The 57,671-nt window shown below is 58.4% G+C and carries 45 protein-coding genes, 2 tRNA genes, 3 rRNA genes and 2 pseudogenes (1 of these 52 running past the window's edge); 24 read left to right on the top strand and 28 right to left on the bottom strand.

Annotated features, from left to right (window positions below):
• Positions 1-592 precede the first annotated feature (592 nt).
• The 4 genes and pseudogenes from LOY68_RS03765 to LOY68_RS03750 all read left to right on the top strand — a co-directional run bounded on the left by LOY68_RS03765 (position 593) and on the right by LOY68_RS03750 (position 3,921).
• Positions 593-1,054, top strand: a complete 462-nt coding sequence (locus LOY68_RS03765; RefSeq protein WP_265042980.1) for a cysteine hydrolase family protein — start codon at positions 593-595, stop codon at positions 1,052-1,054.
• Positions 1,055-1,217: 163 nt separating this feature from the next.
• Positions 1,218-1,586 (top strand): DUF6124 family protein, encoded by a 369-nt coding sequence (locus LOY68_RS03760; protein ID WP_265042979.1) that lies wholly within the window; start codon positions 1,218-1,220, stop codon positions 1,584-1,586.
• Between the two features lie 172 nt (positions 1,587-1,758).
• A pseudogene (locus tag LOY68_RS03755) lies at positions 1,759-2,256 on the top strand (DUF433 domain-containing protein); the annotation flags it as partial.
• 258 nt (positions 2,257-2,514) lie between these two features.
• Complete coding sequence (locus LOY68_RS03750; RefSeq protein WP_265042977.1) at positions 2,515-3,921, top strand: DUF2252 domain-containing protein; 1,407 nt, start codon at positions 2,515-2,517, stop codon at positions 3,919-3,921.
• 234 nt (positions 3,922-4,155) lie between these two features.
• Here LOY68_RS03750 and LOY68_RS03745 read toward each other — a convergent pair whose 3' ends face one another.
• Entirely contained in the window at positions 4,156-4,626 is a 471-nt protein-coding gene (locus LOY68_RS03745; protein WP_413787170.1) for a GNAT family N-acetyltransferase, read from the bottom strand.
• Between the two features lie 250 nt (positions 4,627-4,876).
• Here LOY68_RS03745 and LOY68_RS03740 point away from each other — a divergent pair, with 250 nt between their 5' ends.
• The 5 genes from LOY68_RS03740 (at position 4,877) to LOY68_RS03720 (ending at position 9,963) form a co-directional block, all read left to right on the top strand.
• Positions 4,877-5,311, top strand: a complete 435-nt coding sequence (locus tag LOY68_RS03740) for a hypothetical protein (protein WP_256207555.1) — start codon at positions 4,877-4,879, stop codon at positions 5,309-5,311.
• Positions 5,308-6,765, top strand: coding sequence for an ATPase domain-containing protein (locus LOY68_RS03735; protein ID WP_265042974.1), 1,458 nt, complete (start codon positions 5,308-5,310; stop codon positions 6,763-6,765). The genes LOY68_RS03740 and LOY68_RS03735 overlap by 4 nt, the downstream gene beginning before the upstream one ends.
• 9 nt (positions 6,766-6,774) lie before the next feature.
• A complete protein-coding gene (locus tag LOY68_RS03730; RefSeq protein ID WP_265042973.1) occupies positions 6,775-7,797 on the top strand; it encodes a sensor histidine kinase in 1,023 nt (340 codons plus the stop codon).
• A gap of 55 nt (positions 7,798-7,852) precedes the next feature.
• Positions 7,853-8,440: a ribosomal protein S5-alanine N-acetyltransferase gene (gene rimJ, locus LOY68_RS03725; protein ID WP_265042971.1), complete on the top strand. Its 588-nt coding sequence runs from the start codon at positions 7,853-7,855 to the stop codon at positions 8,438-8,440.
• 83 nt (positions 8,441-8,523) lie between these two features.
• Positions 8,524-9,963, top strand: coding sequence for an ArnT family glycosyltransferase (locus tag LOY68_RS03720; protein WP_265042969.1), 1,440 nt, complete (start codon positions 8,524-8,526; stop codon positions 9,961-9,963).
• A 189-nt stretch (positions 9,964-10,152) separates the two neighbouring features.
• Here LOY68_RS03720 and LOY68_RS03715 read toward each other — a convergent pair whose 3' ends face one another.
• Complete coding sequence (locus tag LOY68_RS03715; protein ID WP_265042967.1) at positions 10,153-10,986, bottom strand: phosphatase PAP2 family protein; 834 nt, start codon at positions 10,984-10,986, stop codon at positions 10,153-10,155.
• A gap of 22 nt (positions 10,987-11,008) precedes the next feature.
• The gene (locus tag LOY68_RS03710) at positions 11,009-11,680 is read right to left on the bottom strand and encodes a histidine phosphatase family protein (RefSeq protein ID WP_413787169.1); all 672 of its coding nucleotides are present in this window, start codon (positions 11,678-11,680) and stop codon (positions 11,009-11,011) included.
• 262 nt (positions 11,681-11,942) lie between these two features.
• On the opposite strand from LOY68_RS03710, the gene LOY68_RS03705 reads away from it, so the two are divergent.
• Together LOY68_RS03705 and LOY68_RS03700 are read left to right on the top strand one after the other, a co-directional pair.
• Positions 11,943-13,862, top strand: coding sequence for a methyl-accepting chemotaxis protein (locus tag LOY68_RS03705; RefSeq protein WP_265042964.1), 1,920 nt, complete (start codon positions 11,943-11,945; stop codon positions 13,860-13,862).
• Positions 13,863-14,064: 202 nt separating this feature from the next.
• Positions 14,065-14,529, top strand: coding sequence for a hypothetical protein (locus LOY68_RS03700; protein ID WP_265042963.1), 465 nt, complete (start codon positions 14,065-14,067; stop codon positions 14,527-14,529).
• A 144-nt stretch (positions 14,530-14,673) separates the two neighbouring features.
• Here the strand turns inward: LOY68_RS03700 and LOY68_RS03695 are convergent, their stop codons facing one another.
• From LOY68_RS03695 to LOY68_RS03655, 9 genes are all read right to left on the bottom strand, one after another.
• Entirely contained in the window at positions 14,674-15,042 is a 369-nt protein-coding gene (locus LOY68_RS03695) for a glyoxalase superfamily protein (protein WP_054616190.1), read from the bottom strand.
• Between the two features lie 177 nt (positions 15,043-15,219).
• Positions 15,220-16,674, bottom strand: coding sequence for a D-aminoacylase (locus LOY68_RS03690; protein WP_320110089.1), 1,455 nt, complete (start codon positions 16,672-16,674; stop codon positions 15,220-15,222).
• 14 nt (positions 16,675-16,688) lie between these two features.
• A complete protein-coding gene (locus LOY68_RS03685; RefSeq protein WP_265042960.1) occupies positions 16,689-17,327 on the bottom strand; it encodes a YdcF family protein in 639 nt (212 codons plus the stop codon).
• A complete protein-coding gene (locus LOY68_RS03680) occupies positions 17,324-18,034 on the bottom strand; it encodes an HAD family hydrolase (RefSeq protein ID WP_265042958.1) in 711 nt (236 codons plus the stop codon). Before LOY68_RS03680 ends, LOY68_RS03685 begins: the two co-directional genes overlap by 4 nt.
• Entirely contained in the window at positions 18,000-19,175 is a 1,176-nt protein-coding gene (locus tag LOY68_RS03675) for an MFS transporter (RefSeq protein WP_265042957.1), read from the bottom strand. Before LOY68_RS03675 ends, LOY68_RS03680 begins: the two co-directional genes overlap by 35 nt.
• Positions 19,176-19,239: 64 nt before the next feature.
• A complete protein-coding gene (locus LOY68_RS03670; protein WP_265042955.1) occupies positions 19,240-20,961 on the bottom strand; it encodes a carbamoyltransferase in 1,722 nt (573 codons plus the stop codon).
• 507 nt (positions 20,962-21,468) lie between these two features.
• Positions 21,469-22,362: an NAD-dependent epimerase/dehydratase family protein gene (locus tag LOY68_RS03665; RefSeq protein WP_265042953.1), complete on the bottom strand. Its 894-nt coding sequence runs from the start codon at positions 22,360-22,362 to the stop codon at positions 21,469-21,471.
• A gap of 103 nt (positions 22,363-22,465) precedes the next feature.
• Positions 22,466-23,377, bottom strand: coding sequence for a LysR family transcriptional regulator (locus LOY68_RS03660; protein WP_265042944.1), 912 nt, complete (start codon positions 23,375-23,377; stop codon positions 22,466-22,468).
• Between the two features lie 189 nt (positions 23,378-23,566).
• Complete coding sequence (locus tag LOY68_RS03655) at positions 23,567-24,157, bottom strand: NAD(P)H-dependent oxidoreductase (RefSeq protein WP_149657696.1); 591 nt, start codon at positions 24,155-24,157, stop codon at positions 23,567-23,569.
• 161 nt (positions 24,158-24,318) lie between these two features.
• Here LOY68_RS03655 and LOY68_RS03650 point away from each other — a divergent pair, with 161 nt between their 5' ends.
• Positions 24,319-24,633 carry a putative quinol monooxygenase gene (locus LOY68_RS03650; protein ID WP_054050153.1) on the top strand — a complete coding sequence of 105 codons (315 nt, stop codon included), beginning with the start codon at positions 24,319-24,321 and terminating at the stop codon, positions 24,631-24,633.
• On the opposite strand, the gene LOY68_RS03645 is transcribed toward LOY68_RS03650, so the two are convergent.
• A complete protein-coding gene (locus LOY68_RS03645; RefSeq protein WP_265042941.1) occupies positions 24,623-25,387 on the bottom strand; it encodes a sulfite exporter TauE/SafE family protein in 765 nt (254 codons plus the stop codon). The genes LOY68_RS03650 and LOY68_RS03645 overlap by 11 nt on opposite strands.
• Before the next feature lie 218 nt (positions 25,388-25,605).
• Between LOY68_RS03645 and LOY68_RS03640 the strand changes: the two genes are divergently transcribed.
• The 4 genes from LOY68_RS03640 to LOY68_RS03625 all read left to right on the top strand — a co-directional run bounded on the left by LOY68_RS03640 (position 25,606) and on the right by LOY68_RS03625 (position 27,986).
• Positions 25,606-26,490, top strand: a complete 885-nt coding sequence (locus LOY68_RS03640) for a LysR substrate-binding domain-containing protein (RefSeq protein ID WP_265042939.1) — start codon at positions 25,606-25,608, stop codon at positions 26,488-26,490.
• Positions 26,491-26,535: 45 nt separating this feature from the next.
• Positions 26,536-27,111: an NAD(P)H-dependent oxidoreductase gene (locus tag LOY68_RS03635; RefSeq protein WP_265042938.1), complete on the top strand. Its 576-nt coding sequence runs from the start codon at positions 26,536-26,538 to the stop codon at positions 27,109-27,111.
• Positions 27,112-27,160: 49 nt separating this feature from the next.
• Complete coding sequence (locus LOY68_RS03630) at positions 27,161-27,550, top strand: MerR family transcriptional regulator (protein ID WP_265042936.1); 390 nt, start codon at positions 27,161-27,163, stop codon at positions 27,548-27,550.
• Positions 27,551-27,641: 91 nt separating this feature from the next.
• Positions 27,642-27,986 (top strand): cupin domain-containing protein, encoded by a 345-nt coding sequence (locus LOY68_RS03625; RefSeq protein ID WP_007946320.1) that lies wholly within the window; start codon positions 27,642-27,644, stop codon positions 27,984-27,986.
• Positions 27,987-28,125: 139 nt separating this feature from the next.
• On the opposite strand, the gene mmsB is transcribed toward LOY68_RS03625, so the two are convergent.
• Positions 28,126-29,013 (bottom strand): 3-hydroxyisobutyrate dehydrogenase, encoded by an 888-nt coding sequence (mmsB, locus tag LOY68_RS03620; protein WP_265042933.1) that lies wholly within the window; start codon positions 29,011-29,013, stop codon positions 28,126-28,128.
• Positions 29,014-29,023: 10 nt separating this feature from the next.
• Positions 29,024-30,550: a CoA-acylating methylmalonate-semialdehyde dehydrogenase gene (locus tag LOY68_RS03615; RefSeq protein WP_163908239.1), complete on the bottom strand. Its 1,527-nt coding sequence runs from the start codon at positions 30,548-30,550 to the stop codon at positions 29,024-29,026.
• A gap of 149 nt (positions 30,551-30,699) precedes the next feature.
• Here LOY68_RS03615 and LOY68_RS03610 point away from each other — a divergent pair, with 149 nt between their 5' ends.
• The 4 genes and pseudogenes from LOY68_RS03610 to LOY68_RS32200 form a co-directional block, all read left to right on the top strand.
• Positions 30,700-31,647 (top strand): LysR family transcriptional regulator, encoded by a 948-nt coding sequence (locus LOY68_RS03610; protein WP_163908237.1) that lies wholly within the window; start codon positions 30,700-30,702, stop codon positions 31,645-31,647.
• Between the two features lie 219 nt (positions 31,648-31,866).
• Positions 31,867-33,030, top strand: coding sequence for a polymorphic toxin type 44 domain-containing protein (locus LOY68_RS03605; protein ID WP_265042930.1), 1,164 nt, complete (start codon positions 31,867-31,869; stop codon positions 33,028-33,030).
• A complete protein-coding gene (locus tag LOY68_RS03600) occupies positions 33,011-33,421 on the top strand; it encodes a hypothetical protein (protein ID WP_265042928.1) in 411 nt (136 codons plus the stop codon). Before LOY68_RS03605 ends, LOY68_RS03600 begins: the two co-directional genes overlap by 20 nt.
• A gap of 21 nt (positions 33,422-33,442) precedes the next feature.
• A pseudogene (locus LOY68_RS32200) lies at positions 33,443-33,547 on the top strand (LysR family transcriptional regulator); the annotation flags it as partial.
• On the opposite strand, the gene LOY68_RS03595 reads toward LOY68_RS32200, so the two are convergent.
• The 13 genes from LOY68_RS03595 to LOY68_RS03535 all read right to left on the bottom strand — a co-directional run bounded on the left by LOY68_RS03595 (position 33,544) and on the right by LOY68_RS03535 (position 54,139).
• Positions 33,544-33,996: an OmpA family protein gene (locus LOY68_RS03595; RefSeq protein WP_265045744.1), complete on the bottom strand. Its 453-nt coding sequence runs from the start codon at positions 33,994-33,996 to the stop codon at positions 33,544-33,546. The pseudogene LOY68_RS32200 and the gene LOY68_RS03595 sit on opposite strands and share 4 nt — an antisense overlap.
• 56 nt (positions 33,997-34,052) lie before the next feature.
• On the bottom strand, positions 34,053-35,321 hold the full coding sequence (locus tag LOY68_RS03590; protein ID WP_163908235.1) for a diguanylate cyclase domain-containing protein: 1,269 nt from the start codon (positions 35,319-35,321) through the stop codon (positions 34,053-34,055).
• Positions 35,318-35,893: a YfiR family protein gene (locus LOY68_RS03585; protein ID WP_265042926.1), complete on the bottom strand. Its 576-nt coding sequence runs from the start codon at positions 35,891-35,893 to the stop codon at positions 35,318-35,320. The genes LOY68_RS03590 and LOY68_RS03585 overlap by 4 nt, the downstream gene beginning before the upstream one ends.
• 132 nt (positions 35,894-36,025) lie before the next feature.
• Positions 36,026-38,122, bottom strand: coding sequence for an exodeoxyribonuclease V subunit alpha (recD, locus tag LOY68_RS03580; RefSeq protein WP_265042924.1), 2,097 nt, complete (start codon positions 38,120-38,122; stop codon positions 36,026-36,028).
• Positions 38,119-41,808, bottom strand: a complete 3,690-nt coding sequence (recB, locus tag LOY68_RS03575) for an exodeoxyribonuclease V subunit beta (protein ID WP_265042922.1) — start codon at positions 41,806-41,808, stop codon at positions 38,119-38,121. The genes recD and recB overlap by 4 nt, the downstream gene beginning before the upstream one ends.
• Positions 41,805-45,257 (bottom strand): exodeoxyribonuclease V subunit gamma, encoded by a 3,453-nt coding sequence (gene recC, locus LOY68_RS03570; protein ID WP_265042920.1) that lies wholly within the window; start codon positions 45,255-45,257, stop codon positions 41,805-41,807. The genes recB and recC overlap by 4 nt, the downstream gene beginning before the upstream one ends.
• A 156-nt stretch (positions 45,258-45,413) precedes the next feature.
• A 5S ribosomal RNA gene (rrf, locus tag LOY68_RS03565) occupies positions 45,414-45,529 on the bottom strand.
• Between the two features lie 176 nt (positions 45,530-45,705).
• Positions 45,706-48,597 (bottom strand): 23S ribosomal RNA (locus tag LOY68_RS03560).
• A gap of 247 nt (positions 48,598-48,844) precedes the next feature.
• Positions 48,845-48,920, bottom strand: a tRNA-Ala gene (locus LOY68_RS03555).
• 33 nt (positions 48,921-48,953) lie between these two features.
• Positions 48,954-49,030, bottom strand: a tRNA-Ile gene (locus LOY68_RS03550).
• An 83-nt stretch (positions 49,031-49,113) separates the two neighbouring features.
• Positions 49,114-50,653: ribosomal RNA gene (locus tag LOY68_RS03545) — 16S ribosomal RNA — on the bottom strand.
• Together the 16S, 23S and 5S rRNA genes with 2 tRNA genes alongside form the textbook arrangement of a ribosomal RNA operon.
• 567 nt (positions 50,654-51,220) lie before the next feature.
• Positions 51,221-52,714, bottom strand: a complete 1,494-nt coding sequence (locus tag LOY68_RS03540; protein WP_265042918.1) for a CoA-acylating methylmalonate-semialdehyde dehydrogenase — start codon at positions 52,712-52,714, stop codon at positions 51,221-51,223.
• Positions 52,715-52,789: 75 nt separating this feature from the next.
• Positions 52,790-54,139: an aspartate aminotransferase family protein gene (locus LOY68_RS03535; protein ID WP_163908219.1), complete on the bottom strand. Its 1,350-nt coding sequence runs from the start codon at positions 54,137-54,139 to the stop codon at positions 52,790-52,792.
• A gap of 138 nt (positions 54,140-54,277) precedes the next feature.
• Between LOY68_RS03535 and LOY68_RS03530 the strand changes: the two genes are divergently transcribed.
• The 4 genes from LOY68_RS03530 to LOY68_RS03515 form a co-directional block, all read left to right on the top strand.
• Positions 54,278-55,198, top strand: a complete 921-nt coding sequence (locus LOY68_RS03530) for a LysR family transcriptional regulator (RefSeq protein ID WP_265042916.1) — start codon at positions 54,278-54,280, stop codon at positions 55,196-55,198.
• A gap of 123 nt (positions 55,199-55,321) precedes the next feature.
• Positions 55,322-56,716, top strand: coding sequence for a uracil-xanthine permease family protein (locus tag LOY68_RS03525; RefSeq protein ID WP_265042914.1), 1,395 nt, complete (start codon positions 55,322-55,324; stop codon positions 56,714-56,716).
• An 87-nt stretch (positions 56,717-56,803) separates the two neighbouring features.
• Positions 56,804-57,454: a TetR/AcrR family transcriptional regulator gene (locus tag LOY68_RS03520; protein WP_163908215.1), complete on the top strand. Its 651-nt coding sequence runs from the start codon at positions 56,804-56,806 to the stop codon at positions 57,452-57,454.
• A 7-nt stretch (positions 57,455-57,461) separates the two neighbouring features.
• On the top strand, positions 57,462-57,671 hold the beginning of the coding sequence (locus LOY68_RS03515; protein ID WP_265042912.1) for an IMPACT family protein. 372 nt of this gene lie beyond the right edge of the window; the window shows 210 of its 582 coding nt (coding positions 1-210); it begins with the start codon at positions 57,462-57,464; its stop codon lies off the right edge, out of view.

The following is a 57,671-nucleotide window of genomic DNA, read 5'->3' as shown; positions in this document are numbered from 1 at the left end:
CACTTAGAGTCAACGGTAGCCAATACGTGAGTGGGCGGTCATGCTGTTTACGATGCAGTTGGATTTCTGGTGGACGGTCATTACCCTCGTTACGCCAACCTGAATCTCATCATGACCGTTAGTGAACGCTGAATCGACATGATCGCCGAGGGCATAGACCTGGCGGTATGTATTGGTGATCTAAAGGTTGATCCCGAATTGGTCTCCCGCACTTTGCGGTCACTCGGACTTGGTTATATGCGCCGCTCCCGACAACCTAAGTAAAAGCCCACCGATAACTAATGAAAACGAGTTGCTCGCGCATGACTTCATCATTCCTTGGCGCAAGGAATTGCGCACGCAGTGGTTGCTCAAAGGGCAGAATGGAGTCCTTGAGCAACAGGAGGTACGGGTACGCCACGGAGTTGCCGACGGAAAACTGATGTTACGCGCCAACAAAAACCCGCCAAGTGCGGGTTTTGTTGCATCTGGGGTTTGATGATTAAAATCCCTCCGTGGGACCGGGCTTGCCCGTGAAGAATCCAGCCAGACCGATACAAAACACCTGCGGCCAAATATGCCTCCGTCGCCGCAACACTCCCCGGAGAAGCCAGTGAACCAAGCCCTCCTTATCATTGACGTCCAGCCCAGCTTCGCGCCGCCGCAATGGCTGATCGACGGCATCCAGTCCCTCATCGGCACGCTCCCCAGCGTTGCCACGGTCGAGCGCCATGACGAAGCCAAAACCCCGTTCCAGAAACAACTCAGCTGGCACCCGGCACCGGACGACGACAGCCTGATCCGGGCCGATCGCATCTTCATCAAGCACGGTTACGCGCCGACACCAGAAACCATCGAATATTTGAAAAGCCTGAAGGTGGATCGTGTGTTGGTCTGTGGGTTGCAGACCGAGACTTGCTGCCTGGCGGCCGGTTTTGCGTTATTCGATGCGGGATTGCAGCCGACGTTGATCACGGATCTGACGGTGGGATCGTCGCTGGATCGTACGGGTGGGTTGGGGGTGCGGCTTTGGGTGCATCATTTCGGGCACACGGTGAGCTCGCATGATTTGTAATTCCTACCCACTACGTCCTAGGAAATTTCCCTCAAGTTGTGTCGAACTCCATGAAGTATCGAGCAGCCGCCCGGGAAGATAACCTCCGATTTGTGTTGCATCCCGGCGAACGGTTTTGACAGACCGTAAAGCGTAGGGACACTCTATCTTTCGGAGTTCTTCCATGAAAAAGCCCCGCTTGACCTTGATTAAAAATCCGAACTTCTCAGATTCGGACGCCCTCGATCTGAACGAACTCACCCAAGCCGTCGAACACTATCGCAGCGTTCGCCAGAGCAACCCCAGACCACCTGTTCCGACGCGAAATATCTACGTCGTCAACCCGGATATCGACGCGCGCTCCCTGCTCGCTTACGCCAGCGAGAACCTTGCCTTGGCGACGTCTATTGCTGCCGACCTGACCACCCAGCTCGAAGATCCGCATCGCAGCGTGGCATACGCGATTCATCGGCTGGCTGGTTTGGCAGAATTGTCGCTCAATCAATTGCTGGCAAAAATCGAAGAGTCTGAGTCCGGGATCAAACCGGTCTGATGCTGAGTGGGCGCATTCGCTAATCAACTGACCGGTTCATCAACGAAAAAATGGCACCTTGCGAGAATATCCCTGGTGCCTTTGTGTTTGAACAGAATACCGCTAGCCCGAAGACTCAACAGAAGGTTTCACAAACTGTAACTTTCTGTCGAGCACCCACACGGGCAAACCCGAGCGGCTGGAAATTCGTTTCGTTCATGCCTTTCGGCAACATGGCGTCAGCCTGCAAGCTATCCGCAGCGCCTCGCAACAAGCCAAAGAAATGTTTAACCAAGCTTACCCATTTACCTGCAAGCGCTTTCAAACTGATGGCCGAAGCATCTTTGCGACCGTTTTGAGTGAAACGGGAGATGAGGCGCTTCTGGACCTGGTCAAGCGGCAGTACGCGTTCGAGCAAGTCATCAAGCCTTCGTTGTATGAAGGCATCGATTACACCGGATCAGGTGATGCTCAACGTTGGTATCCGGTAACGCGCAGTAAGGCCATTGTTCTAGACCCTTCCAGAAATTTCGGAAAGCCCGTTCTCACTACCGTGGGAATCGACACGGCAGCTATTTTTAGTGCTTATAAAACTGAAGGTCAGAGTACCAAGCGTGTAGCACTTCTATACGAGATCCCCACTTCCTCAGTTGCGGCAGCCGTACGTTTTGAGCAGAGCATGGCGGCTTGAAGTTCCTATTGGATAATAATCTGCCACCCGCCTTGGCCCGTGCGTTGAATGAACTGACTAAAGCTCACGCCGAGCTGATCCGCGGCGGAGCTGCCTTTCGCGTGCCGTGGAAATTCCCCACACACGGAAAGTTTGATCAGATAAAGATGTAAAGCCCGGCCTCCACCGGGCTTTTTTCACTTCAACGATTACAACGTCACCCCGAGCCCCTTCTACACTCACTCCGCACACGCCCTCCCCAACGCGGACCGCCTCCCCATGACCAACCTCAAAGACCGCCTCAAACAAGGCAAGGACGCGCGAAAAACCTGCCCCCGCAACACCCAGTCGGCCTTGGGCAATATCGACCGCGATCCACTGCCGCTGATCAAGGCATCCAGCGAGGGCCGGATAAAATCGCTGGTCGAGTTGCGCTACGGGCGCATGCTGGTTTCCCCGTTTACCTTCTATCGCGGCAACGCCCTGCTTCAGGCCCATGACCTGGCGGGCACATCGAACATGGGGCTGATTTCGCCGATCTGTGGCGACAGTCACTTGATGAACTTCGGCGGTTTTGCCACGCCCGAGCGCAATCTGCTGTTCAGCGTCAACGACTTCGACGAAGCGCACCCGGGGCCGTGGGAGTGGGACCTTAAAAGGTTGGTGGCGAGTTTTCTGATTGCGGCGCGGGATCTGCGTCATGGTGAGACGGTCGAGGAAGATGTCTGCCGCCAAGTGGTCGCGGCCTATCAGAAGACCATGACCGAGTGCGCCGAACAGAGCGCACTGGAAACCTGGTACGAGTCCATCAGCTACGACGATTTGCTGGAGCAAGCGAGCAAAGCCACGCTGGAACATGTGGAGCGAGCCATCGAGAAAGCGGAGCGCCGCACCCATGCCGAGTTGCTGCCAAAAATATGCGAGCGTGACGCCCACGGCCGTCTGACGATTCGCGATGACTTGCCGGAAATCTTCCACCTGCACACCACCACGACGCTGCTGGATGCAGACGATGACTGGCTGCGTCTCTCGGACTGGAAGCCACTCTACGACACCTTCATGGGCGACTATCGGGCCACGCTGCAAGCGGACCGTCGTGAGTTGTTGTCGCGGTTTCATGCCCACGACATGGCGTTCAAAGTGGTGGGCGTGGGCAGCGTCGGCACCCGTTGCCTGGTGGCGCTGTTGACTGACGAACAGGAGAACCCGTTGTTCCTGCAATTCAAGGAAGCGCGGCGCTCGGTGCTCGCCGGTTACGTCAAGACCAAGTCGCGGATGCAGCACAACGGGCAGCGCGTGGTGAACGGCCAACGGCTGATGCAATCGGCCAGCGACCTGTTCCTCGGCTGGACCACCGGGCCAAGTGGTCGACATTTTTATGTACGCCAATTACGCGACATGAAAGTCTCGGCTGAGCTCGAGACGTTCGATGCACCCACCTTCGCCGCCTACGCACGCACCTGTGGCCGCGCCTTGGCCCGAGCCCATGCCAAATCCTCAGGGCAAGCCGCGCAGATCAGTGGCTACATCGGTAAAAGCGATGCACTGGCCGATGCGCTCTTCAAGTACGCAGAAGGCTATACCAAACAGAATGAGCAGGACTTCGAGCGCTTCCAGCAGGCATGTCGCAAGGGTCGCTTGAGGGCGCGTTCAGATGCCGATTTTGCGGCGGATCATCTGCCCTAGAGGCCGCTATTGGCCGAGGCGCTAACGCAGATGAATTTTTCTTCACCCTATCGCCCCGCGCCAACCGGTACATTGCCCTCGCTCATTCAAGAAACTACGGTTTGCCCGCCCTCCCGCGGGCTTTTTTTTGCCTGTCGAATGGCCCCCCGATATAGGTAGGAGCTGCCGAAGGCTGCGATCTTTTGATTTTCATTTTTAAAAGCCAGATCAAAAGATCGCAGCCTTCGGCAGCTCCTACAGGTGTCTCAAGCGATACAAGTAAGTGTCCTGAACGCCATGACGTGTTGTCCGCCGTGCTCGCGCAAACACCCTGATCAACTGAAACCCCGCCGCCACCGCCAGCCGCTGACTGGGCAGGTTGGCTGAGGATGTCGTCAGGTAAAACGTCTGGTCAGGCAGGCTTTTGACCAACGCTTCCAGCGCCCGGCGCATGTGACCTTTGCCCGAAAACTCGGTGTTGGCCCAGTACCCCACCTCATGGCGATTGCGCCCCCGAGGCTTCAGGCCAATGCAGCCGATGATCGCCGCGCCCTGATCCGCGACGATAAAAAACCGCCGCTCGCCTGTATCACTGTTGAAGTCATCGACCGAGCGCAGCATGAACGCCCGCGCTTCATCCTTGCTGGTATAGGGCTTGGCCCAGGGCAGAAACTCGGAGTGCGCTGCAAAACTGAGATTCAGCGCATCCTGCAGTGCTGTGCACAAGACGGGGTCCGGCGCCCGCAAACTCATAAAGGGCAGATCCGTTGGTAACGAGAACTCCATATTTCATCCTTAAAACAGCGTCCGTCATCAGCGACGTTTAAATATTTGTGCAGCAAGTCGTGGAATTTTGTAGACCCGACAGGCTTGAAGGCCCCTGTTTGCGGGCCGTGATTTTATCGTTGATGCAAATCACGTCCCCCCTCCCCATAGGGTGTACCATCAAGCTCTGTCAATCAGATATCAGTTAGCCATGTCCACGCTGAGCGAAGAGAGCCGCCAGATCGTAGCTTCTCTGGCGCACCGTGTTGGTCCCAACGCTGACACCGCAAGGATTGCCCAGGCGATCGTTGTCACCTTGCAGGATATGAACGCAGCCCTGACGCCGATCATCGGCCAGCAAGGGGTTGTCGCGCTATACCGTCGCAGCCTCCATCTGTGCGCTTCCACTCATCCGCGTCTGGCCGACACCTTTGGCAGTGTCCAGGCCGCGCTGGATCTGATTGCCCTCAAATCCGTACTCGTCGAGCAAAACGAAGTCGATGCGCTGTTTTTCGGTGAAGTGTTGCTGACTACGTTTTACGAGTTGCTGACCACGCTGATCGGGCCCTCGCTCACCGCACGTTTGCTTCGTAGCTGGTGGGAACCTTCTTTGAGCGACACCCCTTCGCAGGAAACTTTGCCATGAGCACCAAAGTGACTATCAACCGTCTGGCCACCGGCGTGCCAGGCCTGGACGAGGTGCTGGGCGGAGGTTTGCCGGAATTTTCGTTCAACCTGATCGCCGGTCCTCCTGGCTGCGGCAAAACCACGCTGGCGCATCAGATGATGTTTGCCCTGGCAACACCTGAACGCCCGGCGTTGTTCTTTACCGTACTCGGCGAACCGCCGCTGAAGATGCTGCGTTATCAACAGCAATTCGACTTTTTCGACAGCGAAGCGATCAATCAGTCGATCCGCTATGTAAACCTGGCCGACGACACCCTCGCCGGTGATCTGGACGAAGTGTTGCGGCGCATCGTCAGCGAGGTGGAGGCTCACTCGCCGTCGCTGGTGTTTGTCGACTCGTTCCGCTCTGTGGTCCTGGCCAGCCAGACCCAGGACAACCCCAACAACAACCTGCCGCAGTTCGTTCAGCAGCTCGGCATGTTGATGACCACCTGGCAGGCGACGACCTTCCTCATCGGCGAATACTTCACCGAAACCGACACCAACCCGATCTTCACCGTCGCCGATGGCCTGATCTGGCTGCGCCAGAGCGTTCAACGCAACTCGATGGTGCGCAAGATGGAAATCATGAAGATGCGCGGCCAGCCGACATTGCCGGGGCTGCACACCTTCCGCATTGCCACGTCGGGGATCAAGGTCTTCGCGCCTGCCCCACTCACTCCGGTTGAAACACCGCTGGAATTCCCGATCAAACGCCTGAAAATGGGCGTGCCGCAGCTCGACGAGATGCTCGGCGGCGGCTTACCCCGGGGTTATTCGTTGCTGGTGGCCGGGCCATCGGGTTCGGGCAAAAGCATTCTGGCGGCGACCTTCCTTGCCGAAGGCGCGCGCAATGGCGAAACCGGCGTGATCGCCGTGTTCGAACAACGGCCAAACCATTCGCAAAACGCTACGTTGGCCAGTTTGATCCAGAAGGGTCAGGTCGGCCTGGTGGATAGCCGTGCGCCGGATCTTTCCATCGATGAAATCGTCCAGTTGCTGCTCAGTGAGATCCATCGACTGAATGCCACCCGGGTGGTCATCGATTCGTTGTCGGGCTTCGAGCTGGCACTGGCGCCGACCTTCCGCGACGACTTCCGCGAATCGCTGTCGCGCATGGTCACCGCGCTGACCAGCGCCGGGGTCAGCGTCCTGATGACCTCGGAGCTGGAAGACCGCTACACCGACCTGCGCTTCAGCCCCTACGGCACAGCGTTCCTGACCGACGCCATCATCGTGCAACGCTACATTGAAGTAGAGAGTCGTCTGTTGCGCATCATGGCGGTGGTCAAGGTGCGCGCCAGCGCTCACTCCGATGAGCTGCGCCTGTACCACATTGACGATAACGGCCTGCAGATCGGCGAGATGCTGCCGGACCAGGAAGGGCTACTCGGCGGCCGGCCGACCCGGCAGCGCAGCAAAGACAAGGTGTAAGCCAGGATCATGACAGAGGCCAATGGCGCGAACGCACAAGCGATGGCTACGGCTGCTCGCGAGTTGTTCCTGCTCGGCCAGAAAACCGTCGAAGCCCGTGCGGTGCTGGCGGCGCTGCAGAAGGAACTGAGCGACACCAACAACCGTTTGGTGGACGCCCAGCAAATCGAACAACTGGTCGAAGCCAATCAGCAATTGGTGCTGGCGATTCTGCTGGCGCAAACGGACGCGGAAAAACCCCAGCGTTCGAAAGAAGAGCAACGGCTGTTCCTTGAGATGCGCGAGGCCAACGCCCAATTGGTGATCGCCGCCCTCAGCGCGCAAAACCTGCAAGCCTCGGCAGAACATACGCTGGCGCAGCAACGCAACATCCTTACCCTGGTCGCCCATGAACTGCGCAACCCGCTGACGCCCATCAGCATGATCGCCGGCCGCCTGGTGCGGGTGCCCGCCGAAGAGCTGCCGCGCATGCAGGCCCTGATCGAAAGCCAGGTGGCGCACATGTCGCGGCTGGTGGACGACTTGCTCGACGTGTCCCGCGCCAGCACCGGCAAGTTGCGCCTCGATTGCGAGATCGTCGACATGGTGCAGATCATCCAGAGCGCCATCGACGTGTGCAGGCCGGTGATGAACACCCGACACCTGCACTTCAACGCTGAACTGCCCGCTCGTGCGCTGTCGGTGGACGGCGATCCGGTGCGCCTCACGCAGATCCTCGGCAACTTGCTGGGCAACGCGGCCAAATACACACCGGCCGGGGGTAATGTCACGCTGTCGGTCACGACTACGGACGATGTGCTGGAGATGCGCATTTGCGATGACGGCATCGGCATTTCCGCCCAGGCCCTGCCGTTTATCTTCGAGCCGTTTGTGCAGGACGTGCATGCCATCGGCTTCAACGGCGCGGGCCTGGGCATCGGCCTGACCGTGGTGCGTGAATTGGTCGAAGCCCATGGCGGCACCGTCGTCGGCATCAGCGATGGCGATGGCCGGGGCAGCACTTTTATCGTGACATTGCCGCTGGTGGTTTGAGTTTTTCCGCCGGCCACGCAATGCTTGCGCATCGACCGCGTAACCCGGAGCGCCCATGCCGCTGCTGACCCTGCCCTGTAAACGCCTGACGCTGGCCGTCCTCGCCCCTGAAGAGGCGGCGCTGGAAAGCGATTTCTACCGGAGCAACCAGCGGCATCTGGCCCGCTGGTCACCGATTCGCCCCGCCGATTACCACAGCCCCGAACGCATTCGCCCGCGCCTCGAAATACAAGCCAGCGCTTTGATCGCCGGTTTGGCAGTGCACTTCGCGCTGCTGGATCCGGACAGCGGCCAGATGATCGGCGCGTGTAACTTCAGTGGCATCACGCGCGGCGCGTTCCAGGCTTGCTACCTCGGTTACCACATCGATGAAGTTCATCAAGGCCAGGGCTTGATGCAGGAAGCTCTGGAAACAGCCATCGGTTACATGTTCGATGAACAAAAACTGCACCGGATCATGGCCAACTACATACCCGGCAACGAACGCAGTGCGCGGCTGCTGGAACGCCTGGGATTTGAACGTGAGGGCTACGCCAAGGCTTACCTGAGCATCGCCGGACGCTGGCAGGATCATGTGCTGACAGCGTTGATCAATGATCGCTTCGAAACCCCGGAACAGCGCTGGTCCAGACCGCTCAAGTAATACTTCGCAGCCGTTCACAATTTGTTAAGTATTCACCCCGTATGCTCGGGCTTCCCGTTCCTTTGTTCGGTAGCCAGAAGCCTATGTCCCGTGCCGCCCCTTCACTGTTTCTGCTAGCCGCGCTGCTGTTTTTCTTCGCCCTGGGCAATCATCAACTGCAAGGTTCCACCGAAGCCCGGGTCGCCGGGATCGCCATGGAAATGCACGTCGATAATGACTGGGTGACACCACGCCTGTTTGGCGAACCGTTCCTGGAGAAACCGCCCCTGAGCCTGTGGCTCGACGCCGGAGCGATCCGCGCGTTTGGCGGCACGCCGTGGGCCGTGCGACTGGCGTCGGCGTTTGCCGGGTTGTTCAGCGTGATGGTGTTGTACGGCATGCTGCGACGGTTTGGCCGCCCCAGGGCCGTGGCCTGGACCGCGGGGTTTATGCTGGCGACCATGGCCAGTTATTGGAGCAACACCCGTGGCGTCGGCGAGGACGGCTTGCTGACCCTTGGCGTGACCATGGCGTTGCTGGCGTTCTTCCAGGGGCTGCGGCAATCGACCGCCGGCACCTCGCTGCTGTTTGTCACCGGGATTACGATCGCCACCCTGAGCAAAGGCGTGCTGGGTCTGGCGATGCCGGGGGTGGTGATCTTCGCGTTCCTGCTGGCCGAGAGCCTGATGGATAAACGCCTGAAGGTCGGCGACTGGCTGCGTCCGGGCCTGTTGACGCTGGTGGGTTTGATCCCGCTGCTGATCTGGCTCGTCGTGCTGTATCAGCGTGGCGGTGCCCATGCTGTCACCGAAGTGCTGCTGACCAACAGCGTCGGGCGCTTCAGCGGTTCCTTCGTCGAGGCCGGGCATTACGAGCCGTTCTATTACTACCTGATCAAACTTCCCCAAGCCTTTCTGCCCTGGAACATTCTGGTGTACCTGGGGCTGTGGCACTTTCGTAAAAGCCTGATGGCCAATCGGTATTTGCTGTTTTTCACGGTGTGGATACTGGCGCAGTTCCTGATGCTGACCCTGGCGTCGAGCAAGCGCACGGTATACCTGATGTCCCTGGCGCCGGCTGCCGCGGTGATCGCGGCTGAATATGCGCGGGTGCTGTATGAAAAGTTGAAAGCTCACGAAGGCGCTTCGAGCCTGATCGGCCGCATCGCACGGCACAGCAATGCTCTGATCGGCGGGTTGTTGGTCGTGGTGCTGGGTTGCTACCTGATCAGTGCGCAATGGTTGCTGCCTCATGCGGATCGCAAGTTGTCGTTCGTGCCTCTGGTCGAGCAGATTCAAGCGCTGCAAGCCAATGGGCAAAACGTCGCGTTGTTCCAGGCCGATGAGCGGGTCGGTGGTGCCAGCGTGTTTTATACCCAGCGGGTGCTCAAGGGATTGGACACCGAGGCGCAGTTGCATGCGTTTCTGACGGCTTCACCGACTAACGTGGCGGTCATGGCAGGCGAGAGTGAACCGGTGGCGCCGTTGAAGGTGCTGAAGATCATGATGGTCGGGCGGCAGCCGTACTACTTCGTTGGGGAGTGAGTGTTTTCAGATGGACCGCGTTATCGTTCTTCGCGGGCAAGCCTCGCTCCTACAGATCCGGTGATCCCCTGTAGGAGCGAGGCTTGCCCGCGAAGGCAATCTCCCAGCCACCGCAAGCCCCAAACCAGACAACAAAAAACCCGCCCCCCTCGATCAGAGGCTGGCGGGTTTTGTCATTCAAACTATTGGTCAGCCAGCAACCTGCGCCTGCGCAACCCGCTCAGCTCGCTCATGCCTCTGCAATACCGGCGCTTCCAACCGCGCCCGCCCATAAAACGCCAGCGCCGTCAGCAAACATGCCAGCCACACAAAGATCCCGGCCCAGAACGTGTGGGACATGTAGTGCCAACCCTGCAGGACCCGCGTGGTGCCATAGATGAAACCGAGCAACAACGATCCCCACATCACGGCTTTAGCAAAGCGCCAACGGTAACGACGCGCCACGAAGTACAACGCCAGCATGGTGAACCCGCCCGACGCATGCCCGCCCGGCCAGCAGCGACCGTCGCCCGCTTCCTTGAATAGCTGGAAGTTGTTGTACCACTCCACATGGGCCAGTTTGCCGCCATACAGGGTGGTTTCGATCGGACAGTACACGCTGGTATGGGCCTTGAGGAAATGGATCACGCCGGTGCAGATGGCAAACGCGAACACCACAAACAGAAAATCCCGACGATGTCCGTGAGCAAATCGCAGCACCGGTGCGACTTTACTACGCTCAAGAAAACCGCCAAGCCGAGGACGCTTTTGCGGGTTGATCAGCGGCCAGACGAACGACAGCATCGCGCCGATCAATGCGATTTCCGCCGTCCAGTTCGGAATGATCCGCGCCCACTTGTGGGTGAGCTTTTCAAAGAAGTGCACCTTGTCCAGCGGGAAGGTCTGGCTGACCGGATCAAACAGCAGATTGCTGAAGGCGATGTCGATGTGGGTCATGTCGAACATCAGGAACACCACCGCCGCGCAGGCCAGTGGAATACCGAAGTTCACCCAGTAAAAGCGGTAAGGGGAAACAGTCTGCATTGTCAGTCCTGAGCCAAAGAAATTATCGGGTCGTCACCGAGCGCCAGTCAGAGGCCTCGATGTAACCGAGAATGGAGGGCGCTTGCGGGGTTTTGGTGGAAACGAACAGCGAGGCGCCATAACCCAGCGTGTCTGTCGAAACGTTCATGCTTTTTTCCAGCTCGGTCATGCACTCGCTGTGGGTCACCAGGATCAGGTTGCGACCCGGCACCTTGTGCGCCAGGGCGTCGCGCAGCATCGTGCCCTTGCAACTGATCAACCAGTCTTCACCGACACCCACCGAGTTGAACATGTAGCCGGCGGTCTGCGCGGTGCGCACCATCGGGCTGTTGTAGATATCGGCCTTGGACAGGCCCAAGCGTTCGAAATGAGAACCGACGGCTACCGCGACGCCACGGGAGCGATCGGTGATGCCGTCGTTGCCGCTCAAACAGGCCGCCGAGGAGTGATCGCATCGCTCGACGTGACGCACCAGTACGATCATGTCGCCCTTGGCCCAACCCGACATCAACGCCTTGGCACCGGCCACATTGCCATGGGCCAAATCCGGGACAGCGGCGGGCGCCAGCAGCCAGAGCGTCAGTGGAATGACCAACAGCGCCGAGGCGATTACCACCCAGGCATTGCGATAGCGGGCAAAAAAGCTCAGATCAATCGAGCGTTTTATCCCGAACAGACTCAGTCTCAATTCCACAAAAAGCCGCCCCGCCGGCATGTCGCACCTGTCATTAGATGCCGCGAGGGTAGAGAGGCGGGCGTCGCCAGCAGGTGAAACCCATGTGAAAAAAAGCTTAAGACCTGCCACAAGTCTTGTTACAGGTTCTGTCCGACAAAAACCTTTCAGCTCTCGGGATTGCTGCCGATACAGGTCTGCAACACACCTTGCTGGCACCTAAAAACAACAATCTTCCAGCCAACTGACGATAAAGAAACACTACGTTCCTGGAGGAATTGTGATGAATAGCTGGTTCGGTAACATCAGTGTGAACATGAAGCTGGGCCTGGGGTTCGGCCTGGTCCTGGCACTGACCTGCATCCTCGCCCTGACCGGCTGGACAAGCCTGGGCGGCTTGATTGACCGCAGCAACTGGATGAGTGATATCACCCAGCTCAACGCCGGCCTGACCAAGCTGCGCGTGGTGCGCCTGCAATACATGCTGACCAACGGCGACGAAACCGCCGCGCAAAACGTCCAGACCACCCTCGACAGTTTCGTGACTCAGCAAACCGCTTTGCTGGGCAGCTTCAAAAACCCTGAAAACGTCAAGATGCTCAAAGAGCAGGCCGCGACCATCGCCGCTTACCAGACGTCCCTGAACAAAATGCGCAGCGCCTACCGCACTGGTAACAGCGCCCGCGACGCCATGGGCGCCAACGCCGAAAACGCCAGCGCGCTGATCAACACCATCAGCACCCGCGTGCAGGACATGCCCCTGAGCGATCAGCGTTTCGAACAGTTCCAGGCCATCACCCAGGCCAAGGAAGCGTTCATGCTGGCGCGTTACGAAGTGCGTGGCTACACCGCCAGCACTAACGCCGAGACCGAGCAAAAAGCCGTCGGCCAACTGGACGCGGCCATCGCCAGCCTGAAGCCGCTGAACGTGCATTTCGCCGACACCCAGCAAGACGCCCTGCGTCAGCTGGACACCGCGCTGACCAACTACCGCAGCGCCCTGATGGCTTACAAAGCCGCCAGCACCGATGCCGTGCAGGCGCGCAAGGAAATGACCGACCAGGGCACCGCGATCGTTGACCTGAGCGACAAGCTGTATCAATTCCAGCTCGACCGTCGTGACGTCGAAAGTGCCCAGGCGCGCACCCTGCAACTGATCAGCACCTTGCTCGCGTTGCTGGTCGGCGTGATCGCTGCCGTGGTCATCACCCGTCAGATCACCGGTCCGTTGCGCGACACCATGACCGTGGTCGATCGCATCGCCAGTGGCGACCTGACCCAAGACGTCAAAGTCACCCGCCGCGACGAACTCGGTGTGTTGCAGCAAGGCATCGGCCGCATGGGCGTGACCCTGCGGGACCTGATCAGCGGCATCCGCGACGGCGTTACCCAGATCGCCAGCGCTGCCGAAGAGTTGTCGGCCGTGACCGAACAGACCAGCGCCGGGGTCAACAGCCAGAAGATCGAAACCGATCAGGTGGCCACCGCGATGCACGAGATGACCGCCACCGTGCAGGAAGTCGCGCGCAACGCCGAAGAAGCCTCCCAGGCTGCCGCCGCCGCTGACGGTGAAGCCCGCGAAGGCGACAAAGTGGTCAACGAAGCCATCGCCCAGATCGAACGCCTGGCCACCGAAGTGGCACGTTCCACCCAAGCCATGAGCGTGCTGCAACAGGAAAGCGACAAGATCGGCAGCGTCATGGACGTGATCAAGGCTGTGGCCGAACAGACCAACCTGCTGGCGCTCAACGCCGCGATCGAAGCGGCCCGTGCCGGTGAAGCCGGTCGTGGTTTTGCCGTAGTGGCCGACGAAGTCCGTGGCCTGGCCCAACGCACGCAGAAATCCACCGAAGAAATCGAAGGCCTGGTGGCCGGTCTGCAGAACGGCACCCAACAAGTGTCGGCGGTGATGAACAACAGCCGCGCCCTGACCGACAGCAGCGTCGCCCTGACCCGCAAGGCTGGCGTCTCCCTGGAAAACATCACCCGCACAGTGTCGAATATCCAGTCGATGAACCAACAGATCGCCGCAGCCGCCGAAGAACAAAGCGCCGTGGCTGAAGAAATCAGCCGCAGCATCATCAACGTGCGCGACGTCTCCGAACAGACCGCCGCCGCCAGCGACGAAACCGCAAAATCCAGCGTTGAACTGGCGCGGTTGGGCGGTCAGTTGCAGCAGATGGTCAGCCACTTCCGGGTCTGACACCTCAGACCTGATCGTTCCCACGCTCTGCGTGGGAATGCCTCAATGGACGCTCTGCGTCCGCTTCGGCAGGTGACGCGGAGCGTCACGGGCTGCATTCCCACGCAGAGCGTGGGAACGATCAAACCGGCACTTGTAGGCATTTTCCGAGCCTGACAGGCTACGCTCGAAGCAAATGCCGAGGCGCAACATGACAAAAAGAATGTCTACCAATAAGCGATTTTTTCTAGGGTTGGCCGTGTTGGTGCTTCTTAACGCGGCGGCGCTGACACCTGTTGTGCTCAATCATTTATCGAGCGCCTATGGCCTGAAAATGATCAAAACCAAAGAACCTCTTCTTCTTGAAGGGCCGAACGGCGATGAACATGACTATGTACTGCCCGTCGGAACAACCCTCTATCACGATAAAAGCTACCCCGAAGGGTTTGATCGGTATCTGGTTTATTTGAATCACAAAGGCGTTATCGCCCACGAAGAAGTGCCGATGAAGCCAGAGTACGGTGGAGCGCTTATTGATCCGCTCTGGCTATCGAATATCGATGCCGAAACGTTGAAGGACCTGTTCAAACGCTTCCCACTGTCCAAGGAAGACGTCGCTGCCGCTATAAAAGCCAATGAAATCACCAAGGACGATTTGGCAGACATCATCCGCTCGATGCCGGAGTAATACAGCCATCGTGAGCAGGCTCGCTCCCACAGTGGAGGGTGGGCGTGCATAAAATCCGTGGTCGACATCGCCTCCCTTGTGGAAGCGAGCCTGCTCGCGAAGGCTATCTAACGAACAACCGAGCGCATCGGTTGTAGTCCACTCTCAAACACTGATCGCATTGGTAAACACCAGGCGATTGCCAAACGGATCGGTCACGGTCATGTCCTGACTTCCCCAGGGCATGGCCTGGATCTGGGGTTTGGCAAACATGTACTCCTTGGCAACCAATTGCTGCTGGAACGCTTCGAGCTCATCGGTCTCGATGCGCAGTGCCGATCCCGGTGTGGCGTCGCCGTGGTGTTCGGACAGGTGCAGCACGCATTCGCCCCGGGAGACTTGCAGGTAGAGCGGGAAGTTGGCTTCGAAGCGGTGCTGCCAGTCGATCTTGAATCCCAGGAAATCGACGTAGAACGCCACTGCCTTGGCTTCATCGAAGATCCGCAGGATCGGAGTGGTTTTGCCGAAGCTCATGGGGGTGCTCCCTGATTGGAATAGCCCAGTGTAGCTGGGCTGGATGTCAGCACTTCGGCTTGGCACAAGGATTCTTTAGTTTCACATTGCCACTATGAGACGTGGATCAAAAGATCGTAGCCTTCGGCAACTCCTACGCGCCTGTGGGCGCCGCCGAAGGCTGCGATCTTTTGATTTTCAAAACCCATCCCGCAAATCCCCATCCCGCGCCAGAAACCGCCCTTCCCTGCGCCCGTTCGCCTGGCCATCCACATAACTCAGCGCACCGTTGACCCACACGCCGTCAATCCCTTCCGCCGCCCGTTGCGGGTCATGGAAATCCGCCACGTCGCGAATGGTCAGCGGATCAAACAACACCAGGTCCGCCCAATAGCCTTCTCGAATTTCACCCCGCTCCTTCAGGCCAAAACGCGCCGCCGACAACCCGGTCATCTTGTGCACGGCGGTGTGCAGCGGAAACAGCCCGACATCACGGCTGAAATGTCCGAGTACTCGAGGGAACGCGCCCCACAAGCGTGGATGCGGAAACGGGTCTTCCGGCAAACCGTCGGAACCGACCATCGACAACGGATGCGCGAGGATCCGCCGCACATCCGCCTCGTCCATGCCGTAATACACCGCGCCCGCCGGTTGCAGGCGTCGCGCGGCATTGAGCAGCGGCATGCCCCATTCGTTGGCGATGTCGATCAGATCGCGGCCACTTATCTCCGGATGCGGCGTCGACCAGGTGATGGTGATGCGATGGGCATCGGTGACTTGCTTGAGGTCCAGGGTCGAGGAACTCGCCGCGTAGGGATAACAATCGCAGCCCACCGGGTGAGTTTTGGCGGCGTGTTCAAGGGAGGCCAGCAACTGTGGACTGCGACCCCAATTGCCGACGCCAGCACACTTGAGGTGGGAAACGATCACCGGGGCTTTCGCGTGACGGCCAATCTGGAACGCTTCGTCCATGGCCTCCAGCACCGGTTCGAACTCACTGCGCAAATGGGTGGTGTAGACCGCGCCGAAAGCCGTCAGCTCTTCGGTCAGTTGCATGACTTCATCGGTCGACGCCGAGAACGCGCTCGCATACGCCAACCCTGTGGATAAACCCAACGCGCCAGCCTCAAGACTTTCACGCAGTTGCTCGCGCATCGCGCTGATTTCATCGGCGCTGGCGGTGCGAAACAGGTCGTCGAGGTGATTGCTGCGCAGCGCGGTGTGACCGACCAGCGCCGCCACGTTAAGCGTGGTGTTCGCTGCTTCGACCGCCGCGCGGTAGTCGCGGAACGTCGGATAAACGAACGCCGCACGCGTGCCGAGCAGGTTCATCGGGTCCGGCGGATCGCTGCGCAAACTGACCGGCGAGGCGCTGATCCCGCAGTTGCCGACGATCACCGTGGTCACGCCCTGGCTGAGCTTGGGCAGCATCTGCGGTTGGCGGATCACCACCGTGTCGTCGTGGGTGTGCACGTCGACAAAACCCGGTGCCAACACCCGACCGGCAGCGTCGATTTCTTGCGTGGCGCGGGCGTCGTGCAAGTCGCCGATTCGCGCAATGCGGCCATCCGATATCGCCAAATCAGCGGGATAGCCGGGGCGGTTGCTGCCGTCAATGATGAGGGCATTGCGGATCAGCGTGTCGTACAACATCTCAGTCTCCTGGGTCAGCTTCTGCCTTTGATCAAATGGTGATCGAAGCCTTGCTCCACCAGATAACGCCAGGCGACCTGAACGTCTTCGGGAATCACCTGCTCGGCCTGAAAGCCCAACGAAGGGTAAACCATGATGCGGTGCACATCACCGACCATTTCGTCGATCAACCCCAGGACGCCGATCAGGTTGCTGACCTCGTCGGGGAAACCGAACGACGGCGCATCCACGCAAGCTTCGAGCCCAGGCCACTGAATGGGCAGGGTCAGGGCCACGCGTCGGATCGAGTTCGGCTTGGTCAGAAATGTCGCGCGGCGCACCTGTGGAAACAGTGCCTTGGCAAACGCGATGTTCTCGGCAAAGTTGGTGGCGCGAGGCTCCAGGGTGAATTGATCCGCCGTCACACCCAGCGCTAGGGCCTGTTGCGCAAAAATGTCAGCCTCGGTTCTTTCCCACAAATGCTTCGTCCAGTTTCCGGTATTGCCGGTAAACAAAAGATGCGGGGCGACGCCGTTTTTCAGCAGCTCGCAGGCGTAATCGCAGACCCGCAGATCGTAAGACCCACAGACCACGATCAGCTCGCAATCATGGTGTTGGCGCCCCGCGCCGAGGAAGTCCCAGAGGACCGTGGCGTGTTGCAACGTGAGCGTCATGAGTGAGCGAACCTGCGGGCAACCGGCCCACTGATAAATAAACCGCCGTCAGCATAGGCGTGTTTTCCCAGTTCGGTCATCGAGACCGGAAGCACTGTGAAATCCGCGTGCAACTGTGTTGCGCCGTGGCAGGGCAACGATTGATCGTCGCCGATGCCGATGCACAGCGCGCCGCTGCTGACAGCCGAGCGTACGCCGCTGACAGAGTCTTCGAACACCAGGCACTCATCGCTCTGGCGCTCCAGTTGCGCCGCCGCCAAGCGGTACGCATCGGGCGCCGGTTTGCCACGGCGCACGTCATCGCGACAGATGATGCTGTCGAAAGCCGAAGTCAGGTCGTGTTGCTGCAAAACGTTGTCGACACGCTCTCGCCAACTGCTGGTGACCAGTGCCATGGGCACCGCGCACGCCTTCAACTGAGCGATAAACGTAGCGACACCCGGCACCAGATCACAGGTCGAGACCTGCTCGATGGCGTCGACTTCCTTTTTGATCATCAGGCGTTTCTGCTCATCAAACTGGCCAAACAGAGCCTGCAAGGTGTGGCCGCCCGGGCGACCGTGAATATGATCGTTGATAAACGCCTGATCGACGGCCACACCGTGGTGCCGCGCGACGGTGGTCCAGGCGAATTCAATGACCTCGCGGGACTGGATAAGTACGCCATCCATATCAAAGCAGACGGCGGTAAACGTTCGTTGTGTCATGAGTTGAACTTCGCATCCTCTGATGAGCAATAAACGCCAGCACTGTGCCGATCAAGGCAAACAGCGCCATCACGTAGTAGGACCACTGCGGCTGTGTTTCATACAAATAGCCGGCAAAAGGCGTGGCCAGGCCCATGGGCAGCGCAACGGCCAGGGAGTAATAGACGCCCTGGGTAAAGACCTGGATGTCTTGCGGTGCATGGTCGCGAATAAACCGCATGATCGCCGAGTGATAGGCAGCAAAACTCAAGGCATGCAGGCACTGCCCCAACAGGATTACCGACATCGCATCACTGTTGGAAAACAACGCCCAGCGCAGCGCCGCACACACGCTGGAAAAGATCACGATGGACAGCGGCGAGCAATACGACAGGACTTTATTCGAGAGCGCGAAATACGTGATTTCGGCAATCACCGCCACTGACCAGAACGCCCCGATGGACGCTGAAGAGTAGCCCTTCACGCCCCAGCCGATAGACGCGGTGGAAAAATACAGGGTGTGGCTCAGTTGAATAAAACTCGCCGCCGCAATCGCGATCAACAGGCTTTTTTGCGCGAACAGCGCTTTCCAGTCCGGACGTTTAATCGTGCGGCTGAGCGGTTGCAGATGCGCCCTGGAGACTTGGCGCTTCAATCGCAAACAGGCCAGCGCGGTGAACAACATGCTCGCCGCAATCACGATCGGCACCCAGGATTGGCTGTATTGCGCGAACAACAAACCGCCGAGGGTCGAGGTCAGGATAAACGCCGAAGAGCCCACCGCCCGCACCCAGCCATAGTTCTGCAGCGCTTGTTTGTCACGCTTGAGCAGATAGGACTCGGACAACGGCAACACCACCATCCACAGCCCGCCAAACAGAACGCTCAGGCACACAAAGATCCATAAGTGCACCGGCATAAAATAAAACAGCAACGTACAGAACGCCGCCGAGAAGCCGAGAAAAGCCGCGAGACGCAGTTGGTCCACGCGCCAATCGGCCACGTAAGTAATAAACACCCCGGTAAACACCTGGGGCCAATAAGCCGCCGCAATCAGCAGGCCTATCTGGCTGGCGCTGAAACCCAGCGAGTCCAGCCACGTCGGCCAGAACGGATAGATGATCCCTTCTGCCGCAAAGAACCCGAAAAAGATTAAATACATTCGTTAACCATACGCTCGAAGCTCCCTATCAGGGCTCCAAAGGAGCCCTGAAAATATCCATGCATTACTCGAAGCGTTGCTGGGTGAAACTGTTTTTGCCTTTGCGCCAAACGATCAGCGATTCGCTCATCACCACCAGATCGACCATCCCCTCCTTCAACGCATCCAGGGCATCCTGGGAAGAACATACGATCGGTTCTTCATGGCGGTTGAACGAGGTGTTGATCAACGCAGCCTGACCGGTCTTGTCGTACCAGGCATTCAACAAACGGTGCATAAACGCGTCGCCTTGCGGGCGGATAATCTGCGGCCGCGCCGTGCCATCGATGTGCACCACCGCCGGGCTCGCCTCGCGAAACTGCGGATGACAATCGTAGGTCATGGTCATGGTGTCCGCCGCCACTTGATCCTCTTCCCAACCCACGTAACACGCCGGCGCCTGCTCGATGGCCGTGACCGGGCCGAACGGCATGAACTCGGTGCGGTGCATGCGCTTGTTGAGCCAATGGTTCACCTCGGCATCCTGGGCGTGATAGACGATGCTGCGGTTGCACAGCGAGCGCGGGCCGAACTCCATCTTGCCCTTGAACATGCCCAGTACCTGATTCTCTGCCAGTGCGTCGGTCAGGACCTCGATGATGTTCGAGGGCGTGTAGTAGCCGAGTTCAGGGTAGTCGCGAATGATCAGGTTGATGTTCTGCGAAACACTGCGCGACTCCGGCCCGAGGGTCATCGCCGGGTTCTTGAAGCGGGTGCCGTTTTGCAGATAGGCCGCGCCAACCGCAGCGGCCAGCGCCAGGCCGCCATCACCCATGCAGGGCAGCACATAGACGTTTTTCACCCCCGGAATTTCCCGCAGGCGCTGATTGAGTTTCACGTTGCCGAACACGCCACCGGCCAGGCACAGGTTGGTGCTGCCCCGTTGGGCCAGGTGATGGGTGACGGTCGCCACCAGCAGGTCTTCGGTATGGCGCTGTACCGCTGCGGCGATGTTTTCCGGGGTTTCCCGGGCGAACAGGGTTTCCAGCGGTTCGCTGTAGTGGTTGTAGGACGGCAGGAACAGATCACCGCAGCACGCCTTGATGCGTCCGTCCTCAAAACGGATCATCTGCTGCATCACCCCCAGCAGTTTTTGCGGATCGCCAAACGCCGCCAGGCCTGTGACTTTGCCTTCATGCCGGTTGGGTTTGTAACCCAGCAAATGGGTAATCCGGCCGTAGAAATACCCCAGGCTGTCGATGCTGGTTTCACGCTGCAACACAGTGGTTTCGGTCGGGCTGTACCAGGTCACGGTCAGGGACTGGAAATCGCCGCGCCCGTCGCACGTCAGGGTCAACGCCTCGTCAAACGGTGAACAGACATAAGCACCGAGGGCATGGCATTCATGGTGGTCAATGTAATACGCCTTGCCGGTCAAACCATTGGCGGCAATGTACTCGTCAAACTCGGCGCGTTTCTCTTTGTCGTTGCTTACTTCATCGGTTACACGCTGACGAAACTGCGCAAGCCCTTGGGGATTATTTCTGACTTCTTCAACGATGCGATCGAAATACAACTCCAGGTGTTTATCCGCACTGAAACCGGCGTTCCATCCATAGGCCACATAATCTATATCTTCCAGCGATACGCCCGCTTGACTCAATACAAACTCAATCGACTTTGCAGGCCAGATCTTATGATCCTTTTTGCGGGTAAAACGCTCTTCACTGACCGCTGAAAGAATCTGACCATCACGTACCAGGCAGGCACCCGACAAATCATTGTTAGTAATGCCTAAAATGATCATAACTACTCCTTGTTCTTGCCAATTCCAGTGATGACTGTGCCCACGCTCGATGAGCGCGGCGCTCTAGCCTGGGTTTATGGACGGATTAACGGCATCAAGGGCCGAACGTCATAACGATTGAAGAGGCGAAGTCATTTGATTCGCCCGGGATATGCCTTTACGAGAAGACATCAAGAATGTGTAGTGCCATCGCAAAGTCCTTTTGCAAAAAAAGTCCACGGACATTGACCTGTTATCTGGCTGTATGCCTGAGCAACAAGTTGGCTGTGTTTGTCCGGGTGACAGACTAGTAGGAAATTTCCGAACAGCTTCATACAGCTGCCACTAAAAATTAAATATCGCCTTATGTAGAAATTAAATAACTCGTTAACCTCCCCTGTTTACGGGGACTTGAACGACATGAAAAATATCATTTCACCCGGCACAAAAAAGCCCGCCGAGGAACCTATTGCTCATCGGCGGGCTAATTTGTTCTGACACTTGTAAAAGAATCAGCGGGCGCTTACATCACACCATTTCGTGCAAGATCCACTCGGTCACCGAAGTACGCTTCGGCGCCCAACCCAGCAATTCACGTGCATGCTTGCCACGAACTCGGCTGTTAGAGCCCAAGCCATAGTTGGCCATTTCATAACCCCACTCGGCTTCGGCATCTTTCAGCGGCCAGTCTTGCGGCTCGCCGAGGTTCAAGGCTTTCGCCATGGCGGTGGTCATATCGATAAACGACGACTCACCGCTTTCGACGAAGTAGAACGTGCCCGGGATGTTTTTGGTCAGCGCCAGCAAGTACAGGGCGACGACGTCTTCGATGTGCACGTTGGACCAGATGTTCTGGCCGGTGCCGACGTGACGGACCACACCGCTTTTGCGCGCCTGTTTCAGCAGACGCGGCAACTGCACGCTGTCGCGTTTGACGCCGAGGCTGTTGCCGTAGATCAGGGTGTTGCAGATGACGGCCGAATTCACACCGTCCTTCGCTGCCGCGAGGATCAGGTTGTCGATGGCCACACGGGCAGCCTTGTCGACGGTGGGTTCCGGCAGGTTGTCTTCGTAGTAGATAACGTCGCTGGATTTACCGCCCGAGGCATCGCCGACGATGCTCGAACCGCTGGTGTGCAGGAACACTTTGTTGGAGCCGCGAAGCGCATTGAGCAAGGCTTCTACCGCAGCACGATGGTCGCTGCTGGCGGCGTTGATCACCGCATCGGCGGCGCGGGCCTGGTCAGCCAGCAGTGCGCTGTCATCAAGGGTGCCGATCACTGGAGTGATGCCCAGCGCGGTCAGCTCATTGGCTTGTTCGGCGCTGCGCACCAGACCGGTGACGTTATGGCCGGCCTGGACCAGACCCGTGGCGATCGAGCCGCCGATAAAACCGGCTGCGCCGGTAACGAATACGTTCATGGAGAAACTCCCTGCGTTAATAAGTGATGCAACGAGTATCAACGACCGATCCCTGTCGAAAAATCCCCGGTGGCCCAATTCACTCTTGCGCAGGGATCACGAATCAGCCTTTGAAATCCGAGTTCGCGTACACCGCCAATTTGCCCTGGATAAAGTCCAGGAAGCACTGGATGCGCAGGGCCAGCTGCGAGTTGCGGTAGTACACGGCGTTGATCGGTTGGCGATAACCGCTGTTGAAGTCCGCCAGCACAGCCTTGAGGCGCACGGCGCGCAGGTCATCATTGGTCATGAAATCCGACAGGCAAGCGATGCCTTGGCCTGCCAGCGCCAAGTGCCGCACGGTCTCACCGCTGGAGGCGTTGATCGCCGCGTTGATCGGCCAGCGATCGCCGTGCACATGACGCAGCGGCCATTGGTTGAGGCCTTCGTTCTGGGTAAAACCGATCAGCGTGTGATCGTTGAGATCGGCGACGGTGGCGGGTGTGCCGTGTTGCTCCAGATAAGCCGGGCTGGCGACGATGTGCAGCGGACTGCAACCCAGGGAGCGCGCGTGCAAGGTCGAGTCCGCGAGCGTGCCAATGCGGATGGCGATGTCGGTGCTTTGTTCCAACAGGTCAATGATCAGGTCATTGCTGTTGAGTTCGAGCTGGATGTCCGGGTAGAGACCGCGAAACTCATCGATGTACGGCACGATAGCGTGCAGCATGAACGGCGACGCGGCGTTGATCCGCAGGCGTCCGGACGGGGTTTGCTGACGGGAGTTGAGGCGCTCTTCGAGTTCCTCCATCTGATCGAGAATCAGCTTGGCGTGTTCGAAGAAGTACTTGCCCTCTTCGGTCAGGTCCATGCGCCGCGTGGTGCGGTTGATCAGCGTGGTGTCGAGCTTGGCTTCCAGGCGCGACAACGTGCGGCTGACCGCCGACGGCGTCTGCCCGACCTGCTCGGCCGCAGCAGAGATCGACCCGCACTCAATCACGCAGACGAAGATCTGCAATTCATCGGATCTGGCTTTCACGTGGGTCCCTTATCGATTGTCCTGCGCAATTCTACTGTGGCATAGCACGAACCCTTGTGGGAGCGGGCTTGCTCGCGAAGAGGCCATCACATTCAACATCAATGTCGACTGTAAGACCGCATTCGCGAGCAAGCCCGCTCCCACAGGTTCTGCGCCGTTGCAGCTCAGGCTTTCGATAGTAGCTGAGCGTTACGCCTTGAGGCCAAACACCTCAGTCAAATGCTGCTCGTACCGCTTCACATCGCCTTCGATGTCCGGGCGTTTCATCACGTCCACGCACAGGAAGGTCGGCAAACCGGTCATGCCGAGGAAGGTGTTGGCCTTGTGGAACGGGAAGTACACCGCGTCCACGCCTTTGGCTTCGAAGAAGTCGGTCGGGTCGTCGAAGGCTTGCTGCGGGGCGTTCCAGGTCAGGGACAACATGTATTGCTTGCCCTGCAACAAACCACCGCTGCCGTACTTTTGCGACGCATCGGAACGGGTGCGGCCGTCGCTGGCGTAGAGGCTGCCGTGGCCTTCGGTGAAGACTTCGTCGATGTACTTCTTCACGGTCCACGGCGCTCCCATCCACCAGCCCGGCATCTGGTAAATGATCACGTCGGCCCACACGAACTTGGCGACTTCTTCCGCGAGGTCGTAGCCCTCGTCGATGAATGTGGTCTTCACGTCCAGACCGCCGCGATCCAGCACGCTGAGTGCGGTGTCGTGCAGGGTGGTGTTGTAGCGGCCATCGGAGTGGGCGAACTTTTTGCCGCCATTGAGTAAGAGGACTTTTTTCATGAAAGGTCTCGGAAGGTTGGAATTCGATGGCGGCAGAGTAGCGATCCGCCTCGCGCGGAATAAGCGCTGAATTCACAAAATTCATTTGACCAATACGCACGAATCGATAGGCGATTGTTGCCATAGACTTGCGCCGATTCTTACCTTTGACGGAGATTTCGATGAGTGAAGTGCAAGGTTTCATCCTGATGGCCAAGACCCGACCGGAGAAAGCCGAGGCTTTCGAAGCGTTCTTTCGTGCCTACGTCGAGCCAAGCCGCGCCGAGCCCGGTTGCATCGAGTACCACATGCTGCGCGACAAGCAGGACCCGACGCTGTTTATCTTTTACGAGATCTGGGCGTCCCAGGCGGATCTGGACGTGCACTCGAACCTGCCGCACATGAAGCTGTTCCGCGATCAGCGCATGGATTATCTGGAGCGGGATTTCGACATCCGCGCCATCGACATGCTCAGCCCGTCGTCGGCTAGCCGCTGATCAGCAAGTGGCCGCCAAGCACGCCGAGGCCAATAAAGAACACGCGCTTGAACGACACGGCGCTGATCCGCTGACGTAACCATTGCCCGAGCAACATACCGAGCACCGCCGGGATCAGCGCCAGCAGCGAAGCACTCAGTTCGCCACCGCCGAGCGCACCGCGCCAGAACAGGCCGGCGGCGAGCGCCAGGGTCGAGACGGTGAACGAAAGGCCCAGCGCCTGCACCAGTTCATCCTTGTTCAAACCCAGCGCTTGCAGGTACGGCACCGCCGGAATCACGAACACACCGGTGGCCGAGGTGATCACGCCCGTCAGCACGCCGCACACCGGTCCGAGCCAACGCTCAGCGCGACTGCCCACCCGCAAGGTCGGCAGAAACAAACCGCTCAAGGCGTACAGCAACAACGCCGCGCCCAACCCCCGCACCACCCAATGACCACCGGCCATGCCCATCCACAGCGTGCCAGCGCCGGTGCCGATGAAAATCGCCAGCAGCATGGGCCACAGGCGTTTGATCAGCCCTTGCAAGTGGCCACCGAACGCCAGTTGCCAGACGTTGGTCAGGGTTGCCGGGATGATCAACAACGCGGCAGCCTGCGAAGGCGCCATAGCCAGACCGAGCAGACCCATGGCGATGGTTGGCAGGCCGAGGCCGATTACGCCCTTGATCATGCCGGCCAGGAGGAATGTGGCGATGACCAGTATTGATAGGGCCAGACCGAGGTTTTGGTAGAACGCGGCGAGAGTATTCATGGGGCTATCCTGCGCCCGGGCGGTGGGGTTGGAAATCTGCCATATACTGAGGGTGCCTCTTGTTTTGCGATAGGCTTGATGAATTCGTCATGGCCACTGGCGCCTTCGCGAGCAGGCTCGCTCCCACAGGGATCTCTGCCGCCCCGCAAATCCACTGTGGGAGCGAGCCTGCTCGCGAAGAGGCCCGCCCAGACACCCCACATCCATAGGCGGCAACGATGCACTTCGACCTAACCGACCTGCGTCTCTACTTGAACATCCTCGACACCGGCAACATCACCGCCGGCGCCGGTCGGACGCATCTGTCCCTGGCCGCCGCGAGCGCACGCATCCGTGCCATGGAAGCCTCGCTGGGCATCGATTTTCTGCAGCGCGGCCGTCGCGGCGTCACGCCGACGCCCGCCGGTAAAGCACTGGCGCAACACGCCAGGGTGCTGCTGCAACAAGCCGAACGCATGCAGCAGGACCTCGCCGACTACGCCAAAGGCGTCAAAGGCCAGGTGCGGTTGCTGTGCAACACCACGGCAATCACCGAATACCTTCCGGAGTTGCTCGCGGACTTCCTGCGCGAGCATCCCAACCTCGACATCGACCTACAAGAACTGCCCAGCACCCGCATCACCCACGCCTTGCGCCAGGGAGCGGCGGACTTGGGAATTGTGTCCGACGCCGTGGACACCGGCGACCTACAGACCCAAGCGTTTCGCGACGATCCGCTGGTACTGATCCTGCCCGATGACCACTCTTTGTCCAACGCCAGCGAAGTCAGTTTCAGCGACACCTTGCACCACGATTACATCGGCCTCGGCGCCAGCAGCGCATTGGCGGTGTATCTGGAAGAACAAGCCCTGCACGCCGGCCTGCGCATGCAAATCCGCATCCGCGCCGACGGCTTCGATGGCGTCATGCGTATGGTGGCTCGAGGTGCCGGACTGGCAATCGTGCCGTTGGCGGCGGTTGAACGTGGCTCGGCGCAGCAGCCGTTCAAATGTGTCGCCCTCAAGGAGCCTTGGGCTCAACGCAAATTGCTGCTGTGCGCACGGGACTTCACTGCGTTGCCCGGCTATGCACAAGCCCTGTTGCACGCATTGACTCTCCCCTGAGGGGCAGACTTTATCCTTGGGGTTTGATCTTCAAGGACGCAGACGATGGGCAAAAAAATCCTGGTGATTCTCGGCCATCCGTCGAGCAACAGTTTTTGCGCTGCGCTCGCCGAACGCTATGCGCAGTCAGCGTTACGCGCCGGGCATGAGGTGCGGCAATTATTTCTCGGACAACTGGATTTCGACCCGGTCCTGCGTGAGGGTTACCAGCAAATCCAACCCCTGGAAGCCGATCTGCTCCACGCGCAGACCGACATCCTGTGGGCCGAACACCTGACGCTGATTTATCCGATCTGGTGGGGCGGAATTCCGGCGTTGCTCAAGGGCTTTTTTGATCGGGTGTTCCTGCCGGGGTTTGCCTTCAAGTACCGCGAAGGCAAAGCCTTCCCCGATAAACTCCTGCATGGTCGCAGCGCGCACTTGCTAGTCACCATGGACACGCCACCCTGGTATTACCGTTGGGTGTATCGCATGCCCGGGCTGCATCAGATCCGTAAAACCACCCTGGCCTTTTGCGGCATCGAACCCAAGCGCACGCTCACCTTCGGCCCGATTCTCGGTTCCAGCGCCCGCCAGCGCGAAGCCTGGTTGCTGCAAGCCCAGGCTATCGCCAGCCGTTGAGTCTGCCGATAATGCGCCTGACTGTACCTCGGCAAAAAAGGGACTTTTCATGTACATCGGCCAGGCCGCGCAACGTTCAGGCACCACTATCAAGAGCATCCGCCATTACGAGTCGATCGGCTTGCTGCCGGCCGCCCAGCGTCTGGGCAACTACCGGGTCTACGACCAGCAAAGCGTCGACCTGCTGATCTTTATCAAATGCGCCCAGCAATTGGGTTTCCGGCTCAAGGAATTGCAAGCGATCTTCGCCGGGCATCAAGGCACGGCGACGCCGTTACAAAGGGCGCAACAGGCCATTGCGGCCAAGAAGCGAGAGATCAACGAACAAATTGCCGCGCTGTCGCAGCAGCAAGCGCAATTGATCGAATTCGAAGCCAGCCTCGAACACGCCTGGATCGATTGTCCGCTGGAAAACTTTGAGGCCAGCGCGCGTTTCTGAGCAGGTCGATGTCGAGCACAGACAACTGACGGGGGGACGGGCGCTATAGGGTGGCGACTTCACTTCTTCAGCCTACTTGCCCGGAGTCCACATGACCGCACCTATCACCGTTCTTCGCGACACTCACCCGCTGCCGGTGCTCGACGCCTGCAAATGGGAAAAACTTGAAGGCGACCCGCACACCGTCAACCTCAACGCCTACACCAGCGAAGACGGCAGCAAGATCATGGGCACCTGGATCTGCACGCCCGGCAAGTGGTACGTGGAATACGTGAAGTGGGAATACTGCGATTTCCGCGAGGGGTATTGCATCATCACTCCAGAGGGCAAAGAGCCAATCCATTTGCGCGCCGGGGATATCTTCGTCATCGAGCCGGGGATGAAAGGTACGTGGGAAGTGGTTGAGACTGTGCGTAAGTATTTTGTGTTTGCCTGATAAAGCAAAAGATCGCAGCCTTCGGCAGCTCCTACATGGGAATGTGTACACCCTGTAGGAGCTGCCGAAGGCTGCGATCTTTTCTTTCCAGCAATAAAAAACCAGGGATCTGCCCGACACAGATCCCTGGAAAAACCTCTTATTGAGGTTTGCGATAGCTGTTGATGATCGCCGAGAAGTCCTTGCCACCCTCCCCACGCTGGCTCATCGCCTGATACAACTGCTGGGCCACCGCGCCGAGCACCACCGGTTGGTGCGCCTGACGTGCCGCTTCCGTGGCCAGCCCCAGATCCTTGAGCATCAGTTCTGCACCGAAACCGCCGGTGTAACCGCGCGAGGCCGGCGCCGTTTCGACGATGCCCGGCCACGGGTTGTACATCTCCGAACTCCAGCAACGCCCGGTCGAGCTGTTGATGATCCCGGCCAACACGCCGGTGTCGATCCCCAACGCATCGCCCAAGGCCATGGCTTCACTGACGCCCACCATGGAGATCGCCAGCAACAGGTTGTTGCAAATCTTGGCGATCTGCCCGGTGCCGACTTCGCCGCAATGCACGATGTTGCGGCCCATCTGCGCCAACACAGGTTGCAGGGTGGCGAACAGTTCAGGCGTGGCGCCGACCATAAAGGTCAGCGTCCCGGCCGCCGCACCACCAGTGCCCCCGGACACCGGCGCATCCGCCATGGCCACGCCTTGCTTGGCCGCAGCGGCCGCCACGTCGCGTGCGGTTTGTGGATCGATGGTGCTGCAATCCACCGCCGGCACACCTTTGCCGATACCGGCGAGTACGCCGTCTTCACCGAGCCAGACGCTGCGCACATGCACAGCGGCGGGCAGCATGGTGATCACCAGTTCTGCGCCTTGTGCCGCTTCCCGCGCCGTAGCGCTGATGCTGCCGCCCAGTTGCTCCAGTTCGGCCAGCACGGTTTTGTTCAGGTCGACCAGGTTCAGCGAATGGCCAGCCTTGATCAGGTTGCGCGCCATCGGCGCGCCCATGTTGCCGAGACCGATAAAAGCGATTTTCATGTCCGGCTCCTTAACGCAAGTTGATGGTGGTGTTCACACCGTCGTTGACGCTGTCGTCATCGAACCAGCGACTGGTGACAGTCTTGGTCTGAGTGTAGAACTGCACCACTTGCTTGCCATACGGACCGAGGTCGCCGAGTTTCGAACCACGGGAACCGGTGAAGCTGAAGAACGGCACCGGCACCGGAATCGGGATGTTGATACCAACCTGGCCGACGTCGATTTCGCTCTGGAATTTACGCGCCGCTGCACCGCTCTGGGTGAACAGGCCGGTGCCGTTGCCGAACGGGTTGGCGTTGACCAGGGCAATCGCCTGATCGAGGGTGTCGACTTCCAGCACCACCAGCACCGGGCCGAAAATTTCCTGGGTGTAGATCTGCATCTCGGTGGTCACACCGGAGAACAGGGTCGGGCCGACAAAGTTGCCCTTCTCGAAGCCCGGAACGCTGATCTCGCGACCATCCAGCTCCAGCTTGGCGCCTTCCTTGATGCCGCTTTCGATCAGATCGAGAATCCGCGCCTTGGCCTTTTTCGAGATCACCGGGCCGACATCGGTGCCTGCTTCACTTCCGGCATTCACGGTGAGTTTCTGCGCCAGCGCTTTCAGGTCCGGCAGCCATTGCTTGGCCGCGCCTACCAGCACCACCACCGACGTGGCCATGCAACGCTGACCGGCCGCACCGAAACCGGCGCCGACCAGGGCATTGAGGGTTTGTTCGCGATTGGCATCCGGCAGCACCACGGCGTGGTTCTTCGCGCCCATCATCGATTGCACGCGTTTGCCGTGTTTGCCGGCCAGGTCGTAGACGTGCGTGCCGACGGCGGTCGAACCGACGAAGGAAACAGCCTTGATGTCCTTGTGGGTGCAGAGCGCGTCCACCACGTCCTTGCCACCGTGAACCACGTTGAGCACGCCCGCCGGAACGCCGGCCTCGATCGCCAGTTCCACCAGCAGCATGGTCGACATCGGGTCCTGTTCGGACGGCTTAAGCACGAAGGTGTTGCCGCAGGCGATGGCCATCGGGAACATCCACAGCGGAATCATCGCCGGGAAGTTGAACGGCGTGATGCCGGCGCAGACACCGATGGGCTGACGCAGGGTGTACGTATCGACGCCGCCCGCCACGTTCTCGGCGAACTCGCCCATTTGCAGGGTGCCGATGGAGCACGCGTGCTCGACCACTTCCAGGCCACGGAAAATATCGCCTTCAGCGTCGGCAATGGTTTTGCCCTGCTCGGCACTCAGCACCACGGCGATGCGTTTGGAGTGTTCACGAATCAGCGCCTGCAGCTTGAGCATGATGCGCATCCGCGCGCCGATCGGCGTCAGCTTCCAGGTCTGGAAGGCGCGATGCGCAGCGCTGATCGCGGCGTCGACTTCCTGCGCGGTGGCAAACGGAACCCTGGCCAGCACTTGCTGGGTCGCCGGGTTGATGATGTCGTGCCACTCGGTGGTCTGGGACTCGACCCACTCGCCGTCGATCAACAGCTTGACGTTCTGGACGGTGGTTTCGTTAGGCGTGAGCGATGCGTTCATGCTGGTCTCCAATACTTATTGTTATGCAGGGAGCCAAGGCGTGTAAGTCGCCTTGAGATGAGGCGTGTGTCGCGAATTGGTTGTCGGACTGTTTTTGGAGTATAGATGTGCAAACTTCTAATAAGAACGCACATAAAAGCCGGTCCAACATGCAAAAAAACATCACGTCTTTAGGTTCGCTGAACTGGGATGACCTCAAGTTTTTCCTCGAAGTCGCCCGCACCCGCAAGGCCAGCACCGCGGCCAAGCGCCTCGCGGTGGACTACACCACCGTGTCGCGACGCATCAGTTCGCTGGAAGCGGCGCTGGGCACATTGCTGTTCGAAAAGTCCCGGACCAGCGGCTTCGTCCTGACCGCCGAGGGCCAGCGATTGCTGGGTTACGCCGAGTCGATTGAAAGCACGCTGCACATGGCTTGCGAGCAGGTTTCCGGCTCCGGCGTGGCGCTGTCCGGGCATGTGCGCATGGGCTGCACCGAAGGCTTCGGCAGTTTCTTCATCACCCCGCAACTGAGCCACTTCGTCGACGCCTACCCGGCCATCTCGGTGGACATCCTGCCGCTGCCGCACTTCATCAGCCTGTCCAAGCGCGAGGCAGACATCGTCATCGCCCTGGAACGCCCGGAACACGGGCCGTACGTCTGCTGCAAACTCTGCGACTACAAATTGCAGCTGTACGCGACCCAGGACTACCTCGACAAACACCCACCGATCCGCCGCCCGGCCGACTTGGGCAAGCATTCATTCATCAGTTATGTGGACGATCTGGCCTTTAGTTCGGAGCTGCTGTACCTGGCGAACGTACTGCCCGGCGCCAGCGCCAATCTGCGCAGCACCAGCGTGATCGCGCAGTTCGTGGCGGCACAACAGGGGCGGTCGCTGGCGATTTTGCCGTGCTTCCTGGCGGCGCAGGACCCGCGATTGCTGCCGGTATTGCCGGCCGAGATCAACATCACCCGGCAGTTCTGGATGTACTGCCGCGAGGATCTGAGGAAGCTCAAGCGGATCACCCTGTTGTGGGATTACATCCGCGAAGTGACTGAGCAGAATCAGAGCCTGTTGATGGGGGGCAGTCGGGAGATGGTGTTCGCCGACTGAGAATTTTTTAGTCATCAGCTAGCGGCAACGCAATGAGTTCAGCGAAGGTTTGCCAAAAACTCCGTGCCAACGAAATCGGCATCAGAGACATGGCCCACTCGAAGATGCACTTGCACTTCAGAAGTTATCCTACAGACCCGCCCTTCCGTTTCCGGTAGCCTCCCGCGAGCCAGTACAAGACTGGTTCACGACCATGGATGAAAGACGCAAGGACGATGAATGATTTCTTCTGCACGATTGGGTGACAAACACGTCTGCCCATTGCCAGGCCACGGCACTACTCCTATTGCCTCTGCATCAGCTGATACCAACATCAACCTCATGGGCTCGGCCCGAGTTGGCGATACCTGTGGGTGCGGCGCAGTCATCACGACTGGCTTCCCCTCTATCCAAGTGAATGGCCGTCCGATGGCCCACTTGGGGAGCCCAACCAGTCACGGCGGGACAATCATCACGGGATCTGGCGACGTCGGTGGTGGCTTTGTCATGGGGGATGCGGGTGGCGCAACCATTATCAACTTCATGGCCCTCGGAGCGTTCCGTCCGGATGGCTCAGTAGATGATGAAAAGATGGCGACCTTGTTGGCCGCCCCGAAGCTCACAGAGAAGGCCACAGCGGCGAACGCGCTGATAGATTCAAAGGCAGCCACTACGCAGCCGGACACGGAGGCTGTACCGAACGATGGACCTGAAGGTTGCACTCACCCGAACATGATGGAGAAGCTGGCGAGCTACATCGCGGACGAAATGAATAGCAACATCCATTACTCCTCGGTTTTGAAAATGAAAGAGCTGCTCAGCTATGACGTTGCGGAAGAAACCCGCAAGCAACTAGAACTACCTTGGTTTTCCCAAATAGGAAACACCAGCCCTCAAACTATTGGGGCTGCAAACGCGACGGCAGCTATGGCTCTTTGGACTGAACGAGTAGGCCAAGGCCGTGATTGGGACCACAAACCGAAGATCCACGCGAAGTTTGGCAAGTATCGCCACAGGCAAGGCAAGTACGACTACTACTACGATATTTGGTCGAACATTCACTACGGCTATGTTGGCATGGCTGGAGGATTTACTGAAGGTGTCCTACTGGATGGAGCTGGGGGCGAGCAGATTGTTTCAGATCAATTGCGACAGTGGAAAGAGAAGCTATTTGTCGCCAAAGACGAGCAAAAACTCAAAGGACCTCATGCCACAGAGGGAGTAGAGGGGTTAAGAGCATGGGATGACGTCCCTGATCGGGTTTCGATTAGTATCGGCATGAAACTCTACAACACGCATCCAAATGGGGGCATCACAGCAAAAATGATTATGGACGAAGTGCTAGCAGTCACACCGAAGGAATGGGGAGATGGAGCCAGTGTCCATGTATGCGCGCAATATTAAAGCCCGATATGTTATTGGGGCGCTCATTATTTTTCCGTTGCTGTTCTGGTACGTGGCGACCCCTGTCGTACGTGTCCATTACTCAAAAGAGGGTACAGACGAACTTCGGCTAATCTGGAACACGCAACACAATATCCATAAAGAAGGAATGCTTCCAGGGCAAGCCACGTTTGATACCGGGCATATTTTCCCCAATGAGAAATTCTTCATGATGTTCGATTGGTGGTCCGACAAGGGACTTCGGAGGTGCATCGACATAACGCCAAAATGGGGAAGCGCGATAGATATCTACCTCAATGGAACAGGTCGCATCGACACGGCTAAAACCTCTCCTAACGTTATTGCCCGCTTGAAGCAGTGTGAAGGTGATGCTGATCCTTTCCGGCCCTAAGCCCCCTGTCAGCGCAACGGGAAGCTCAAGCGGATCACCCTGTTATGGGATTACATCCGCGAAGTGACTGAGCAGAATCAGCGCCTGTTGATGGGGGAGACTCGGGAAATGGTGTTCGCCGACTAGTCGGCGATGACCACGATCGACACCCGGCGATTCTCGGTGCGGCCGGCCGGTGTGTCGTTGGAGGCCACCGGCTCAGTGCTGCCCAGCCCTTGCAGCTTGATGTTCTCTTCTTTCATCCCGACAGCGGCCAAGACCTTGCCGACGCTTTTCGCGCGACGCAGGGACAGTTGTTGGTTGTAAGACTCTTTACCGGACCCGTCGGTGTGGCCATCGACGCGCACTCGCTCGATCCCGATGCCTACCAAAGACTTGCCAATGCGCTGGACGATTTCAGTACTTTGCGGATTCAGGCTTTCGACATCACTGCCAAACAGTACTTTGCCGGACAGGCCAAAGGCCCAGCCCTCGTCGGTCAATTCGAAGCCTTGTTGCTTGAGCACCGCGACCTGCGCCGGGGTCAGGCCTTTTGGTGGCGCGGTTTGGCACCCGGTCAATGTCAATAAAGCCATGAACAGAGTGACGGTGAAAAATCGCAGGGAACGCTGAGGCAGTGAGAACACAGAAATTAGCTCCTGGTTTGAACGTGAACGACGGGGTGCTCCGACCCGGCCGTGTGCTGTGCGCCTCGCGACAGGCGCTTGGCTTGATACATCGCCGCATCGGCGGCGTTGAGCAAGGCGCCCGGAGTGGCACCGTGATCGGGATAGACGGCGATGCCGATACTGAGTGAGGTCAACACCGTGGTGTTGCCCGGCAACGTGATCGGCACTTCCATGCTGGCAATGATTTTGTCGGCGATCCGCTCGGCATCTTCGTTCTTGTGCAGCGGCGTCAGCAGCACGGCAAACTCATCGCCGCCCAGGCGCGCCACCAGGTCTTCCTCGCGCAATTGCGCACGAACCCGTGTGGCCACCGCCACCAGCACCGCATCGCCGGCGGCATGGCCGAAGTTGTCGTTGATTTCCTTGAACCGGTCGCTGTCGAGAAACAGCACGGCCACGCGCTCATTGAGCTTGTGCGCATTGCGCAGCGCACGAATCAGCCGTCCTTCGAAAAACGCCCGGTTCGGCAAACCGGTGAGGCTGTCATGGCTGGCCTGGTGAGCCAGGGTTTCATTCTCGCTTTGCAGATGGGTCTGCCAGGATTCGAGTTCATCGAGCAAGGCATTGAAGTCGTTGCCCAGGTTATCCAGTTCGGCGATCGCGGCGGGCGGCACGCGCTGGTCGAAGGCCCGTTCGCTGCGCGCGGCGTGGGCCACGAAAGCCAGACTGCGCAGTGGGCGGGTGATTGCGCGAAGTTGCCGGCGCGCCAGATACAACGCGACCCAGGCACTGATGGCCGTGCACACCACGATGCCCATCAGGCCGCTGAGCAAAAAACGCATCAGGCTGCCGCCGTGGCCGGTGAGCTGGATGCTGCCGATTTCCCGGCCCTGATGGACGATGGGCATGTTGATGGGCTCTTCCAGGAAGGCCTTGGCGATCTGCATTTCCAGGTCGGAGAGCAATCCGGTTTCCGGTCGCTGCCAACGGGCGAGCAAAGCGCCCTGCGTATCATGCACCTGGGCATCGGCGACTTCTTCGGTGGACGCGATCAACGCCAGCGCTTCGGTGGCGGCGGCCTTGTCGTTGAACACCACCGCCGCTTCCACGGTGTAATTGATCGAGCGCGCGATCAGGTGCAGGTTGTGATCGGCGTACACCCGCAACGCCAGCACCCCGAGCAAAGTCAGTGACACGCTGGCCATGGCCACGCCGACCAGCGCGACGATCAAATGGCCGCGACCGATGACGGAGCGCAACGTGGGGCGAGTATCCGGTTTGAAAAGACTCATGACGCCGCCGGCTTACGGCGCGACAGTTGCAACACGCTCGGATGAATGCGCACGCCACTGCGGGCGACGGAGTCGAGATTGACCTCGAAGGACACTTGATCGTCGCTGACCCGCAGACAGAAAAGACTGCCGACGGTGCACTGATCGCTGCTTTCGCTGATGCTCAACACCGGTTGACCGATCAACGAGGCGAACAAGCGGCTGCGCTCATCGGCGGTCAACTTGCCGATGTAGACCGCATCGCACTCGCCGACAATCGCCGGATTGTCGGCCAGCAGGCGTCGTACGGTGACAGGACGGCCGGTGGCCTGGGTCGAGCCCTTGACCAGATCGTCGGTGTATTCGGTCGGGCCCACCACGCACAGGCGTAACTGTGCGGGTTCTACAGGCCAGCGGGCATAACTGAGAATCCCGAGCACTACCTGCGTGACCGCTTTGGCCCGTTGGTCAGCCATACCGACGGCGGTTTCAGGCTGAGCGAATGCGTTTCCGGCCAGCAACCAGAGCAGGCCGACAAGCAATATTCGCTTGCAGCCGATAACGCTCTCTGTCGCCCGGACAGCCAACTTCATGCAGGGATTCTCTTCGGATTCAACGGAATAGTGCCGCAACGATAGCACAGCACCGAAACGCCCGCGAGCCTGTAAAACCGGGCGTTTCAGACAGATTTACGTCGTCAACCGATTGGCATATCAAGGGCTAAACTAAATGCCCTCCTCCAACTCCAGCATCAACCCACTCAAGCGCTTAACTTTGCGTTGCACGGCCTCTTCAAACACCCCGGCACGGGGTTCGATCAGCGTGAACCAGTCCTTGGCCCGGGTGATTCCGGTGTAGATCAGCTCCTTGGTCAACACCGGGTTCAGGGCGTCCGGCAGGATCAACGCAGTGTGGGCAAACTCCGAGCCCTGGGATTTATGCACCGTCATCGCGTAAACCGTCTCGACATCATTGAGCCGGCTCGGCAGCACAAAACGCACACCGCCCTGGCCATCGTTGCGCGGGAAAGCGACACGCAGCACATGCTTGCCAGTCTCGGGGCCGTCGCGCTCCGGCAGCTTGAGCGCAATGCCGATGTCGCCGTTCATCAAGCCCAGGCCGTAATCGTTGCGAGTCATCAACACTGGCCGCCCTTCGTACCATTGCTGGTCGCTGTCGATCAGCCGCGCCTTGAGCAAGGCGTCAGTCACTCGCTGGTTCAGGCCTTCAACGCCCCACGGCCCTTTGCGCACCGCGCACAACAACTGGAAGGTGTCGAAAGCATTCAGTACTTGCCGCGCCCACTCGGTCCAGCGTGGATCATCGAGGCTGCTGTCGAGAGGCGGCCGCTGTTTGCGCAGCAGACTCAGGTAATGCCGATAACCGTGTGGCCCGTCGTTATGGCCGTCGAGCAGCAAACGCTCCAGCGCTTTGTCCTGCTCACCTTTGAGGGGCAGGGAAAACACGTCTTTAAAGCTGCGTTCGGTCAGCAGCTTGCGAGCTTCGTTGGGGTGTTGTTGGTTGACCCAGCGAGCTAACTGGCCAATGCCACTACCCTCGCCAAATCGACGGGAGTGACGCAGCATCACCACTTGTTGGGCCAAGGGATGAGAGCCGTCGGTGTCCTCGTGCAAACCGCTGCCTTCCAGGCTTTCACCGCTGACGGTCTCCAGCCACTGGCGGGTCAGAGGGCTATACCAACCGGCCTCGGCGTCGCGACACAAATCCCCCAGCACGGCGCCCGCCTCCACCGATGCCAATTGGTCTTTGTCACCGAGCAATACCAGACGCGCATGGGCCGGCAACGCGTCGAGCAAGTTGGCCATCATCTCCAGGTCGATCATCGACGCTTCGTCGACCACCAACACATCCAGCGGCAAGCGATTACCGGCGTGGTGACGGAAATGTCGGGTGCCGGGCCGACTGCCCAGCAGACGGTGCACAGTGGTGACGTCGGACGGAATCTTGTCCCGCACCGCTTCGGCAACGGTCAGGGTTTGTACTTGCTGACTGATGGATTCCGTCAGTCGCGCGGCAGCCTTGCCGGTAGGCGCGGCCAGACGAATACGCAGCGGTTTGCCAGCCTCCACGGCCGGTGCCTGGAGCAACGCCAACAAACGCACCACGGTGGTGGTCTTGCCGGTCCCCGGGCCGCCGGTGACGATACTGAACGCACTGCGGGTGGCCAGGGCACAGGCGAGTTTTTGCCAGTCGATCACCTCGCCCGGTTTGGCGGGACCGAACAAACCGGTCAGGCGCTGGAGCAAATCCGTCGGTGTCGCTTCATGTTCTGACAGACGCTGACGCAGGGCATTGTCGATGCGCCGTTCGTAAGCCCAATAGCGGCGCAAGTACAGGCGTTTGCCCGACAACACCAACGGCCGATGCTGAGCCGCCTCACGCCCATCCACCGCCAGCGCCACCAGACTGCTGGCGGCCAGCACCTTGCACCAATGCGCGCCGTCCAGCGCTTCCAGCAATTGCGACGGCAGCAACATCGCGCCGCTTTGCACATCGCCTTCGGGGGGTAACGACAGGGCGAAGTCCGGCGCCTTGAGCGTTTCGAACAGGTCCAGGCACACATGCCCGTGGCCGAGTTGGTGACTGGTCAACGCTGCGGCCAACAACACCAGCGGATCATCATCGGGAGCGAGTTCATGGAGAAAGGCAACGAAGGCCTTGTCCAGCGCCCGCAGCCAACCGCGTTCGACCCAGCGGGTGAGCAACAGCAAAAGATCGTCGGCGCGAGTCAACGGCGCCAGGTCGGCCAGGCTTTCCGCCGCCAATGGCGTGGGCAACAAATCGGCGAAGGTGCGGCTCATAGCAGTTCTCCCTGTTCCCAGGCGGGCTCAGCCTTGGGTTCCGGCTTACCTTGGAACATACGATCCAGACGCTCGATCAATTCCCGTGGCGGACGGGCGAAATACACGCCTTGGCTGGCGGCTCGCGTACCGCGCAAGAACAGGTACAACGCGCCGCCGACATGCCGGTCGTAATCGTAGTCGGGCAGCCGTGCCTTGAGCTGGCGATGCAGGGCCAACAGGTACAACACGTATTGCAGGTCATAGCGGTTATCGAGGATCGATTGCTCCATGGCCTGCTCGGTGTAGGCCGCGTCATCGACGCCGAGCCAGTTGGATTTGTAGTCGGCGACGTAGTAGCGACCGTCGTGCTCGAACGTCAGGTCGATGAAGCCCTTGAACATGCCATTGAGCAGCACCGGTTCGGCGGCCACGCGGGCCACGCCGTTGTGGGTGTGTTGGCGCACCAGTTCATCGAGCTTGAGCACGTCGACCTTGTGACTGGCGAACCAGAACTCCATCTCGACCCGGTACTGGGTCAGTTGCTCAAAGATCACCGGTGGCTGTCCGCCGCCGATGTGCAATGGTGATTTGAGCAGGTGCTGCAACCAGTCGCTCAACGTAACGATCCAGCCTTCCCAACCGCGCCGATTGCAGCGCCGGCCAACCGCGTCTTCCACGGCTTTCGGCGTCGCGCTGAAGCCTTCGTCGCCGGCCCATTCGAGCAAACCGTGGAGAAAGGTGCCGGGGTTCGGGCCACGGGGAAAGCGGTGAATATCCGCGCCGCCGGTCACCACTTCCCGTGGTGCCTCGGGATCTAGACGTTCATCATCGAACAGCTTTTGCGCTTGCGGACTTTCTGGCGCTTCGTCAGTGCCCACGCTCATGCTGTCGCCAATGCGCAAGGCGCTATAGGAAGCAATCCACCAGTTTTCGCTGGCCTTGCGTTTGGGCAGCAACGGCGCGAGCAAGGTCGCTTCGTTACGCGGCGGATGGTAATGCTCAGCGGTTGCCTCAGGCATCTCGTCATAGCTCAGTGCCGGACAATCCTGTTGCAGGTCTTCCAGCCAACGCTTCAGGCCGGCGGACTCAGCCAACGCCGCGCCAGCGCCCAACAGATAACCCAATGCCGATAAATGCAGCACCGAGCTGTTGTTATTGCCGCGCTTGAGGTCAGTCACACCGAGCCAGCACGCGTGTTGCGCGCGCGTCAGTGCCACATAGAGCAAGCGCAAATCCTCGGCCAGACGCTCGTCATCGGCCAGGGCGATCAACTCGGGTGTCGGTTTCAACGTCACCTGCGCCTTGCCCGTGGCGTCGTGGTAATGCAGCGGCAAACGACTGCCATCCACCGGTTTCGCCGAGCAGATGAAAGGCAGGAACACCAACGGATATTCAAGGCCCTTGGACTTGTGAATGGTCACGACTTTGACCAGTTGTTCGTCGCTTTCCAGGCGCAGGATTTGCTCTTCACCCGCCTGGCCGGACAGCGCCAGATGCTCGGACAAATGCCGGATCAGCGCTTGTTCGCCGTCGAGTTCGGCGGCCGCCTGTTGCAGCAACTCGGAGAGATGCAGCAGGTTGGTCAAGACACGCTCGCCGTCGCTGCGGGTGATCAATGCCTGGGGCAACTGGAAGTCGTGCAGCAAGCGTCGCAGCATCGGCAGCACGCCTTGCTTGCGCCAGATCTCGCGATAACGGCGGAACTGCATGACCCGCGCCTCCCAGGCCAGTTCGTCCTGATTCAGTCGCTCCAGTTCAGCCAGCGAGAGGTTCAGCGTGATGCAGGCCAACGCGGCTCGCAGTGGACGCTCGACGTCGGGCTCGGCGCAGGCCTTGAGCCAGGTCAGCAGGTCATGCGCTTCCTGGGCGGCGAACACCGAGTCCTTGTCCGAGAGATAAACACTGCGCACACCACGAGCGGAGAGTTCGCCACGCACGGCCTGGGCCTCTTTGCCGTCGCGCACCAGAATCGCGATGTCCGCCGGCAGCAGGCCTCTGAAATCTTTGCCGTCCTGTATGAAACCCGCCCGGCCTTGTTGCCCGCCGTTCAGCAACGTGGTGATTTGACTGGCGCAGGCAGCGGCCAGTTGTTGTCGGTAGACCACTCCGGACAGCGGCTGCTCGGCAGGCAGATGCCAGATGTTCAGCGCCGGAACATTCTGACCATCGATTTGCAAAACCTCTTTGCGCCCTTGGGATTCGACTGGCAGGAACGGTACGGGGTTATCACCGTTTTTTTCGCGAAAGAGGAACGCACCGCGCCCGGTTTCACGCGACTCGGCACGCTCGAAAACATGGTTCACCGCATTGACCATGCCATGGCTGGAACGGAAGTTGGTGCCCAGCGTATGCAAGCGGCCGGTGGTGGCCTGACGGGCGCGCAGGTAGGTGTAGATGTCGGCGCCACGAAAGGCATAAATCGCCTGCTTCGGGTCGCCGATCAGGAACAGGCCGCACTCGGGGTTGTTGTCTTCGATGCGATAAATGCTTTCGAAGATGCGGTACTGCACCGGGTCGGTGTCCTGGAATTCATCGATCAACGCCACCGGGAATTGCTCGCGAATCAGGGTCGCCAGGCGCTCACCGCCGTCGGACTGCAAGGCTGCATCGAGGCGCAGCAACATGTCATCGAAGCCCATTTCTGCGCGGCGCCGTTTTTCCTCTTCGAAACGTGCGCCAACCCACTGGGCCGCGTGTTGCAGAACGGCCGCATCAGGCGTCGGCAAACCATCGAGACTGACCTTGAGGCCAGGCATCGCATCCAGGCCTGGATGACGGGGTGCTTCACCCTTCCAGGCTTCGGCCATGCCGTCGGGGGTTAGTCGGCTGAATCCGGTGCCGATGTCCAACTGTTCGAGGGATTCGTCTTCGGCCCAGGCTTTGAGCTTTTCGAACCAGGGTTCGAAATAGCGTGCCTGCATTTTGCGCCCGTCGACGCTTTTGCTCGCCATGCCCTGATGACAGATCGCGAGCAATTCGTCTGCCCATTGGCGCCACGGCATCTTGAGTTCGAGCAGGGCTGTGCGCCGTTCGTGCAGACACTCGGCGATGAGTTCGGCGGGCTCTTTGCCCTCAACGCTATCGCGCTCACTGGCGAACAGGCCGCGCACTCGTGGCAGCAACGCTGCGGGGCCGCCCCAATTGGCGCGAACCCAGTTCAGCGCATCGCCTTGCATCGGGTAGCAGAACAGCCGCCAGTAATCGCGCAGGACTTCGCCCAGTAGATCGCTGTGATCGGTTTCCAGGGTTTGGGTGAACAGACTGCCGCTGTCGAACGCGTGCTCGCGCAGCATGCGCTGACACCAACTGTGGATGGTCGAGACCGCCGCTTCGTCCATCCATTGAGCAGCGATGTCCAGTCGGTTTGCGCAACCGGACCATTGCTCTGGAAGGAACTGGTCTCGCAAATCTGCAATCAGGCTATCGGGCGCCGGGATCTCATCCCGGAAGAACCGCGCAGCTTCGGCCAGACGGGTGCGAATACGCTCGCGCAGTTCTTTGGTGGCGGCATCGGTGAAGGTCACGACGAGAATTTGCGGCGGCAACAATTCGCGCCCGAAACCACTCGACTCGCCGCCGTGGCCCAGGACCAGACGCAGATATAGCGCGGAGATAGTGAAGGTCTTGCCGGTGCCGGCACTGGCTTCGATCAACTGGCTGCCGCGCAGTGGGAACGCCAGGGCCAACGGTGTCTTCGTGGTCATGAGCGCGCGCCCTCGCTGGTCAGTGAACGCCAAGGGGCTTCGAGCAGTGGCCGGTACAAAGCGTCGCACCAGCCGGGGAAGGTTTCATCGGCGATCAGACTGTCGTAATCCGCGTATTGCCGGGCGAGTGCCGGGCTTTCGCGACGCTCGCCGTCGGTGGTCTGACCGTCGCCTTCGTAGGCTTTTCGCGCGGCGGCATCGGCCTTGATCGGGTCGGTTTGACCGAGCCAGGCGAAGGCGGTTTTCACTGCGATCGGCAGCGGTTGGCGCATGCCCGCTTGCCAGGCCAGCAGCAGGTTACCGAGGATTTTCAGCGCGGCTTCCTTCTGCAACGGTTCCAGCAGCAGAGTGTCGTCGGAGGCGACCAGCGCGGTGGTCATCGACAAGCCGCTGGCGCAGGCGACCAGATGGTTGACCCACGGTCGTGTCAGTCGATGCCACTTGCGGGTCTTGATCGAGCCGATGCTGTTGGGGATCGTGGTGATCGACAGCATGCCCGCATCTGCGCGTTGATGCAGGCCACTGAGCCAGCCTTCAAGGCGCAAACCGTGCAGTTCCAGATTCACTGGCAACGCGCTGGTCAGCGGTGTCGGCCATAACGCCAGGAGTTGTTGATAGCGTTGCAGCAGATCCGGTAACGGTTCGATCAACTCGCGCTGAAGGCATTCACCGAAACCGGCCATGGGCAGCAGGCCACTGTTCTGCAGGCGGATGGCTTGGGCTTCCAGTGCCTGATCGGACTGATCCAGTTGATTCAGTGCCGCCTCAAGCAAACTGTCGCTGAGGCTGTAGCGTTGCAGCGCGTCGAGCACGAAAGGTTCTTCATCGGCCAACGGCACTTCAGCTGCTTCGAAGAACACCTTGAGCCGCTGGCTGAAGAAATGTCGTACGGGGTTGCGCAGGAAATCCTGCAATTGTCCCAGGCCTAGCGGCTCGTCCTGAATGTAGGGTTCGAGAATCTCGATATCAGTCGTTTGCTCATTGGACTGATGAAGCACCTGCCATTCGCTAGCGTAGCTGAACAGCGCATCGCCTTCGTGGAAGTAGCGGGCACTGAAAGGTTGCAAGGGGTGTTCTTGCGTCATTGCTTCAAGCAGCTCATCGGCGTGGTCGTCCAACCGCCAACCGCTGGCGAGATGGTCGCGTAACTGGCCAATCAGTACCGATGCCGGACGCTCGCTGTTATCACGAATGCTCCGGCCTACCCAGCTGATATAAAGTTGATTGCGTGCCGACAGTAACGCTTCCAGCAGGAGGTAGCGGTCATCTTCGCGCCGGGAGCGATCACCGGGGCGGTAGTCACTGCCCATCAGGTCGAAGTCCAGCGGCGGTTGGGCGCGAGGATAATCGCCGTCATTCATACCGAGTAGACACACCAGTTTGAACGGGATCGCGCGCATGGGCATCAAGGTGCAGAAGTTGACGGCGCCGGCCAGAAAACGCTGAGACAAGCGGCCCTGATCGAGACCGGCCAGCCACGCTTCGCGGACGACTGTCAGCGGTAACTCGTCCTGTAATCCCACGGATTCGCAGGTATCGAGCCAGGTTTCGCGCAGTTCTTCGAGTTGAGCCAGCAAGTAGTCGTCATGCTCGTTGCTGGCCTTGAAAAAAAGCTGAACCAACCCTTGCAACCGCACGCCCCATTGCTTGGGCGGAGCCGGTTGTGTGAGTTCCTGGTGCGCGATTTCCAGTGCATCCAGCAGGGCAACCAAAGGACCGATGAGCGCGGCGTCCAACCCACCGATCTCGTCGTAAGGCTCAATACCTTCGCAGGCATTGGCGCTGCCCACCGCATAACCGAGCAGCATGCGTCGCAGGCCGAAACGCCAACTGTTTTGCTCAAGCTCTTGCGGCAGACCGAGGGCGGCTCGTTGTTCAGCATTCATGCCCCAGCGTATACCGGCACCTTCGATCCAGCGGTGCAGGGTCGGCAGGTCAGGTTCTTCTACGCCAAAGCGAGCCCGGAGTGCGGGGACATCCAACAGGTCGAGAATCTCGCTGACCGGAAAGCGACTGTCAGGCAGCTTGAGCAGGTGTTCGACAGCGATCAACAGAGGATCGCGGCCGCGCTGGCCCTGGTCTGCCAGAGTGAAGGGAATAAAGCGCGGGTCATTGCGCTCCAGCTGGCCGAATACCGCGCGGATATGCGGAGCGTAGCTGTCGATGTCCGGCACCATCACGATCACATCGCGAGGTCTTAAATCCGGGCTAGCGCTGAAGCGCTCGAGCAACTGATCGTGAAGGATTTCCACTTCCCGCTGGGCACTATGGGCAATGTGAAAACGGATCGATTTGTCGTTTTGCAGATCGACGGCAGGCCAATGCTCTCGGGTCTCGTTTAAAGGACGCAGTTCAAGGATGTCGTCTTGCAACTGATTGAGCATGTTTTGTGGCTGGCTGTCGCTGAACAGGTCGATGCGACCACCACGAAATGCCGCACGATAGCTGCCGGGATCGTCATAGCTGTCGAGCAGGTTGATGTAGTCCCGCCCCTGTTTGCCCCATGCGGCCAATAGAGGATGAGCGTGTTGGTGAAGGGTTTGCGGATCGAGGACAACCGGCATCCCGCTTTTACGGGCCTGGCGTTTGTATTGGTGCCGCAACAGGTCTTTATCGGCGACGATGTCAGCCCAATGGTAACGACATGGGTTGTGGACGCAAAGCAAGACCTGGCTGAATCGAGCCAGTCCGGCGAGTGCTTCCAGTGCTTGGGCGGGCAGCGAAGAAATCCCAAAAACGATCACTCGGGACGGTAATCCACCAGGCGCTTCGTCGAGACTGTTGATACGTTCAATAAACCGTTGATGGACGCCAGCACGGCTTTGGGCCATGCCTTGTTCCCCCACATCCAGCAGCAGCGCACGCCATAGCTCTGCCTGCCAGCAATTCGCCGGGGTCAGGGCCTTGGCTTCGCCTCTGCCATTGCGTAATTGATGTCGGCCTTCAGCCCAATCCTCAAGCCAGTCGGCCCGGTATACCTGATATTGGTCGAACAGATCCGCCAGACGCTCGGACAATTGATAGCGTTTACGCAAATCAGTGTCGTGGGTAAGGAATCGTTGCAAGGGTTCGAAATGCGGCTGGTCGATTAACTGCGGCAGCAGGCGCATCAGACGCCAGGTCAACGGGGCTTTATCGAGCAGGGATTTGACCGGGATTTCATCCCGGCCCAAGACCATGCGATAGAGTTGCCACATGAAGCTGCCGGGTAATTGCACATCGATTGCCGCCGCGATGCCACAGCCGCCCATATCATCGTCTTCAGGGTCTTCGGCCAGTGCGAGCTTCAGCCATTGAGCAATCCCGTTGCTCTGTACCAAGGCTATTTCATTTTCCAAGGGCGCCAGTGGGTAGTGCCGCATGATGCTGATCACCAGGCTACGCAGTTCATCCAGACTGTTGCTTTGAACCACCATAAAACCAGCATTGAGGGACGCAGCGTCCGGCATAAAGGCTTCCTTGGGAAAATACAAAAGCTAGGGCCGAACCTTAGCACTGTCGCGAGACTGTGACAGCCAGGAGCCGTCTGATGATGCTGTACGAACTTTCCTGCGGGCAAAACAAAACCCCTACCTGCATACGCAGATAGGGGTTTCGGAATTTAATCTTGACGATGACCTACTCTCACATGGGGAAACCCCACACTACCATCGGCGATGCATCGTTTCACTGCTGAGTTCGGGATGGGATCAGGTGGTTCCAATGCTCTATGGTCGTCAAGAAATTCGGGAGCCGGCTCGTTTGCCCTTACGGGTTTACGCTCCAGCGAATGGGTATGTGATAGATCTCGGTGTTTTGTGAGCAGTTTCGAACTTTCGGTTCGTTTCGTCTTCACACACCGCAATCTGGTGCTCTTTCGCTTTTCAGCTCGAAGCAAGCAAATTGCTTGGGTGTTATATGGTCAAGCCTCACGGGCAATTAGTATTGGTTAGCTCAACGCCTCACAGCGCTTACACACCCAACCTATCAACGTCGTAGTCTTCGACGGCCCTTCAGGGGACTCAAGGTCCCAGTGAGATCTCATCTTGAGGCTAGTTTCCCGCTTAGATGCTTTCAGCGGTTATCTATTCCGAACATAGCTACCCGGCAATGCCACTGGCGTGACAACCGGAACACCAGAGGTTCGTCCACTCCGGTCCTCTCGTACTAGGAGCAGCCCCTCTCAAATCTCAAACGTCCACGGCAGATAGGGACCGAACTGTCTCACGACGTTCTAAACCCAGCTCGCGTACCACTTTAAATGGCGAACAGCCATACCCTTGGGACCGGCTTCAGCCCCAGGATGTGATGAGCCGACATCGAGGTGCCAAACACCGCCGTCGATATGAACTCTTGGGCGGTATCAGCCTGTTATCCCCGGAGTACCTTTTATCCGTTGAGCGATGGCCCTTCCATACAGAACCACCGGATCACTAAGACCTACTTTCGTACCTGCTCGACGTGTCTGTCTCGCAGTCAAGCGCGCTTTTGCCTTTATACTCTACGACCGATTTCCGACCGGTCTGAGCGCACCTTCGTACTCCTCCGTTACTCTTTAGGAGGAGACCGCCCCAGTCAAACTACCCACCATACACTGTCCTCGATCCGGATAACGGACCTGAGTTAGAACCTCAAAGTTGCCAGGGTGGTATTTCAAGGTTGGCTCCACGCGAACTGGCGTCCACGCTTCAAAGCCTCCCACCTATCCTACACAAGCAAATTCAAAGTCCAGTGCAAAGCTATAGTAAAGGTTCACGGGGTCTTTCCGTCTAGCCGCGGATACACTGCATCTTCACAGCGATTTCAATTTCACTGAGTCTCGGGTGGAGACAGCGCCGCCATCGTTACGCCATTCGTGCAGGTCGGAACTTACCCGACAAGGAATTTCGCTACCTTAGGACCGTTATAGTTACGGCCGCCGTTTACCGGGGCTTCGATCAAGAGCTTCGCGTTAGCTAACCCCATCAATTAACCTTCCGGCACCGGGCAGGCGTCACACCCTATACGTCCACTTTCGTGTTTGCAGAGTGCTGTGTTTTTAATAAACAGTCGCAGCGGCCTGGTATCTTCGACCGGCATGGGCTTACGCAGTAAATGCTTCACCCTCACCGGCGCACCTTCTCCCGAAGTTACGGTGCCATTTTGCCTAGTTCCTTCACCCGAGTTCTCTCAAGCGCCTTGGTATTCTCTACCCAACCACCTGTGTCGGTTTGGGGTACGGTTCCTGGTTACCTGAAGCTTAGAAGCTTTTCTTGGAAGCATGGCATCAACCACTTCGTGTTCTAAAAGAACACTCGTCATCAGCTCTCGGCCTTAGAATCCCGGATTTACCTAAGATTCCAGCCTACCACCTTAAACTTGGACAACCAACGCCAAGCTGGCCTAGCCTTCTCCGTCCCTCCATCGCAATAACCAGAAGTACAGGAATATTAACCTGTTTTCCATCGACTACGCTTTTCAGCCTCGCCTTAGGGACCGACTAACCCTGCGTCGATTAACGTTGCGCAGGAAACCTTGGTCTTTCGGCGTGGGTGTTTTTCACACCCATTGTCGTTACTCATGTCAGCATTCGCACTTCTGATACCTCCAGCAAGCTTCTCAACTCACCTTCACAGGCTTACAGAACGCTCCTCTACCGCATCACCTAAGTGATACCCGTAGCTTCGGTGTATGGTTTGAGCCCCGTTACATCTTCCGCGCAGGCCGACTCGACTAGTGAGCTATTACGCTTTCTTTAAAGGGTGGCTGCTTCTAAGCCAACCTCCTAGCTGTCTAAGCCTTCCCACATCGTTTCCCACTTAACCATAACTTTGGGACCTTAGCTGACGGTCTGGGTTGTTTCCCTTTTCACGACGGACGTTAGCACCCGCCGTGTGTCTCCCATGCTCGGCACTTGTAGGTATTCGGAGTTTGCATCGGTTTGGTAAGTCGGGATGACCCCCTAGCCGAAACAGTGCTCTACCCCCTACAGTGATACATGAGGCGCTACCTAAATAGCTTTCGAGGAGAACCAGCTATCTCCGAGCTTGATTAGCCTTTCACTCCGATCCACAGGTCATCCGCTAACTTTTCAACGGTAGTCGGTTCGGTCCTCCAGTTAGTGTTACCCAACCTTCAACCTGCCCATGGATAGATCGCCCGGTTTCGGGTCTATTCCCAGCGACTAGACGCCCTATTAAGACTCGCTTTCGCTACGCCTCCCCTATTCGGTTAAGCTCGCCACTGAAAATAAGTCGCTGACCCATTATACAAAAGGTACGCAGTCACCCAACAAAGTGGGCTCCCACTGCTTGTACGCATACGGTTTCAGGATCTATTTCACTCCCCTCTCCGGGGTTCTTTTCGCCTTTCCCTCACGGTACTAGTTCACTATCGGTCAGTCAGTAGTATTTAGCCTTGGAGGATGGTCCCCCCATATTCAGACAAAGTTTCTCGTGCTCCGTCCTACTCGATTTCATGACTAAGAGATTTTCGCGTACAGGGCTATCACCCACTATGGCCGCACTTTCCAGAGCGTTCCGCTAATCTCAAAGCCACTTAAGGGCTAGTCCCCGTTCGCTCGCCACTACTAAGGGAATCTCGGTTGATTTCTTTTCCTCAGGGTACTTAGATGTTTCAGTTCCCCTGGTTCGCTTCTTAAGCCTATGTATTCAGCTTAAGATACCTAACTTATGTTAGGTGGGTTCCCCCATTCAGACATCTCCGGATCAAAGTCTGTTTGCCGACTCCCCGAAGCTTTTCGCAGGCTACCACGTCTTTCATCGCCTCTGACTGCCAAGGCATCCACCGTATGCGCTTCTTCACTTGACCATATAACCCCAAGCAATCTGGTTATACTGTGAAGACGACATTCGCCGAAAATTCGAATTTCTCAACTAAGAGAACTCACAAATTTTACCTTAGCCTGATCCGTTACCAGTGAAAGTAACGTCCAGTCTATCTTTCTATCACATACCCAAATTTTTAAAGAACGATCTAATCAAAGATTAGAAATCAACATTCATCACCGTTTTGGCGGAATGCTCATTTCTAAGCTTTCAACAAACAGAAGCAGTAGTGGTGGAGCCAAACGGGATCGAACCGTTGACCTCCTGCGTGCAAGGCAGGCGCTCTCCCAGCTGAGCTATGGCCCCGTATTTCTACAGGCGTTCCCACACAAGCAAAATTGGTGGGTCTGGGCAGATTCGAACTGCCGACCTCACCCTTATCAGGGGTGCGCTCTAACCAACTGAGCTACAGACCCAATTTCGGGCTGCTTCTTTATCGTCTTCTTCAATGAATCAAGCAATTCGTGTGGGAACTTATGGAGCAGCTGATGTCGTCGATTAAGGAGGTGATCCAGCCGCAGGTTCCCCTACGGCTACCTTGTTACGACTTCACCCCAGTCATGAATCACACCGTGGTAACCGTCCTCCCGAAGGTTAGACTAGCTACTTCTGGTGCAACCCACTCCCATGGTGTGACGGGCGGTGTGTACAAGGCCCGGGAACGTATTCACCGCGACATTCTGATTCGCGATTACTAGCGATTCCGACTTCACGCAGTCGAGTTGCAGACTGCGATCCGGACTACGATCGGTTTTCTGGGATTAGCTCCACCTCGCGGCTTGGCAACCCTCTGTACCGACCATTGTAGCACGTGTGTAGCCCAGGCCGTAAGGGCCATGATGACTTGACGTCATCCCCACCTTCCTCCGGTTTGTCACCGGCAGTCTCCTTAGAGTGCCCACCATGAACGTGCTGGTAACTAAGGACAAGGGTTGCGCTCGTTACGGGACTTAACCCAACATCTCACGACACGAGCTGACGACAGCCATGCAGCACCTGTCTCAATGTTCCCGAAGGCACCAATCCATCTCTGGAAAGTTCATTGGATGTCAAGGCCTGGTAAGGTTCTTCGCGTTGCTTCGAATTAAACCACATGCTCCACCGCTTGTGCGGGCCCCCGTCAATTCATTTGAGTTTTAACCTTGCGGCCGTACTCCCCAGGCGGTCAACTTAATGCGTTAGCTGCGCCACTAAGAGCTCAAGGCTCCCAACGGCTAGTTGACATCGTTTACGGCGTGGACTACCAGGGTATCTAATCCTGTTTGCTCCCCACGCTTTCGCACCTCAGTGTCAGTATCAGTCCAGGTGGTCGCCTTCGCCACTGGTGTTCCTTCCTATATCTACGCATTTCACCGCTACACAGGAAATTCCACCACCCTCTACCATACTCTAGCTTGTCAGTTTTGAATGCAGTTCCCAGGTTGAGCCCGGGGATTTCACATCCAACTTAACAAACCACCTACGCGCGCTTTACGCCCAGTAATTCCGATTAACGCTTGCACCCTCTGTATTACCGCGGCTGCTGGCACAGAGTTAGCCGGTGCTTATTCTGTCGGTAACGTCAAAACACTTACGTATTAGGTAAATGCCCTTCCTCCCAACTTAAAGTGCTTTACAATCCGAAGACCTTCTTCACACACGCGGCATGGCTGGATCAGGCTTTCGCCCATTGTCCAATATTCCCCACTGCTGCCTCCCGTAGGAGTCTGGACCGTGTCTCAGTTCCAGTGTGACTGATCATCCTCTCAGACCAGTTACGGATCGTCGCCTTGGTGAGCCATTACCTCACCAACTAGCTAATCCGACCTAGGCTCATCTGATAGCGCAAGGCCCGAAGGTCCCCTGCTTTCTCCCGTAGGACGTATGCGGTATTAGCGTCCGTTTCCGAGCGTTATCCCCCACTACCAGGCAGATTCCTAGGCATTACTCACCCGTCCGCCGCTCGCCACCAGGTACAAGTACCCGTGCTGCCGCTCGACTTGCATGTGTTAGGCCTGCCGCCAGCGTTCAATCTGAGCCATGATCAAACTCTTCAGTTCAAACATCTTTGGGTTTTTAAGAAACCCTAAACTTGGCTCAGCAATCGTTGGTTACATCTTTGATTTCTCGCGGAGTAACTTGTGATGCTGATAATCTTGTTGACTATCAGTCTGACTCCACAAGCACCCACACGAATTGCTTGATTCAGTTGTTAAAGAGCGGTGGGTTGATTCTTTCGTCTCAACCGAGGCGCGCATTCTACAGCAGCGCCAGTTACTGTCAAGCGGTTATTTTAAGAAGTTTTCAAAGTTTCCTTTGTAACTTCAACCACTTGCGCTTTCGATCTCTCGTTAGCGGGAGGCGAATTCTACAGCGTTACTCGCTGCTGTCAACACCTCTTTTTCAACTCCTTTCGTGCTTCGATGAACTGAAGCAACTCACTGCCGAAACCTGCGTAACTCTTTGTTTACCAAGGAGTTTTCCGTTTCGACTGCGCCGGAAGTGGGGCGAATTATAGACTTCCAGAATCTGCCGTCAACCCCTGATTTCACAATTCTGTCATATAGGTCAAAAAACCCCGAAAACACGAAGGCCGGCTCCATGGAGCCGGCCTTCTTCTCTTCTACTTACAAGCTAGGGAACGCGAACTGCGAAGCTTCATGGCTCGCCCGTTGCGGCCAGCGCTGGGTGATGGCCTTGCGACGAGTGTAGAAACGCACGCCATCCGGACCATACGCATGCAAGTCGCCAAACAGCGAACGCTTCCAGCCACCAAAGCTGTGATACGCCACCGGCACCGGCAACGGTACGTTAACGCCCACCATGCCGACTTCAATCTCATCGCAGAACAACCGCGCCGCCTCACCATCACGGGTGAAGATGCAGGTGCCGTTGCCATACTCGTGATCGTTGATCAGTTGCATCGCCTCTTCCAGGCTGTTGACCCGAACAACGCACAGCACTGGCCCGAAGATCTCTTCTTTATAGATGCGCATCTCAGGCGTGACGTTATCGAACAGGCACCCACCCAGGAAGAAGCCCTCTTCGTGCCCTGCAACGCTCAAACCACGGCCATCCACCACCAGGGTCGCACCAGAAGAAACACCGTCTTCTATATAGCCACTGACTTTATCGCGAGCCTGACCGGAAACCAGCGGCCCCATGTCCAGGCCACACGAAGTCCCGGCACCGATTTTCAGTGCCTTGATTTGCGGCACCAACTTGGCCACCAGCGCATCCGCTACCTGGTCACCGACGCACACGGCCACCGAGATCGCCATGCAACGCTCGCCGCAAGAACCATACGCCGCGCCCATCAGTGCACTGACAGCGTTATCCAGATCCGCATCCGGCATCAGCACCGCATGGTTCTTCGCCCCGCCCAGAGCCTGAACGCGTTTACCGCGCTTGGTGCCCTCGGCGTAGATGTATTCGGCAATCGGCGTCGAACCGACAAAGCTCAGCGCTTTGACTTCCGGCGCTTCAATCAATGCATCCACTGCAGCCTTGTCGCCGTGCACCACACTCAGCACGCCTTTAGGCAGACCGGCCTCGATCAACAACTGAGCGATCAGCAGCGTAGAACTCGGGTCACGCTCGGACGGCTTGAGAATGAAGCAGTTACCGCAGACGATCGCCAGCGGATACATCCACAACGGCACCATCGCCGGGAAGTTGAACGGTGTGATACCGGCGACCACACCCAACGGCTGGAAGTCCGACCACGCATCGATATTCGGCCCAACGTTGCGGCTGTACTCGCCCTTGAGGATTTCCGGCGCAGCGCACGCGAACTCGACGTTCTCGATACCGCGCTTCAACTCACCCGCCGCATCTTCCAGCGTCTTGCCGTGTTCTTCGCTGATCAACTGCGCGATGCGTGCTTCGTTCTGCTCCAGCAATTGCTTGAAGCGGAACATCACCTGCGCACGTTTGGCCGGAGGCGTGTTGCGCCAAGCCGGGAACGCAGCCTTGGCGGCATCGATGGCTTTCTGAATGGTTTCGCGGCTGGCCAATGGCAGCTTGTGGATGGCCTTGCCGGTCGACGGGTTGAACACGTCAGCTGTGCGACCGTCTTCAGTCACCAGTTCGCCATTGATCAAATGCGGGATGAGGCTCATGCGGTACTCCTGAAATTTTGTGCACCGACGCCCGTCGTGGGGCGCCTGGTGTTTGTATATATAAAGAGGGAGAAATCAGTCGATCTTGTTCAGCACTTCGCCGACCGCATCGAACAGACGATCAAGGTCTTGCGGCTTGCTGTTGAAGGTTGGGCCGAACTGCAGGGTGTCGCCGCCGAAGCGCACGTAGAACCCGGCTTTCCACAGCGCCATGCCGGCTTCGAACGGACGCACAATCGCGTCGCCGTCACGCGGGGCAATCTGGATTGCACCGGCCAAGCCGTAGTTGCGGATGTCGATGATGTTCTTCGAGCCTTTCAGACCGTGCAGTGCATTTTCGAAATGCGGCGCGACTTCAGCCACGCTCTGCACCAGGTTTTCCTTTTGCAGCAGGTCGAGTGCTGCCAGGCCAGCGGCACAGGCCACCGGGTGCGCGGAATAGGTGTAGCCGTGGGGGAATTCCACCGCGTACTCCGGCGTCGCCTGGTTCATGAAGGTGTGATAGATCTCGGAGCTGGCAATCACCGCGCCCATCGGGATCGCGCCGTTGGTGACTTGCTTGGCGATGCACATCAGGTCCGGGGTCACGCCGAAGCTGTCAGCGCCGAACATCGAACCGGTACGGCCGAAACCGGTGATCACTTCGTCGAACACCAGCAGGATGTTGTGCTGATCGCAGATTTCGCGCAGACGCTTAAGGTAGCCCTCAGGCGGAACCAGCACGCCTGCGGAACCGGCCATTGGTTCTACGAAGACGGCGGCGATGTTCGAAGCGTCGTGCAATTCGATCAACTTCAGCAGTTCATCTGCCAGGGCGATACCGCCCTCTTTCGGCATGCCACGGGAGTAAGCGTTGCTGGCCAGCAAAGTGTGCGGCAGGTGATCAACGTCCATCAGGCCCTGGCCGAACAGTTTGCGGTTGCCGTTCACACCGCCAAGGCTGGTGCCGGCAATGTTTACACCGTGATAACCACGAGCACGGCCGATCATTTTGGTCTTGGTCGCCTGGCCTTTCAGGCGCCAGTAAGCACGGACCATTTTCACTGCGGTGTCCGCGCACTCGGAACCCGAGTCAGTGAAGAAAACGTGATTCAGATTGCCCGGGGTCAGGTCGGTGATTTTCTCAGCCAACTGGAACGACAACGGATGGCCGTACTGGAAGCCCGGAGAGTAATCGAGGGTGCCCAGTTGCTTGGCCACCGCTTCCTGGATTTCCTTGCGCGTGTGCCCGGCGCCGCAGGTCCACAGCCCCGAAAGCGAATCGTAGACCTTGCGGCCCTTGTCGTCTGTCAGCCAACTGCCTTCGGCGGCGACGATCAGTCGCGGATCACGCTGGAAATTTCGGTTGGCGGTGTAGGGCATCCAGTGCGCATCGAGCTTGAGCTGGCTGGCTAGGGAAGACGGGGCGTTTTCGGGCAAGTTCATGATTAAAACCTCGCAGGGCATAAGCGGCGTAGAGATCAAAAGCGTTCTTGCAGCTAAATTGCCACGGGGATAAAGTTGGTGAAATCCAACTCTTGTAACCTTCAGTCATACCTTCACTAAACTTTTGGTATCCAAAGCATGAGCACTCGCCGCCCCGATCCGCTGGCACAAGTCAGCGACTTTGATATTCGCCTGTTACGGATCTTCCGCAGCGTGGTGGAGTGCGGCGGCTTCTCCGCAGCGGAATCGGTATTGGGCATCGGCCGCTCGGCCATCAGCCAGCAAATGAGCGACCTGGAACAACGCCTGGGCCTGCGCTTGTGCCAGCGCGGTCGCGCCGGGTTTTCCCTGACCGAAGAGGGCCGCGAGGTTTACCACTCCGCGCTGCAGCTATTAAGTGCGCTGGAAAGTTTCCGCACCGAGGTCAACGGCCTGCACCAACACTTGCGCGGCGAGCTGACCATTGGACTGACCGACAACCTGGTCACCCTGCCCCACATGCGCATTACCCACGCGCTGGCGCAATTGAAGGAACGCGGGCCGGACGTGCAGATCCAGATCCGCATGATCGCGCCCAATGAAGTCGAACAAGGGGTGCTTGATGGTCGCTTGCACGTCGGTGTGGTGCCGCAGGCCAGCGCATTGTCCGGACTGGAATATCAACCGCTCTACAGCGAACGTTCGCTGCTGTATTGCGCGGTGGGCCACCCGTTGTTTTACGTCGATGACAAGCAACTCGACGATCAACGCCTGAACAGCCAGGACGCCATCGCCCCGACCTTTCGCCTGCCCGCCGAGATCCAGGCGCATTACCAGGCCCTCAACTGCACCGCCAGCGCCTCCGACCGCGAAGGCATGGCGTTCCTGATCCTGACCGGACGCTACATCGGTTACCTGCCGGACCATTACGCCAGCCTCTGGGTGCAGCAGGGCCGCCTGCGCGCCCTCAAACCCACCGTGCGGTTTTATGACTTGAGCCTCGCTTCGGTCACGCGCAAGGGGCGTCGCCCCCATTTGGTGCTGGAAAGCTTTCTGGAGAGCCTGGCGGCGACGCGCTGAAAAGACGCAGAAGCTTGGCCAGACTGGGCCGCGCCGCTCAAACAAAACAATAACCTGAGCACTTGGACAGCTTTTTGCAACACACCGGGAACCTTGATCCGTCAGCAATGAGTTCCTACGCCCATGCAGCCAGAATCCTCACCCCAAAGCGATCTGATCTACGGCCTAAACGATCGCCCAAAACCTCTCGCCGCGATCCTCGCCGCCCTGCAACACGTACTCGCCAGTTTCGTTGGCATCATCACCCCGCCGCTGGTGATCGGTTCGGCCCTCGGATTGACCACGTATTTGCCGTACCTGATCAGCATGGCTCTGATGGTCTCCGGCGTAGGAACGTTCATCCAGGCGCGTCGGCCATTCGGCATTGGTGCCGGGATGATTTGCCTGCAAGGCACCAGTTTTGCGTTTTTGGGCGCGGTGCTGTCGGCTGGTTTTCTGGTCAAGCAACGCGGCGGTAGCCCGGAAGACATTCTGGCGATGATCTTCGGCGTGTGCTTTTTCGGCGCCGTGGTGCAGATCGTCCTCAGCCGTTTCATCGGCCAGTTGCGCCGGGTAATCACACCGTTGGTGACCGGGATTGTCATCACGTTGATCGGCATCAGCCTGATCAAAGTGGGCGTCACTGACCTCGGTGGTGGTTTCAACGCGGCGGATTTCGGCGCCCCGGGGAATCTGGCGTTAGGCGTGTTCGTGCTGTTGACGATCGTCCTGCTCAATCGCTCGAACACTCCGTGGATTCGCCTCTCAGCCATCATCATCGGCTTGGTGCTCGGCAGCCTCGCGGCATGGTTCAGCGGAAAACTGGTCCCACAGCCACTGCCTGACTTGCCCCTGGTCAGTCTTCCGATCCCGTTTCGCTTCGGTTTCAGCTTCGACTGGAGCGCTTTCCTACCGGTCGCGCTGATTTATCTGATCAGCACCATCGAAACCGTCGGCGACCTCACGGCCAACTGCATGCTCGCACGCCAGCCTATCAGCGGACCTTCGTACATCAATCGACTCAAGGGCGGCGTACTCGGTGATGGTTTCAGTTGCCTGATCGCCGCGACCTTCAGTGCATTCCCCAACACCACGTTCGCGCAGAACAACGGCGTGATCCAGTTGACCGGCGTCGCCAGCCGTTACGTCGGCCTGTACATCGGCGCCGTGTTGTTTTGCCTCGGGATGTTTCCGATGATCGGCGCAGTGTTGCAGCAGATTCCCAAACCGGTGCTCGGCGGTGCGACCCTGGTGATGTTCGGCAGTGTTGCGGCGGCCGGTGTGCGCATCCTTGCCCAAGCGCCGTTGGACCGACGCAGCATGTTGATCATCGCTACGTCATTCGGCGTCGGCCTGGGTATTGCCGCGCAGCCAAACCTTTTGCACTTGCTGCCAAAACTGGTGCAGAACCTGTTCGACTCGGCGATCACCAGCGGAGGTATCACCGCAATCCTGATGTGCCTGTTGCTGCCCGAGTCAAAAACCCAAATGCTTGACGCCAATACCCCGTTGAAAAGCGAGCAGATCGAGCAGCTATAAGGGTTTTATTGCCTCAGGACTTGTCTGAAACCTGTGGGTGCGCTATCAACGCACTGGTTGCACCCACAGACTATTTCGGAAGTGCCTATGACCTTTGAAGTCCCCGCCCACGGCGGCAAACCTGCCAGCCGCATTCGTCAAAAGAACGAAGAGACGATCCTCAAAGCCGCCGAAGATGAATTCGCCCGACACGGGTTCAAAGGCACCAGCATGAACACCATCGCCGTCAATGCCGGGTTGCCCAAGGCGAACCTGCATTACTACTTCACCAACAAGCTTGGGTTGTACGTGGCGGTGTTGAGCAACATCATCGAATTGTGGGACAGCACGTTCAACACCCTGACGGCGGAAGACGATCCGGCCGAGGCGCTGACTCGCTATATCCGCGCCAAGATGGAATTCTCCCGGCGCCAGCCGCAAGCCTCGCGGATTTTCGCTATGGAAGTCATCAGTGGCGGCGAGTGTTTGACCGAGTATTTCAACCAGGATTATCGCGCCTGGTTCCAGGGTCGCGCCGCAGTGTTCCAGGCCTGGATCGACGCCGGCAAAATGGACCCGGTCGACCCGGTGAACCTGATTTTCCTATTGTGGGGCAGCACTCAGCATTACGCCGACTTCGCCACCCAGATCTGCCGGGTCAGCGGTCGCACCAAGCTGACCAAACAAGACATGGAAGACGCTGGTGATAACCTGATCCGCATCATCCTCAAGGGCTGCGGCCTGACACCTGTTATCTAAGTCCCCTATGCCTTTTACCCTCAGTGGTTTTTGCGAATACCGCGAAGAGATTCGCAAAAGCCGCTTCATTACCCTCGCCGGGCCGATCGGCAGCCCGCCCGAAGCCCAGGCGTTCATCGAGCAACACAGCGACTTGAACGCTACACACAATTGCTGGGCCTGGAAGCTTGGCGACCAGTACCGCAGCAACGACGACGGCGAACCCGGTGGCACCGCT

Source organism: Pseudomonas sp. B21-053, from assembly GCF_026016365.1.
GTDB classification, from domain to species: domain Bacteria; phylum Pseudomonadota; class Gammaproteobacteria; order Pseudomonadales; family Pseudomonadaceae; genus Aquipseudomonas; species Aquipseudomonas nunensis.
This window is presented reverse-complemented; position numbering and strand designations above follow the sequence as displayed.

Excerpts from the sequence above, each read along its gene's own strand:
- LOY68_RS03760 (WP_265042979.1), top strand. The coding sequence starts at position 1,218 with ATGAAAAAGCCCCGCTTGACCTTGATTAAAAATCCGAACTTCTCAGAT.
- LOY68_RS03750 (WP_265042977.1), top strand. The coding sequence starts at position 2,515 with ATGACCAACCTCAAAGACCGCCTCAAACAAGGCAAGGACGCGCGAAAA.
- LOY68_RS03740 (WP_256207555.1), top strand. The coding sequence starts at position 4,877 with ATGTCCACGCTGAGCGAAGAGAGCCGCCAGATCGTAGCTTCTCTGGCG.
- LOY68_RS03735 (WP_265042974.1), top strand. The coding sequence starts at position 5,308 with ATGAGCACCAAAGTGACTATCAACCGTCTGGCCACCGGCGTGCCAGGC.
- LOY68_RS03730 (WP_265042973.1), top strand. The coding sequence starts at position 6,775 with ATGACAGAGGCCAATGGCGCGAACGCACAAGCGATGGCTACGGCTGCT.
- rimJ (WP_265042971.1), top strand. The coding sequence starts at position 7,853 with ATGCCGCTGCTGACCCTGCCCTGTAAACGCCTGACGCTGGCCGTCCTC.
- LOY68_RS03720 (WP_265042969.1), top strand. The coding sequence starts at position 8,524 with ATGTCCCGTGCCGCCCCTTCACTGTTTCTGCTAGCCGCGCTGCTGTTT.
- LOY68_RS03715 (WP_265042967.1), bottom strand. The coding sequence starts at position 10,986 with ATGCAGACTGTTTCCCCTTACCGCTTTTACTGGGTGAACTTCGGTATT.
- LOY68_RS03705 (WP_265042964.1), top strand. The coding sequence starts at position 11,943 with ATGAATAGCTGGTTCGGTAACATCAGTGTGAACATGAAGCTGGGCCTG.
- LOY68_RS03700 (WP_265042963.1), top strand. The coding sequence starts at position 14,065 with ATGTCTACCAATAAGCGATTTTTTCTAGGGTTGGCCGTGTTGGTGCTT.
- LOY68_RS03695 (WP_054616190.1), bottom strand. The coding sequence starts at position 15,042 with ATGAGCTTCGGCAAAACCACTCCGATCCTGCGGATCTTCGATGAAGCC.
- LOY68_RS03690 (WP_320110089.1), bottom strand. The coding sequence starts at position 16,674 with ATGTTGTACGACACGCTGATCCGCAATGCCCTCATCATTGACGGCAGC.
- LOY68_RS03685 (WP_265042960.1), bottom strand. The coding sequence starts at position 17,327 with ATGACGCTCACGTTGCAACACGCCACGGTCCTCTGGGACTTCCTCGGC.
- LOY68_RS03680 (WP_265042958.1), bottom strand. The coding sequence starts at position 18,034 with ATGACACAACGAACGTTTACCGCCGTCTGCTTTGATATGGATGGCGTA.
- LOY68_RS03675 (WP_265042957.1), bottom strand. The coding sequence starts at position 19,175 with ATGTATTTAATCTTTTTCGGGTTCTTTGCGGCAGAAGGGATCATCTAT.
- LOY68_RS03670 (WP_265042955.1), bottom strand. The coding sequence starts at position 20,961 with ATGATCATTTTAGGCATTACTAACAATGATTTGTCGGGTGCCTGCCTG.
- LOY68_RS03665 (WP_265042953.1), bottom strand. The coding sequence starts at position 22,362 with ATGAACGTATTCGTTACCGGCGCAGCCGGTTTTATCGGCGGCTCGATC.
- LOY68_RS03655 (WP_149657696.1), bottom strand. The coding sequence starts at position 24,157 with ATGAAAAAAGTCCTCTTACTCAATGGCGGCAAAAAGTTCGCCCACTCC.
- LOY68_RS03650 (WP_054050153.1), top strand. The coding sequence starts at position 24,319 with ATGAGTGAAGTGCAAGGTTTCATCCTGATGGCCAAGACCCGACCGGAG.
- LOY68_RS03645 (WP_265042941.1), bottom strand. The coding sequence starts at position 25,387 with ATGAATACTCTCGCCGCGTTCTACCAAAACCTCGGTCTGGCCCTATCA.
- LOY68_RS03640 (WP_265042939.1), top strand. The coding sequence starts at position 25,606 with ATGCACTTCGACCTAACCGACCTGCGTCTCTACTTGAACATCCTCGAC.
- LOY68_RS03635 (WP_265042938.1), top strand. The coding sequence starts at position 26,536 with ATGGGCAAAAAAATCCTGGTGATTCTCGGCCATCCGTCGAGCAACAGT.
- LOY68_RS03630 (WP_265042936.1), top strand. The coding sequence starts at position 27,161 with ATGTACATCGGCCAGGCCGCGCAACGTTCAGGCACCACTATCAAGAGC.
- LOY68_RS03625 (WP_007946320.1), top strand. The coding sequence starts at position 27,642 with ATGACCGCACCTATCACCGTTCTTCGCGACACTCACCCGCTGCCGGTG.
- mmsB (WP_265042933.1), bottom strand. The coding sequence starts at position 29,013 with ATGAAAATCGCTTTTATCGGTCTCGGCAACATGGGCGCGCCGATGGCG.
- LOY68_RS03615 (WP_163908239.1), bottom strand. The coding sequence starts at position 30,550 with ATGAACGCATCGCTCACGCCTAACGAAACCACCGTCCAGAACGTCAAG.
- LOY68_RS03610 (WP_163908237.1), top strand. The coding sequence starts at position 30,700 with ATGCAAAAAAACATCACGTCTTTAGGTTCGCTGAACTGGGATGACCTC.
- LOY68_RS03605 (WP_265042930.1), top strand. The coding sequence starts at position 31,867 with ATGATTTCTTCTGCACGATTGGGTGACAAACACGTCTGCCCATTGCCA.
- LOY68_RS03600 (WP_265042928.1), top strand. The coding sequence starts at position 33,011 with ATGTATGCGCGCAATATTAAAGCCCGATATGTTATTGGGGCGCTCATT.
- LOY68_RS03595 (WP_265045744.1), bottom strand. The coding sequence starts at position 33,996 with ATGGCTTTATTGACATTGACCGGGTGCCAAACCGCGCCACCAAAAGGC.
- LOY68_RS03590 (WP_163908235.1), bottom strand. The coding sequence starts at position 35,321 with ATGAGTCTTTTCAAACCGGATACTCGCCCCACGTTGCGCTCCGTCATC.
- LOY68_RS03585 (WP_265042926.1), bottom strand. The coding sequence starts at position 35,893 with ATGAAGTTGGCTGTCCGGGCGACAGAGAGCGTTATCGGCTGCAAGCGA.
- recD (WP_265042924.1), bottom strand. The coding sequence starts at position 38,122 with ATGAGCCGCACCTTCGCCGATTTGTTGCCCACGCCATTGGCGGCGGAA.
- recB (WP_265042922.1), bottom strand. The coding sequence starts at position 41,808 with ATGACCACGAAGACACCGTTGGCCCTGGCGTTCCCACTGCGCGGCAGC.
- recC (WP_265042920.1), bottom strand. The coding sequence starts at position 45,257 with ATGCCGGACGCTGCGTCCCTCAATGCTGGTTTTATGGTGGTTCAAAGC.
- LOY68_RS03540 (WP_265042918.1), bottom strand. The coding sequence starts at position 52,714 with ATGAGCCTCATCCCGCATTTGATCAATGGCGAACTGGTGACTGAAGAC.
- LOY68_RS03535 (WP_163908219.1), bottom strand. The coding sequence starts at position 54,139 with ATGAACTTGCCCGAAAACGCCCCGTCTTCCCTAGCCAGCCAGCTCAAG.
- LOY68_RS03530 (WP_265042916.1), top strand. The coding sequence starts at position 54,278 with ATGAGCACTCGCCGCCCCGATCCGCTGGCACAAGTCAGCGACTTTGAT.
- LOY68_RS03525 (WP_265042914.1), top strand. The coding sequence starts at position 55,322 with ATGCAGCCAGAATCCTCACCCCAAAGCGATCTGATCTACGGCCTAAAC.
- LOY68_RS03520 (WP_163908215.1), top strand. The coding sequence starts at position 56,804 with ATGACCTTTGAAGTCCCCGCCCACGGCGGCAAACCTGCCAGCCGCATT.